Source organism: Desulfitobacterium sp. LBE (assembly GCF_007830365.1).
Classification (GTDB): Bacteria; Bacillota; Desulfitobacteriia; order Desulfitobacteriales; family Desulfitobacteriaceae; genus Desulfitobacterium; species Desulfitobacterium hafniense.
Genome location: NZ_VLKD01000001.1, coordinates 4,637,356 through 4,695,026 on the forward strand (window position 1 = coordinate 4,637,356; position 57,671 = coordinate 4,695,026).

Sequence of the window (57,671 nt, forward strand, 5' to 3'; positions counted from 1 at the left end):
CTTCTCCTGTGGCCCCGCCCTCGAAATTCTCTCTGAAGGAATGGGACAGATTAAGGGTGGCGACACCGTCTTTAATCTTAACATCCAAAAGCTTGGTATCCTTTGGGAGGGGAGCCACTAAACCTGAAGGAGGATTTGCGAACTCCTTGAACATTCCGGCGATAACTTCTTCGCTTGCTGCTTTGGCCACGTTTATTGTCCGCTCAGTGGGAGCAAGACCTGTTGCATCCGACGTAGGGAAATACATCGTAACTTTCACGGTCTCTGCGGGAGCCGGTTCAACCGGGTCGGGGTTCTGGGGATCATTTACATTGGGGGGAGGGGGTGGGGGAGTATTCTTCGTGGTGTCATCGGATCCACAGCCTACTAAGCCAAAGGTTAAGAGGAATATGGAAAATGCGATCATCAAACAGCGGAATTTAGTCTTGCACATAGGACAGTCCACCTTTCTGAGTCATTTTTGAAGTTTAGGATCATGGTGCAGCCTGACTCATCTATGTATAAAGTTTAAGCATTGATTCCATTTTAGCACGAAAAGCAGAGGAGGAAAAGCAATACGGGCGCAGATAGCACGACAAACGCATGAAAATCTTTATCCACATAGCTCCATGTATGCCCATTAAAAAATTACATACTGAGAATTTGACCCATATATTTGGCAGGATTGGAACAAAAGGCATACCGCTTACTTTTCAATGAAGCTCTCATTCCTATATCTAATAGCTTCAAGATAGGCAAACACATTTTCCGCAATATATTCAGATTTAATGCTGCATTTTTATCCAAGGTTGTGTTGTTATCCTCTCGAAAGGTTACGTCCAACTGCCAGTGCATACTTTCTATGGCCCAATGTCCTCGCACTGCTTTGGCAAAGAGTTCTGGCTGGACAGGCAGGCTGCTGATATAATATCGCTTTTCCTCTGTGACTTTTCCCTGTTTTTCGATGGTTTTGACGACCATTCCTATGCTCTTGAGCCCTTTCCATCGTTCTTTGTCCGCTAGCCATGAAACATCTTCACTTTGATAATAGTCCCGCTTTTCCATCTGACTCCGGGCTTTTTCTAGGGTTCTTGTATGTCCTGACCCTTTTTTAAACTCTTCTTCCTCAAAGTAAAGCGCGATGTCCTTATATAAATTGGCCTGGTTTTCTTTGACCGCTAAGACATAATCCGCTTTTTGGTTTACGATTTGTTCTGCAATCTTGGTTTGAGTTCCCATGGCATCTATCGTGATCACGCTGTTCTTTAGGCTTAGAGTCTTGAGCAATTCCGGGATGGCTAGGATTTCATTTTCTTTTTCTTGGATTGTTTTTTGTCCAAAACATACTCCGTCGTCTTTGGACCATGCAGACACGACATGCAGAGCCCGTGTTTCATTGACCCTACTTCCGCGCATGGTTTTTCCGTCGATATTAATGATTTTCTTGAGCTTTTCTCCTTCCCCGCGGCTTAACATGTCATTCCATGCTGCTTGTATTCCCCCCATGGTCTCTGGAGTAATTAAGCCCATCACTCGCTGTAGTGTGTCGTGGGACGGTATTCCATGAGGGATGTCTAAATAGTTACGTAATAGCTCCTCATGGGATACTGCAAAAATCTGTATTTCTTCCCATGTATCCGCATTCCCCAGCATTCCAAATAAGACGATAACCACGATGTCCATGAGTTTGTGCTTTGTTTTGTGGGCCTGCCTTGGGTCGTTGATCTGTTCTATTCTTTTGAATAGTTCCTTCATGGCAATCTCCTCCTATTCCTTAGGAAGATCTTACCATGCTTTTTGCTTTTTATTAATGATATTTTTCATGCGTTTGTCGTGGCGCAGATAGCGATGAGAAGAAAGAAAAAGTCGAAATAAAGGAGGAAATAGTTAAGGAAGGTAGAATAATATTTATAGACTCTAAATATATCTAGACTATATATTGTACACCAAAAAAGTCTGATTTTAAAGGGAAAGTGAAAAAGAGGATTCTTGAGTTTTTTGGCGAAACAATAAATGTATTATTATCTTGACAATCTGTCAAAAATATGGCATAGGGGTGGCGAATTACAAGCAGTGGACTACAGAATTCCTGAGGAGATCGTTGAAGAAGTCAGATTGCGTTCCGATATCGTGGATACAATTTCCGAATACGTACGGCTTCAACGGAAAGGGAAGAATTACCTGGGTCTCTGTCCGTTTCATGCGGAGAAAACCCCGAGTTTTACGGTGACCCCGGACAAGCAGATTTTTTATTGCTTCGGTTGCCATACGGGCGGTAATGTATTTTCTTTTTTAATGAAAAAGGAAAACTGGAATTTTGTCGAAACGGTGGAGCATTTAGCTCAAAAACACGGTATTGTTCTCCCGGAAAAAGAGCTTTCACCCCGTGAGAAAGAACAACAAACCCGTCGACGTCGTTGGGAAGAGATTCACGATTGGGCAACGGGTTATTTTCATGAGGTCCTGCTGCATAGACCTGAAGGAGAGCCTGGAAGGCAGTACTTTCAGCAGCGAGGGATGGACGAGGAGACCATCAAGCAATTTCGTTTAGGTTATGCCCCCGATCGATGGGACGGACTGCTTGAGGCCCTCAGCGCCCGGGGAGTAAGCCCCCAGGAGTTAGCTCAAGCCGGGCTTGCCTTAGAGCGAGACCAGTCGGAGGGAAGGTCCCGTGGCTTTTACGACCGTTTTCGAAAAAGGGTAATATTTGCCATACTTGACTCCCGTCACAAGACCATTGGCTTTGGCGGGCGGGTCTTAGATCATTCTACACCAAAATATCTGAATTCACCAGAGACTGCTTTTTTTAATAAGGGACATCATTTATACGGAATGCACCGAGCTCACCAGGGGATCCGGGAACACGGATTTGCTCTTCTGGCGGAAGGTTATATGGATGTTATCGCCTTACAAAAAGCAGGCTTCAAAAATGCAGTAGCTTCTTTAGGAACGGCCTTAACCCGGGATCAGGCAAAACTGATCCATCGCTACACTGGGCGTGTGGTGGTTGTTTATGATTCGGATCAGGCCGGCACTCAAGCAACCCTTCGGGCGGGTGAGCTATTGCAGGACATGGGTTTTCGGGTAGATATATTAAGGCTGTCCGGGGCTAAGGACCCGGATGAATATCTTAAAACCTTCGGAGTGGAAGAATTTAATAAAGCGTTAGCTCAAGCGGAACCCTATATTCAATTTAAATATCAGGTCCATGTCCAAACGAAGCCAACCCTATCAGCTCCGGAGAAAGCAGAATTGGTCCGAGAATTAGCACCGGATATCGTCAAAGTGCAAAGTCCTGTCGAGCGGGAAGGGTATGAGCGGTTTTTGAGTTTGGAGCTGGGTCTGACCTTAGATAGGGTTCAAGAGGAAATTGCAGGATTTGACCGGAAACCTTCGAAAAAGGCCTCTGGAGAGGAATTATTTCGTAACAAACAGGATATTTCTGTAAAAAACAGGGATAATATCAATAGGTGTGCAAATCCGACTCCGAGCGGAGCGTCAGTTCCTGATGGAGTGATTCGAGCTGAGCGAGTTTTGTTGCGTCTTTTGCTTGAACAATTAATTCCTGTCTCAGAATTCAAGGATCAATGGGTCGAGGGATTTTGGAAGGTAGCGTATCATCAGCAGATATTTGATTATATTGAAAAAGCGCGCTGTATCGGCAATGGAGCTTTGTCGGGTATGGAATCGGGCCCTTTGCAAAGCAAAGTAGCCCAGATCATGCTGGAAGACATGGAACTAGCCAACCCGCAACGACTTTTTCATGATTGCATGAAACAGATTCATTCGATGAGCGAAGAAGAAACTGTGGAAGAGCTTCAGGCTCGAATGGTTGAATTAGAAAAATCCGGCGATTTGACAGGTGCTTTAGCCCTGTTAAAAGAGATAGGAGAGCGGTTGAGAAGTGGCGAAAAGTAAGGTCATGAGCACACAAAAAACAGAAACCAAGAAAGGAGGGGAATCTATGAATGATGACCAATTGAAGGTCGATGCGGTAAAAGAACTGATCCAAAAGGGCAAGAAAAAAGGTTCTTTAACCTACCGGGAGATCATGGATACCCTCCAAGGAATTGAGCTCACAGCCGAACAGATTGATGAAGTGTATGAACAGATTGGCCGGATGGGGATTGATATCATCCCTGAAGCGGGTGAAGTGGAAGCCTTGGAAAAGGTCACGGACGAAATCCCCGATGATGTGGATGACCCTGATGTTGAGGAAGAGGTGGATGTGGATCTTTCCATTCCTGAAGGGGTAGGAATCGATGATCCTGTCCGCATGTACCTTAAAGAGATTGGCCGCGTCCCCCTTCTTACTGCTGAAGAAGAGATTGAACTGGCCAAACGCATGGAACAAGGGGACGAGAGCGCTAAACGCCGTTTGGCTGAAGCCAATTTGCGCCTCGTTGTCAGCATTGCCAAACGTTATGTAGGCCGGGGGATGCTTTTCCTGGATTTGATTCAGGAAGGTAACCTGGGACTGATTAAGGCTGTAGAGAAATTTGATTACGTCAAAGGCTTTAAGTTCTCAACCTATGCCACATGGTGGATTCGCCAAGCCATTACCAGGGCTATTGCCGATCAGGCAAGAACCATTCGGATACCTGTGCATATGGTGGAAACCATCAATAAGCTGATTCGGGTATCACGCCAACTTCTGCAGGAATTAGGACGTGAACCAACCCCTGAAGAGATCGCTGTACAAATGGATATTTCTGTAGAGCGGGTCCGGGAGATTATGAAGATTGCCCAGGAGCCGGTATCCTTGGAGACACCGATTGGGGAAGAAGAAGACTCCCATTTAGGAGATTTCATTCCTGATGAAGATGCCCCGGCCCCTTCGGAGGCAGCTTCCTTTATCCTGTTGAAAGAGCAATTGGAAGAGGTCTTAGAGACCCTGACTCCCCGGGAAGAAAAGGTTCTGCGTTTGCGTTTTGGCCTTGATGATGGCCGGACCCGGACTTTAGAGGAAGTAGGCCAGGAATTCGGCGTAACCCGGGAACGGATTCGCCAGATCGAAGCCAAAGCTCTGCGCAAGCTTCGCCATCCCAGCCGCAGCAAGAAGCTCAAGGATTACCTGGAATAAAAAACTCAAATATAAAGCTTGACTAGCTAATACGAATCTCGTATAATAAACTCTGCGAAGGGCATTCCTCGATAGCTCAATGGTGGAGCAACCGGCTGTTAACCGGTAGGTTGCAGGTTCGAGTCCTGCTCGGGGAGCCATTTTTTTATTGGGCCTATAGCTCAGCGGTAGAGCGGCCGGCTCATAACCGGTTGGTCCTAGGTTCGAATCCTAGTGGGCCCACCATATACGAAACCTGAGGCACGAGCCATGAGATTCGTATAGAAATCCAGGCCCGTTGGTCAAGCGGCCTAAGACACCGCCCTTTCACGGCGGTAACACGGGTTCGAATCCCGTACGGGTCACCACTTAAGAACGAACGTAGCGAGATGTATGAAGCATCTCGCTATTTTTCTATGAGTGATAACCTCTTGTTGATAAGCGCTAGCTTCTTGTTGGTGAGTGCTAGCCTCTGATGGAAAGGAGTTAACCTATGGCTGTTTCCGTGAATTTAGGACCACGCCTTCAACGTGTGGCTGCATTTGTTCCCGAAGGCTCCCGGCTGGGAGATATCGGAACGGATCATGCCTATTTGCCCATATTTCTCTGGGAAAATCACAAGATTATCAAGGCTGTGGCAGTGGATGTGCACGAAGGGCCTTATCGATCTGCTTGCTCTGCCATCGCAAGCCGGGGCTTGCAACCGGTCATTGATGTCCGGTATGGGGATGGTTTAAAGCCCATTCAGGCGGGGGAAGTGGATACTCTCACCTTAGCCGGGATGGGCGGAAATACGATGCTGGAGATTTTCGCCGCCCGGCCGGCTGTGATGTCTCAGGTTAATGAGCTCATTCTCCAACCCCAGGGGGCTGAGGGGAAAGTGCGCCTGATCTTGCTGCAAGAAGGCTGGCGGATGAAGCGGGAAGAGTATGTGGCTGAGGAAGGCCGAATCTACGGCGTGATGCATTTTTCACGCCGGGAAGGATATACCCTGGCGGAGCTGCAGTGCAAAATGCAGAAGTGGCTCGATCAGGTTGGTGCGGTGTCGGATGATTCACAACTGAGCGAATGCATCCTCACTCAATGGATCTGGGAATGGGGTCCTCTTGCTTTGGAAGATCCCGGTGAAGAACTTAAAGTGCTGATCCTTGAGCAGGTGCAAACCTTCCGGAGAACCATCCTTGAAATGCAAAAGTCCAGCCGGGAGAAAGTGCAAAAGCGCATTCAGGAGTATATCATGTCCATCAAAGTAGTGGAGGAGTTGGTGAAATGCCTGTTTCCGTCGGTTTAATCGCCCAGATCATTGAAAGGGTTGCCCCCAAAGCCTGGGCTGAGGAATGGGACAATGTGGGGCTCCTGGTAGGGGATTTTGCCGCTCCTGTCGAGCGGATTCTGGTGGCTTTGGATGCCACGCCGGAAGTTCTGCAGGAAGCCCGGGAAAAGGATGTGCAGCTCATCGTAGCTCATCATCCTATCCTGTTCAGAGCCCTGAAAAATCTCCGCTCTGACAACCAAAGCGCAAGACTGCCGATCCAAATGATCCAATCAGGAATTGCCTACTATGCCGCCCATACCAATTTGGACCAGTCCCTCCTGTCTTCCAGCTGGAGTCTGGGAAGGGCCTTAGAGTTGGAAAAGATGGAATATCTTAAGCTAACTCATGCGGAAAAACTCGTCAAATTGGTAACCTTTGTTCCTAAAGACCATGCCGAGGCAGTTCGCCAGGCTCTCGTAAACGTTGGAGTCGGGGAAGGCATCACCGACGGACCTCATGCTTCTGAGTATACGGAGTGTTTTTTCACGGTGGTGGGAACAGGGATGTTCCGTCCTTTGAATGATGCTCATCCCACTATTGGTGAGGTTGGCGAATTGACGCGGGTAGAGGAGATAAGGCTGGAAAGCATTCTGCCGGAGAACCGCATCGACCGTGCAGTGAAAGCCTTGCTGAAAGCACACCCTTATGAGGAGCCGGCCTATGATTTAATCCCTCTCTACAATAGGGGAGCAAGCCGGGGTTATGGTGTCATCGGTTATTTAAAGGTGCCTGAGAGCCTGGGCAGTTTTGCACGTAAATTATCCGCCGGTTTGAGAAAGCTTGCTCCTGCCTCCTTAGCAGAGGAACCCAAGGTGCGCGCTTCTGGAAACCCGGAACAGATTCTTCGCAAAATAGCCATTGTTAATGGCAGCGGCGGAAGCTTTATCTCCCAAGCCCTTTTCAAAGGAGCTGACCTCCTAATCACCGGGGATGTGGATCATCATGAAGTCCTGGATGCCCTTGAAGCAGGGCTGCCCATCATGGATATGGGGCACTTCTGGGGCGAAATTCCTATGGCGAAGACCCTGGCGGAGCATTTAAAAGCAGAGAAAGCCCTGGCAGGGGTTGAGGTGATCATCAGTCAAAAAATGAAAAGCCCATGGAGGGAATTGAATAGTTAGAGGGTGCGGTGGCATTTCTATTTTAATAGGAGTGCCCTTTTTGCTACGTAAGGACACTGTCATGACTTTCCGATAGCAGTAAAATACTGAATATTATGAATATAAATTATTGACAGGCAAAGTCTTTTGATGTAGAATAATATCATGAGAAATCCGAAATAGTTCTAAATATTATAAAGTAAAAACTAAAAAAGAGCAGGGCTTTTTAGCAGAGTGATTCGAATCACGGACTCAGATACAAAAAATATGTTAGACTTTAATTATTGAAAGTTTCCTCTAATACCAATACATTTTTGGAGTCAATACATTGTTTTCGAGAATTATACGAAATGGAAATATAAAGGAGGACTACATCATGAGTCGGACAGAATTTTTACGCCAAGAGCGGGACCGCATTTTAAAGCAACTATCGCAAGGTTCGGAGAATAAAGCCAAACTGCTGACATCCCTTATGGATATTGATGCTGAAATGGAGCAATTGCGTCAATCAGGGAAAAGTTTCGCTAAAAGTTAGTTGGTTGGCTATTGATCCATTTAAATCTATTTGACCAAAAGGCCGGAATCAAGTAAGATAGTTAAGCAAAGTTAATCAGATGGTCGCGGAAGTAAGAACCGAAAGGTTGCTTCTGAGGAAAGTCCGGGCTCCATAGGGCAAGGTGCTGGGTAACGCCCAGTGGGAGAAATCCTAAGGACAGTGCAACAGAGATATACCGCCAAACAGCGGCCGGTCCGATGACTGACTGAGCGTTTGGTAAGGGTGGAAAGGCGAGGTAAGAGCTCACCGGCAGCCTGGTGACAGGCTGGCCCTGCAAACCCCACTTGGAGCAAGACCGAATAGGGAGACTATAAAACGGCCCGTTTTTGTCTCCGGGTAAGGTCGCTTGAGGCCGTTGGTAACAACGGTCCCAGATAGATGATCATCACCTTCTGAAAGGAAGGAACAGAACCCGGCTTATAGATTGGCTTTGCATTCATTTACGAATGAAGGGGAACTTGGGATTTGCATAATTATGCATAGGAGTTTTCCTCTATATGACTCATGTTTAGCATAGCAAGAGGGTTGTCGTACTACGGCAACCCTCTCGCTATTTTCAGATAGTAATATAAGTTACAAAAGTTACCTTCATAAAATGGCAAATACATCAAGGCTCAAAAAATTGGTTTTGTATAGATCTGCACTGCCAGGAGAAAGCTATCTGCAAAATAACTTTCTAGAAGGTGTAGGTATGAAAGCAATAGTTTATGAGGGAATTCGGGATGTTAAAGTTAAGAATGTCGGAGATCCGGGAATACAGAAGCCTGACGACATCATTGTCAAGGTCACATCCACAGCCATATGCGGCTCGGATCTTCATCTTATTCACGGTATGGTTCCCGGTATGCCCGAGGGGTTTGTTCTTGGTCATGAGACCATGGGCATCGTAGAAGAGGTAGGCGGGGATGTGTACAACATTAAAAAAGGAGATCGGGTTATTGTGCCTTTTCCTATTGCCTGCGGACATTGCTGGTACTGTGAGCATGACCTGTGGAGTCAGTGTGATAACGCGAATCCTGAAGCCGAAGTGGGAGCGTATTTTGGCTACAGCAATACTTTTGGCGGTTATGATGGGGGACAGGCGGAGTACCTGCGAGTTCCTTACGCCAATGTGGGGCCTAAAGTGGTTCCGGAGGAATTAACCGACGAACAGGTCCTCTTCTTGACAGATATCCTGCCTACCTCTTACTGGGGAGTGGAAATCGGCGGGGTAAAAAAGGGCGATACAGTGGTGGTTCTGGGCTGTGGGCCGGTAGGTCTGCTGACCATCAAATGGGCTATTTTCCAGGGGGCCAAGCGAGTCATTGCCGTGGATCATATTAGCTACCGGCTGGATCATGCCTATAGATACTATGGGGTGGAGGTCATTAATTTTGAAGACCACGACAACACCGGCGAGTATATTAAGGAGATAACTCACGGAGGTGCCGATGTGGTGATCGACTGTGTAGGTATGGATGGTAAAGCGTCCACCTTTGAGAAAATGGAGACCTTGCTTAAGCTCCAAGGGGGCTCCAAATCAGCCATTGAAATTGCCACTCAGGCAGTGAGAAAAGGTGGAACCGTAGCTTTGGTAGGGGTCTATGGTTCGAAGTATAATTTGTTTCCTCTGGGGGATTTTTTCTCCAGAAACATTACCTTGAAGATGGGGCAATGCCCGGCCCATTCCTATGTGGAGCCGATCATGGAATTGATCAAAACAGGCCGGTTTGATGCTACAGATATCATTACTCACCGGCTTTCCCTAGATAAAGGGGAACATGCCTATGAGATTTTTGACGAGAAAAAGGATAACTGCATTAAAGTTGTCTTGAAGCCATAGAATCCTATTTGCCCAAGCGCCTAAAAGTCCATGGGCTGCCGCCATCCTGGTATAGGAATAAGAGAAGTATTATGGTAAAATGCTGACAGAGGAATCTTTAAAGGTGGTGGCAAAGTGGAGAATGAGCGGCTTATTCTAGAATTGCTGCAAGGCATTAACCAGCAAGTTCAAGGCATTGACCAGCGAGTTCAAGGAATTGACCAGCGAGTTCAAGGAATTGACCAGCGTGTCCAAGGCATTGATCAGCGCTTAAGAAAGGTAGAAGTGTCCATCGATGATATTCGTAAAGACATTAAGATTCTAGCTGAAGGCCAAGTGGCTCATCGTGAACAAAATGAAAGAGAACATGAACAAATTATTCGGCTTATTGATGACAAAACTGTTGTATTAGAAAAAGCAATAGTTCATAACTCTGTGGACATCAGAGAAATCAAGGAAGAACGGGATGAAGTCTTTGAGGTTCTCAGCAAGCGCAGGGTCCAATCCGTGAGCTGATGGATCAAGATGTGCTAAGATGGATATAAAATTAAATTAAGATAAAAAGGGACGGACCAAAGCGTATTTTGCTTTGAACCGTCCTTTTATTTTACTCAACCTCGATCTTATCCACATCCACAGCGTAGTCAGCCACCACGATTAGGCCCGCATTGCCTTTCAGGCTGGGGTCATTGACCACGGTATAAGGCTTGCTGTGTTTGCGGGCGATTTTTATATATTTATCACGATATCGATAAGCTAAATCCCCGTTGAGAAGAAGGCGGGAGGCCCGGGGATCTTTAAGCGCTTCTTCGATTTCAGGATAGACATGGCTATCATCTACCTGGTCTTTGGTAAGCAACCTGATGATTCGTTCACGGAATTGACCAAGGTGCTGCACTTTCTCACTGTGTTTGAGCTCGGGCGTTCCGTGCAGGCCGACCATAAGGCGTTGTTCCAGTTCGTTTTGCTTCTCACTCATTGTGATTCCCCCTTGTCAAGGAAACTTCCGTAGTAATAGGCTTTCTATTGAGGAGCCTAATTATCCTTCTATAGGCAATCTAAATAATAGGTTGAGAAATCTTACGATGAACTTTGGCCAGACGGCTATTGCGAAGATAGAGGAGAAAATCTACCGAGACCATAAGCAGGTTCAGTATATAAAGGTAGATTACCTGATCGTACTGGTAAAAGAGCTTGTGCAGAATGCCGGCGATATAACCGAAGATCAGAATGATAAGAAAGAAAGGGCTTTTTCCTTCTATCGACCGGGATACATAAGATTTGTGAATGGAGAAAGGCCATGCAGCTCCAAAACTAAGGAGCATAAGGGCTTCAAAGATACTCACATAGATGCCTCCTAGGTATATAATGTGTAGTTCAGACTGGTTCTTTACAGAACGTATGCTTAAATTATACACCTGGTTTTGAGAACTGTCTCAGATAGTTAGATTTTCGTAAAATTCCGAAATTTCCCAAAAGTTTGCTTTACTATTGTCAAAGTGAGAAGAATAGGTTTACACTTAAAAAGATAGTGCACACATATTGCATAAAATGAGACAAGAGCATGCAATACTTAAGAGGTGTAAGGAGGAATTTCTATGAAGATCAGCACTACGGCAAAGGCGGGGGCATTAGAATCCAATGATGTACTGGTGACTGTGATGCCCAATGATCAAGGCGGGGTTCAAATTCAATTGGAAACCAAACGAGTCATCCTCAAGCAATTCGGTAAGCAAATCGAGGAAGTTGTGCGGGACAAGGTGGCTGAAATGGGTGTAGATAATGTCATCGTTAAAGTCCAGGACAAAGGTGCCTTGGACTATACCATACGAGCACGTGTTCAGACGGCTTTGGAGAGGGCCCTCGCTTCAGAAATGCGTTGAAGTTTTGATAATCGAATTTCGAAACGGTGTTTTATTTTTTGTGTTTTTCTTATGAAGGGAGACGTTTTTAATGATAAAGAGAAGAAGAAGTCTTTTAATACTATCCGGAAACAGTCCAAAAAGCATGCAAGATGCACCTGTGTTTGATCCTGATGTGGTTCTTTTTGATTTGGAAGAAAGAGTCGTTCCCCAGGAAAAAGACAGTGCTCGTCATCTGGTCAAAGAAGCACTCAGTTTCTTGGACTACTCTAAGACAGAAGTCATGGTTCGAATCAATCCGCTGGACACCGAAGACGGGCAAAAGGATATGGATAGTATCCCTCGGGTAAAGCCGGGGGCCCTCGTTATCCCTAAAGCCAATCAGGAAGTCATCAAACAGGTGGATAGTATACTTACAACCATAGAAAATGAAGAGGGGTTTCCTCAAGGCGGTATTGAGTTGATTCCTGTCCTGGAAACGGCTCTGGGTATAGAGACCATCAACACCTTGATCGAGACTTCTCCACGGGTTACCGGCGTATGGCTGAATGCCGAAGGTCTCATGGACGAGTTCGGCTCGAAGCGTACCAAAGAAGGGGATGAACTTCGCTATGTTCGTGGCCGGGTAGGCATCGCCTGCCGGGCAGCCGGTATCCATGCCATCGACACCTGCTTTGCTGACAGCAATGATAACGAGGGTTTGGAAAAGGATGCCTTAACCGCGAAAAGAATGGGCTTTACAGGAAAACTAGCCTTGGATGGACGTCAGATTGATACCCTGAATGCCATCTTTTAAATAATCGTGTAATCGTGAATCCGGAGGGAAGAATCAGCGAAAGATCTTAATCTTATTAAGAACGATATTAGAGAAGAAGGGATGAAAAAAGCCATGAAGAATATCCTTGGAAGAGAGATACTGGATTACATAGAAGGCTACGGAGAAGTCAGGCCATTCATGGGGGCCTTTGCCAACTATGGTGAACGGGCTAAAGCTTCAGTGACACTGCGCTCCGTTAAACCCGGAGAGAAGAAACTGCTGGCCAATATTGAAGAGGCTTTAGATAAAGTGGGAATCAAAGATGGAATGACATTATCCTTTCATCACCATTTAAGAAATGGCGATTATGTCCTTAATCAGGTGATGGCTTCTGTCGCCAAGCGTGGGGTCAAAGATATTCATGTGGCGGCAACAGGAATTTTCCCCATTCATGAGCCCCTTGTGGAGTATATTAAAAAGGGTATCGTCACCAAAATTTCCGTCAACTATATTTCCCCTGGACCTGTGGCTAAAGCCATTTCCCAGGGTCTCCTGCAAAAGCCTGCTGTGTTGATGAGCCACGGAGGGCGCCCCCGGGCGATTGAAAGTGGGGACCTCCATATTGATGTGGCCTTTATTGCCGCTCCTACAGCCGACGCTTATGGTAATCTCAACGGAGTGGGCGGCCCTACCGCCTGTGGCACCTTATCCTATGCAGTGGCCGATGCCTTCTTCGCAGATAAAGTTGTGGCAGTAACCGATCATTTAGCCCCTTATCCGGCCTGTCCCATTGAGATTACCCAAGACTTTGTCGATTATGTGGTTCAGGTGGATTCCATCGGTGATGCCAATGGAATTGTTTCGGGAACTCTTACTGTGACCAAAGACCCTGTGGGTCTGCGGATTGCCAAAATGGCCGCCCAACTCATCAATGAAGCAGGGTATATCCAAAATGAAATGTCCTTCCAAACCGGAGCCGGCGGAACATCCTTAGCTGTAGCTGCTGAAGTACGACAATTCATGAAGGAAAAGAAGGTGGTCGGGTCTTTTGCTGCCGGTGGGATTACAGGCTATATTGTAGATATGCTCAATGAAGGGTTGTTTCGAAACCTTTTTGATGTGCAATGCTTTGATTTGCAAGCCGTGGCATCCTATCGGGAAAATCCACGGCATCAGGCCATGTCCGGTTCTCTCTATGGAAACCCTCATGATAAAGGAGCTATCGTCAATAACCTGGATGTCATGATCTTAGGAGCTACGGAGATCGACACGGACTTTAATGTCAACGTGGTCACTGGTTCCGATGGGATCATCATGGGAGCTTCTGGGGGCCATAACGACACCGCAGCCGGCGCTAAGATCGCCATTATCGTGACCAACCTGACCAAAGGGCGGCTGCCGGTGGTTAAGGATAGAGTCACCACAGTGACCACTCCCGGAGAAACCATCGACGTTTTAGTGACTGAGCGCGGTATTGCCATCAATCCCCGCCGCACCGATCTCCTGGAAAAGCTTAAAGACAGCGAACTGCCCATCATGGCCATTGAGGAACTCAAAAAACTATCCGAAAATCTGACTGGGGTTCCCGAAACCATAGAGTTCACCGATCGGGTGGTGGCTGTGGTGGAATACCGGGATGGAACCGTCATTGATGTGGTAAGACAGCCCAAGGATTAAAGGAGAAAAAATCAACAACTCTGGATGGAAATGCAAGTTGCAACATACCGGTGAATAGGATATCATTATCTTAATGAAAACTGAATACGTACTCCAAACTCCCGAGATTTACCTGAAAGAGAGAAAAAATGGTATAAGGGGCGTGTGCATTATGAAATTTCAAGACCTGGGACGAAGCGCGCGTATTGAACTGGCGAAGATGGCGAAGCAGTTGGGGATGAAGTATATCGGCTATAACCCCACAGCCCAGCAGGTCTCGCTGGAGTACAAAGGTAAAGGAGTTACTTATCATGTGGATGAGCTGGTAGCAGCCTACCAACAATCCAACCATCCGACTTAAGAGGTTATATTGAGCTAAAATTAAATAATGACACAAAAAAGGGACTGTAAAAGTCCCTTTTTCATGCAAATCAAAAGGCGCATACGCTATTCAGCTCTTTTTCGCAATTTAGCCATGAGCAAGCATGGGCTGTTGCATTAAATAAGCTGATTTGCGCTTGCGCCTCAAATGCATATTGATAGGCGTGCGTTGAACACTGCAGGTGGTGGAGAAGGTAACAGGAAGTGGACGATAGGAGACTCCTTCCTCCAGAGCACGTGCTTCTTCAAAGGCACGGTACTCCTGCCAATGGGCATAGAAATCCTCCTTGCTGACAGGGCATACCTCCCCTCCTGTCAGCTGAAAAAGATAACGATTGTTATCAGGGTCTTGGACATAACAGATGATAAGATTACCGTGGAAATACAATAGAAATCCCACCTTCCTCTTAGTTTTAGTTAGCCTCTGACCAATATCCTTTACTTGGTTTTAATATTAGTTTAACAAACTATTGATAAAATGAAAAGTAAGATATCCGACAAAATGAGCTCTTGCACCACCTCTGCCTCGGGTAAGGCTGGGCTTTTAAGTATAAAAACCTCAGATAAACCAATTAAAAATCGATTATTGACGAACGATTCTTTTAAAAATCCCCTGTGTTACTCCGAAAAAGAATCTTCCTTTTCCGATGACACAGGGGTAGATGGCAAAAATATGGACAAAGCGTTAGGCCTTGATTTGCTTTTCATAGAAGAATGAGGAGATCAGCTTAAAGCCCAGATGGTTCATGCCAAAGAGATGTTCCGTGCTTCCGGTAAAGAGAATCCCTCCCGGGTTCAAGGAGTTGGCGAATTTACGATAGAGCATGTCTTTGGCCTCCTCGGTGAAGTAAATGACCACATTGCGGCAGGCCAGCAGATCGAAACCTGAATCGAAGCGGTCGGTGAGAAGATTTTGCCGTTGGAAGGTGACAGCCCGTTTGACCTGATCCTTGATTTGGTACCCACCATCGACAGGAGTAAAGTACTTCTTAATGATCTCCGGGGCAGTGCTGGCGAAATCAGCTTCCTTATAAATCCCCTTTTTCGCTTGTTCCAGAACATTGACATCAATATCCGAAGCCAGGATGCTGAAACGGGCCTGGGGGAAGTATTCCATTAAGGTAATGGCCATGGTATAGGGCTCCTGCCCGCTTGAACATCCCGCACTCCAGATCTTTAAGGGAGTCTTCTTTTCAAGCAGCTTGGGAAGAATCACTTCTCTTAGTGTTTTCCATTGGTTGGTATCCCGGAAGAACTGAGTGACATTAATGGTTAAATGTTTGAAAAAGGCATCGAACAACACCTTATCCTGCTCCAATGCCTTAATGAAGTCTGGGAAGGTCTTATGATTATGTGAAGCCATAAAGCTTCGGATACGCCGCTCCATTTGATTCTGCTTATAAAAATTAAGATCGAGCCCGCTTTTCGGATGGAAAGCTTTGATAAACCATTCATAAGTATTGGTATCTAAATTTGCCAAGAAAGCACCTCTTTTCATCTTTTTTGCTTTTTTATTGCTAACTTTAAGCATAAAGAAGGAATTTGGCCTGGTCAAGATGAAATCATCCAAATAAATCAATGATCAGTCCGCGAATCTCATCGATTTGGCTGAGAATCTCTAAAGGCTTTGCCTGGGTATCCAGTACTTTTTGCCCAAGCTCCTCAAGGGCTTTATCAATATCGTTGATTCGTGAGAGCACCTTAGGCCGTCCTTGAAAATCCCAGAAGGATTCTTCAGAGACCCGACGGCTTTGCCCGAAGGTGGAGCGTAAAAAGGACTTGACCATATCTTTGAAATCGGACAAATCCCGCAGTGAGAAACTTTCAGCCAGCTGCTGGCCCTTCTTTTCCAAACGGGTCAAAAATTCCTGAAGTTCCTGTCCCTGCAGTTTCCGGGTCTGATTCATAATCTGATTGAAATCAAGCTCCCCCTTTTGGGATGAGGAATTGGTGCGGGTCAGGGACTCGGGCTGTTGAGCTCCGTTAATTCGTAGTGGCATTGGTATTCCCCCTGTAAAAGACTTGAAAGGACGCTGTACATGCAAACACGACGGATTTTTTTGAAAATGCTATTTGGTCTGGGAGCTTTTGCTTTACCGTGGATCGGCTTTGACAACAAGTTAAAAGCAGCGATTGAGCCTTTAATGAAGCAACCCCGGGTCAAGCTCTACGTAGTCCCTCCGGAAGCCCAAACGATTTATGAGTATTTCCAATCGGCAAGCCTCAACAGAACAGCCATGGATGATATTCTGGCTTTGAGCGCTCCGGAAATGGAAGGAAGACGAACCGGTCAGGCAGGGGAGGGAAGAGCGTCCCAATATCTGTCCCGGGAGCTGAGCATGCTGGGACTTAAACCCATGGGGGATAATGATCAGAGCTATGCCCATGCCTTTACGATTCATGAAGTCAAGGAAACTTTTGTGGGTAACCGCTTAACCTTTACCGTAGGCAACCCTGACCATCTTCGGGCCCCCAGCCTGAATATTCTCGGCGGACTTAAGGGCGACACGGAGGAGATTATCCTGATCTCAGCCCATTATGATCATCTGGGGATCTTTGAAGGGCAGTTGTACCCGGGAGCAAATGACAATGCTTCCGGAGTGGGCTGTGTCCTTGATGTAATTAGGCGGCTGGTTCGGGAGAATGCGGTTCCCAAGAAGACTCTGGTCTTCGCCTTTTGGAGCGGGGAAGAGATGGGCTTTTTGGGCTCGAAAGCCTTTGTCAGGAATCCTAGTTTCCCCTTAGAAAGAATAAAGGCCGTTATCAACGTAGATACCATCGGTAACGGCATGATTGGCAATTTCGGCCTTTGGGCGGATAATAAGGCCGGGATAGCAGTTGAAGCTGTGCAAAAGGCTGCCGCTGAAGTGAGCGCCAGCGCTATGGTGGTTTCCGGCAATGGTCATAACAGCGACCAGATCACCTTTGCTAAAGTGGGCATCCCGGCGGTAACCCTTCTGGCCCGGGAGTGGCTGGAAAACAACCACACCACTCAGGATACCATAGGGATAGTGAAGCGGGAGCAGGTTGAGCTGGCCACGGAAATCGTTTACCGGGCGATCAAGAACCTCGCTTTTTAAGGGTATTTCAACCATTCGCTAAGTTAACGGAGTGCGGAGGTTCCTGAAGTCGGATCGGTTTCCAGGGACTGTCCGGGCTCCGTTAAGTCATATTTGGAGCGGAGGATGACCAGGTCAACCCGGCGGTTTCTTGCCCGTCCGGCTTCGGTGTCGTTGGAGGTAAGAGGACGGTATTCTCCATAACCGGTAGCGGAGAGCTGTTCAGCTGGGATGATCTCCTGCATGATGTGCACCACATTGGTGGCCCGGAGGACGGAAAGCTCCCAGTTGCTGGGGAACCGGCTGGTGTTAATGGGGAGATTATCCGTATGCCCTTCCACTTTGATGTAGTTTGGCGCTGAAGCAAGAACGTTGTTGATTTTATCGAGGATTTCCCGGGCTTTGGGGGTGATGACTGCAGCTCCGCTCTCGAAAAGGAGGGTATCCTGAATGCTGATGACCAGTCCCCGTTCTTCAATAGAGGAGACCAGCTTGGTTTCGATGCCATTATCTGCAGCAAATTTATCCAGCTTCTGCTTAATGGTTTCAATGGTCATATTCTCCATATCGGCGCCGGTACCATCACCATTTCCTTCGCCATCCTCGGGTCCTTTTCCTTCTTGGGGTTTGTTGGCGGGGTAAGTTTCAATCAGGTTTGGTCCGGAGGGAGAGGTGCCGATCTCGACCTGGGCAGAGCCTCCCCCTAAAGCGATGCTGAGGGACTCCGCCATGGCCTGGAATTTATCTGCATCCACCCTGCTCATGGAGTACATGACGACAAAGAAAATCATGAGCAGAGTGATCAGGTCCGAATAAGTCAGAAGCCAACGTTCGGAAGTATCTTTTTCGGGTTCTTCAGTTCGTTTTCTTGCCATGTGTTCACCTTAATTCTATACTATGTTTTATTTGGCGGAAAGAGCATCGTTCACTTTACTCGTTCCGTGAGTGTGCCGGCTCCATAATATTGCCAAGATGAGTTTTTAATTTCTCTTTGAGAATAGAGGGGTTTTCCCCGGCTTGAATGGATAGAATCCCATCCATAATCATTTCCATGGAGGCGACTTCGATTTTATCCTTTTGCTTGAGCTTTGTGGCGATGGGCAAATAGAGAAGATTAGCAAAGCAGACGCCGTACAAGGTCGCCAAAAAGGCTCCGGCGATGGATTTGGAAAGGGATTCCGGGTCTGTGAGATTGCCCAAAACATGGACCAGTCCCATGACCGTACCGATAATCCCTAAGGTGGGGCTATAACCCCCTGCGGCTTCGAAGACGGAGATGCCGACTTTGTGGCGTTTTTCCATCACGGCAATATTGGACTCGAGGATCTCCCGGGTAATATCCGGATCCGTGCCGTCGATGACCAGCTGCATTCCCTGTCGTGTAAAACGATCTTCTACTTCTTCCAGCTCCTGCTCAAGACTGAGCAGACCTTCCCGGCGGGCCTTCTCTGCAAAGCGAATGAGGGTCTCGTATGCTTCCAGTGTACCATAACTTTTATCAGTAAAAGCAATCTTCAGCCAGGTGGGTAATTTTTTCATCTCCTTCAAGGGAAAGCTGGCAAAGACTGCTCCGAAGGTGCCGCCAAAAACAATAATGGCGGGGGGAAGCAGAAACAGTGAACTCACATGCCCCCCTTCGAGGATAAACCCGAGAATCAATGCTCCAAAACCGATGATAATTCCTAATAATGTTGAAATATCCATTATGCTTGGCCGGTAAACCGGCTACCCCCTTTGTTAGATTTTTTGTTAGAAATGGTGTATGTTCGAGGAACCTGCTTAAGGAAGAAGGCACTATAAAGAATATCGGCAGAAAAGGCATAAAACTTTATAGGTCTAAAGGCCCATAATGAAGCTTATAAAGAAGAAGGAAGGCTGTCTCGACGGTTTTGCCATTATGTGCTAAAATTGTAGTAAAGGAGGGAATTCAATGGAGCAAGAAGTTAAAGAAAGCTCGGCTGTGGAACAATACACAACCAGAAAGTTTACTTATGCTGATTATCTTACTTGGCCGGAGGATAACCCAGTGGAACTCATTGAGGGAATACCTTATGCCATGACTGCGCCAACGAGAATTCATCAGGAAATTGTAGGTGAAGCTTTCCGTCAAATCGCTAATTATTTGGTAGACAAGCCCTGTAAGGTCTACGTAGCGCCTTTTGATGTAAGACTGGCAGATGCTAAGGCTAAAGCTGATACCATCACGAATGTAGTGCAGCCGGATATAGCGATCATCTGTGACCGGGAAAAGCTGGATGATAAGGGATGTCTGGGCAGTCCCGACTTAATCATGGAAGTCGTATCTCCTTCCAGCGCTGCCAAGGATTATATAAAAAAGCTCAATCTCTACGAAAAATACGCCGTCCGGGAATACTGGATCATTCATCCGATAGATAAGATAGTGATGGTTTATCAACTGGAGCAAACAGGGAGGTTTTCCAGATCCACGATTTATCCTTTTGAGGAAACCATTCCTGTGGGGATTTTCGATGATCTGACGATTTCCCTGGAAAAGCTCAGCCGGGAGCTGTCAGCAGAGCAATATACCCCTTAATGAAAAGTGCCCTGGTCTCACTTTCATGGTGAGATTAGGGCGTTTTTGGGGGTGAAACCAGATTCGCAACCGGTTGCGAATCTGGTACATCCTTAGCTTGCATTTCACGATGCTGTTCTATCGTATAGGCCCCAAATTACCAACCGGTTGGTAATTTGGGGCCTATACGATTTATGGTCGGGCATCGCCTGATAAAGTAAGCACAAAATTATTTCGACAAAGAGATGGTTATGATATCTGGAGAAAAACAGAGCAATCCTAATACTTTTTGACTTAATCATGTTAAATAACCCCTCATCTTCTTAAAGAGAATGCCGATAATAAAGATAAGATAGTGTGTACGGGAGTGGATTCAATATGAAAATAGATGGAACATCAATGTCCTCGATCGGCAGCATCCAGGCAACCAACCGAGTGGCATCCATCACCCCAAAAGCTGCAATACCCGGTCAGGAACAGGATGGGATCAAAGTCTCCGGCAGGGGACAGATCTATCAAAGCCTCTTGCAGAAAGTCAAGGAGATTCCTGAAGTTCGTGAAGAACGGATTCGTGACATTACAGAGCAGATCAACAAAGGTGAGTTCAAGATCGATACCCAAGCCATTGCCGGCAGGCTGCTCGGTCTAGAATAGCGAACGATCAGAAGGAGGTTCTATGGTGCCTGAGATTAAGCAATTAAATGAAAACTTAAAGAAACAAGCGGCTCTCTACCAAGAAATTAAAGATTATGCCAAAAAGAAGCAACAGGCACTGCTCAGAAACGATCTTCAAGAAATTGAAGCCACGACCATCCGGGAAGAGCAGCTTCTTCTCGAAGCCTCCCGTTTGGAAAAGGAGCGGCTTCTTTGGACTGAGCGAGCGGCCCGGCACCTGGGGAAAGGACCCGAAAGCATTACCTTAAAAGAATTAGCTGAACGTTTTCCGGAATTAACCGATGTGAGGGTTGAATTGGAAAACGTTGTGATGAATTTAAAAGAAGTCAATGAACTCAATAACCAGCTTCTTAAGCAGGCTATGAAAGTGACGAACTTAACCGTAAGTATCATGACTGCACAACCCAACGGCAGCACCTATAACCGCCCTGGGGAAAAAGAAAGTGAATCCAAAGCAGTTCGTTTTCTCGATCGAAGTATTTAGAGGAGGATTTGTATGCGCTCCACATTTGCCGGTTTAGAGTTAGCCAGACGGGCCTTGGAATCCCAGCAGGTCGCTTTGGATACCACAGGGCATAATATTGCCAATGCAAATACGACAGGCTATACCCGTCAAGTAGTTAACTTGCAGGCGACATCACCCGACAGTATCCCCGGCATGGGGCACTACTTAAGCATCGGTACCGGAGTCACCGTTCAGAGCATCGAGCGGGCCCGGGATATTTTTATCGATCGGCAATTCCGTTGGGAGAATTCCAAACAAGAGTACTGGGCAACCCGTGAAAATACCCTGGCGCAGATCGAAGGACTTCTCAATGAGCCTTCGGATAACAGCTTGAGCAACGATTTGACCGAATTTTGGAATGCCTGGAGTGTGCTTGCTAATAATCCGGAAAATTTAGGCGCCCGATCTGTTATTTTAGAGAGAGCGGCTACTCTCGCCGATACTCTCCATCATATTGACCAGCAGATTACCGAATTGCAAAAAAGCCTCGACTCCAGCGTACGGGTTCAAGTCGGCCAGATCAATATGTATGCCAAGCAGATTCAGGAGCTGAATCTTCAGATTAAGAAGGTCCAAGTTTCCGGGGATAATCCCAATGACCTGTTGGATAAAAGGGATGCCCTGGTGGATGAGCTTTCCAAGTTGGTCAATGTCCGGGTCGTGGAAAGTCGGGATCCCACTTTTACAGATCGGCAGGTTGATATCTTTAAACTTTATATCGGCAATGATCAAACATCCGGTCAGATCCTGGTGGATGATACAAAGGCCTATCAACTGGAGACACCTGCTGCAGCCGGAGCGAGTGGAGAGCCCTTTGCTGAGGTGAAATGGGGTGCGGGACATCCTCTGGGAGCCGGTACTCCTGTTGATTTGGGCGAGGGCTCGGGAGAGCTTCAGGCCAGCATCTTACTGCGGGGTTCCGGATTTGAGTATGATACCGCTAATGGAGATACCAAAGCTAATGCTCATTTGGCCTATTTGCGGGATCAGTATAACCAACTGGCCAGAGGTATCGCTGAAGCAGTGAATGCGATTCATAGGACAGGGATAGATAGGGATAATAATTCCGGTCTTGATTTTTTTGATACCAGTGCAGGAACAGTCACTGCCGCTAATATTAAAGTGAATGCGGCACTGATAAGTGATCCTTGGAAAATTGCCACTGGAAAAGTTACAAAGGATGCAAACGGAGACCCGGTGGGAGCTTATGGCAACGGAGAAATTGCCAAAGCTATTAGTTCTTTGTCCTCAGGCTGGACCGGGCTTGCCGATTTGACAGATCCTGTGACGGGGGACCCTGTAACAACCCCTCCGCCCACTCCTTTATCGGCAGCTTCCATCGGTGACTATTACGGAGCGGCTCTCGCTGAACTAGGGGTCGATGCCCAGCAAGCCACCCGGATGAAGGAAAGTCAGGCCGTTCTCGTCACTCATATGTATAATCAACGGGAATCCGTGGTCGGAGTAAATATGGATGAGGAAATAACGAACCTTGTCAAATTCCAGAAGAGTTATACTGCGGCAGCGCGGATTGTGACCATGCTGGACAGTATGTTGGATACTATCGTCAACGGCATGGGCGTTACCCGTTAGAATAAAGGAAGGATGGTGAACCGCTTTGCGAATTTCCAATAGTATGCTTTCCCGCAATTTGCTCCTTAACCTTCAGGCCGCTCAAGGTCGTTTGGATAAATTGCAGAATCAAATGTCCACAGGGCAAAAAATTAATCGTCCCTCCGATGATCCGGTGGGAACAGAGAATTCCCTGCGCTTTAAAAGCAGCATTTCCTATGTGAATCAATTGAAGGCCAATGCCAAGGAAGGCATAGCCTACATGGATACAACAGACGATACTCTGGGTGAGATGACCTCTATGATTCAGCGGGCTAAAGAACTGGCTATCCATGCTATGAATACATCCACTGTGAATGATGAAGACCGCCAAAAGATCGCCATTGAAATCGATCAAATCCGGGAGCATGTCATCGAGTTGGCCAATACCAAAGTAGGTACCAAATATATTTTTGGCGGGACGGCCAATGTTGAACCCTTCCCCAAAGGAGCTACCGACTGGCAAGGCTCTGATGATACGAAGAAATTCCAGGTGGGCGGTGATTTAAGTATCGAAGTCTCAGTCAACGGGCATGATTTATTCGGAGCAGGCTGGGAATATGTCGAAACGACCCCTGCCACCGATCCTCCCACCTATGAGTACAAGGAGACCGGTGCTTCAGGGATTGCTATGTTCGATACCCTGGCCCAATTGAGCAAAGCTCTAAAGGAATCGAACATCAATGGAGTGGATGATGGCACGGGGACTACCGAAGATGGCGTGCAGGTCTTACTCACCAAGCTGGAACTTCAGGCGGATCACATCTCCGATGTCCGCGCTCAACTGGGTGCGCGGCAAAACCGTATGGATTCGGTCTATAACCAGCTGGATTCCACCGCTGCCAATCTTGGAGATTCACTCGCCAACGTTCTTTACGCCGATATCGCGGAGACTCTGGTGGACTTTAAGACCCAGGATAGTGTTTATCAGGCCGCCCTTTCTGTGGGAACGAAGATTATTCAGCCCTCCCTGGCAGATTTCCTGAGATAAACCGGAACTCAGATAAATTGTATTAAATGATATAGCTGATAAAAAAGTGACCGCTTAAGGGGGTGTTGTGTTTGCTCCAACTCAGGATGAGGAGTTACCCCATTCGCCTGGAGTATGCGATACAGAACGCCCGGTTAGATATGAAGAAACATCTTCCCCTGGTTGAGATGGAGAACATCTCTCCCCAGCTTCAAATCAGCCAACCGGCCGGGAAATTAACCATTGACAGCACGGAGTATTATTATTCCATCGGCCTTAAGACCAGAGCCGCCCTTTCCCAGGAAAACTATGATCGCGGCAGGAAGGCGGCCTTGGAAGGCATTGCCGCCATCGTGGAAAAAGGAAACCGCCTGGCGCAGATTAGTAATCCGGCTAACAATGCCATCGCCGACATGGCTTATGAATCATGCTTTGAGGAAAAAGGCGAGCTCAGCTTTGAGCCTATCGTTGCTCCCTCTGTCCGCTATGAAGCCAGTCCGGCTCAGATCGAAGTTATTCCGGGCAAACTTAATTACAACTTGGTGAGGGGAAGAGTGGACGCAGACTACCAGCCCGGAAAGGTGGACATCCAGGTGACTCAGTATCCCCGACTGGATATCTCCGTAGTAGATGTTAAAGTGTAGGAGGAAGCACAATGAAGATAGAATCCACACGATTTGGAACCCTTGAAGTGGCCCCTGAACAGATCATTCATTTTCCTCATGGAATTCCAGGCTTTCTCGACGAGAAAGCCTTTGTCCATTTACCCCATGATGAAAACAGTCCGTTTTCCTTCCTTCAATCCACGGCAGAAGCGGATTTGTCCTTTCTGCTGGTGGAGCCCTTTTCTTTCATTCCAGAGTATGAGTTCGTTCTGGGCGACGAAATGGCCGGGGAATTGGAACTTTCGGAAGAAAATCCTCCCCAGGTGTTTCTGATTGGCACGGTGAGAGAGAAGATAACCGACATGACTGTCAATCTCCTGGCCCCTATCGTTGTTAATAGGAATAAGGGTATCGGCAGACAGATTATCCTGGATAAAACGGAGTATTCCATCCGCCACAAGCTTTTCCCTGAGGCCCAAGCTCAGGGAACTTCTGAAGGAGGCGAGTAAGATGCTGGCACTCACCCGTAAAGCAGGAGAGCGCATCGTGATCGGCGATAACATCGTCGTAACCATCGTAGCTATTAAAGGGGACAGTATCCGCCTCACCATTGATGCCCCGAAAGAGATCAAAATCTACCGGGGTGAAATCTACGATGCTATCGCAGCGGAGAATAAAGAGGCCGCCGTTCCCATGGATCTGACAGAACTGACTGCTTTAAAGGAGTTTCATATCAAAAAATAGACTTAAGAGGGGAATTCCGGAGATTGTCGGAATTCCCCTCTTAAGTCTTGTTCTTGTTTTGCCGATAATCTATATAAAGAATAGTGTGCAAAAGGAGAGAGGATAGGCATGGATATGACTGCAGTAAAACAACCCCCGGTTCAAACGCCCGCGAACAACTATGCGGCGAATCCGGAGGTTGCCAAACCAGATGATCTGGCACTGAATAAACCCACAGCGGCCAATAAATCAGAATCCGGGAAGAACCAATCCCAGTCTGAAGACAAGGGTAAGGAAGAACTTACTCGTGAGGATGCGAGTAAATTAGCTGAGCATCTCAATAAATTTATGGTGACTGTCAATGCCGATCTGCGATTTGAAATGCATGAGGGAACCCAGCGGCTTATGGTAAAATTCATCGATATAAGGAATGACCAGGTTATCAAGGAATTCCCACCCCATGAGCTGCTGGATACTCTGGCCGCGATCCGGGATTATGTGGGGGTACTTTTGGATAAGAGAGTGTAGCTTAAGGATATATGGTTATTTTAAAAACCTGATAGTTAGTAGCATAATATCGAGGGATAGAGACATATTTGGACTAAAAGGGATAAAATGGACGATTTTCGTCTGAAATTGCCTTAAGGAAATTTTTAAAATCAACGATATAATGAGTAAGCAGGAAAGTAGATACCTTCTCCCTACACCGGCCGGAGGGTGAAAGTTCTATACCCCGCATCATTAAACAATGCACGGGCAAGGATGCCCGGCATCACAATCAAGGAGGAATATACTTATGATTATTAACCACAATATGTCAGCGATTAACACCTATCGTCAATTGACAGTCAACAACAGCAACAATGCAAAATCCTTGGAAAAGCTTTCTTCCGGTCTCCGCATCAACCGTGCCGGTGACGATGCTGCAGGTCTGGCTATCTCCGAAAAAATGCGCGGCCAAATCCGTGGTTTGGACCAAGCTCAGCGGAATGCCCAAGACTCCATCTCTCTTATCCAAACCGCTGAAGGTGCTCTGAATGAAACCCACAGCATTCTCCAACGGATGCGTGAGCTGGCTGTTCAAGCTTCCAATGATACCAACTCCACCACAGACCGTGATGAAATCCAAAAGGAAATCAATCAGCTCACCGATGAGATTGATCGGATTGCCAATACTACTGAGTTTAATACTCAGAAGTTGATTGATGGTTCTAAGAAAGGTCTGGTTGCAGCCGAAGATGCAAAGGCCGAAATCGAGTTGAATACGAAAGCAAATATTACTGGTGTTAGCGTTGCTGCTGCCAGTGCGGTAACTGGAACGATTGTCGTTACACGCACGGATACTGCTGCTTCTGGTGGTGTTGCAGACTTTACCGTTGGAGATCCTGGCCCCGCGGGTGTTGTGGTGAGTGGGACACAAGTCACGATAGGCGGAGTTGCCGTGGATTTGGAAGGCGGCAGTTTAGCGGATCTTAAAGTTGGCGAGAGTGTTACAATCAGCATTAAGGCTGCGGTTCAGGCTAATGACGATGTTACAGATGCATTCAGCATGCAGATTGGTGCCAATAGTGGACAAAATATCCTCGTAGGCATGAACTCTATGAAAGCAGATGATATTGGAGTGCGTACATCAGGTGGCGACGCACTTGATGTAACTAGTTATGATAAGGCAACGGCTGCTATTAAAACGATCAACAATGCTATTGAACTTGTATCCGCAGAGCGTTCCAAACTCGGTGCAGTTCAAAACCGCTTAGAGCATACCATTAACAACCTGGGAACATCCTCTGAAAACCTGACAGCAGCTGAATCCCGCATCCGCGATGTAGATATGGCGAAAGAAATGATGAACTTCCAAAAGAACAACATTCTTTCCCAAGCTGCACAAGCAATGCTGGCTCAAGCCAACCAACAACCTCAAGGTGTTCTTCAACTTCTCCGTTAATTTTAATTAAACAGACATTTAGAGGCCAGATTCTTTGTCTGGCCTCTTCTTAATCAAGAAAGAGGATTTGGACAATGAAACTATCCGCATGTATGATTGCAAGGAACGAAGAAAAAAACATTGGCCGGTGCATTGCAAGCTACAAGGATGTGGTTGACGAGATTATCGTGGTGGATACCGGTTCTACCGACAAAACGGTAGAAATCGCTGAAGCGATGGGGGCTAAAGTCTATTCCTTGGAATGGCATAATCACTTTGCTGAAGCAAAGAACTATGCCCTGGATCGAGCTAAGGGGGACTGGATCATCTTTTTGGATGCGGATGAGTACTTTGTCAACAATACTGCCCGGAACATCATTCCTTTGCTTCGGCGCTTGCCTTCCCGTTTTAATGCGATTGCCTGCAGAATGAAGAATATTGATTACGCGAATGGTCAATTATTGGATGAGATTATGCATATCCGTATTTTTCGCCGTGATAAGAATATTCGCTATAAAAACAGAGTTCATGAATACCTGATATGTACGACTAAAAACAACGCTATTGAAGCATTTTATGCCAATGAAAAAGAGTTGTTAGTTCATCATGAAGGGTATTCTTTAAGTGAACAAAGGAGTAAGGCGAGGAGAAATTTGGAGATTCTTCTTCTCCAGCTGGATAGGGCCACAGAAGAACCGACTATTTACTATTATCTTGGTGATTGCTACTTTGGCCTTGGAGACTGGCAGAAAACCATTGAATATACGCAATTGTTCCTTGCCAGTGGTACTCAACTTGTCGGCTATAATGTAAAGCCCCATCAGAATATTATTGACTCCATGCTGCGTTTAAAGTGCAATCCTGATGATATCCTAAAGGAAATCTATGTGGCAATCAATAAATTTCCGCGCCATCCTGTTTTTCATTTTTATTTAGCGAATAGGTTATTCGATTTAAAGAAATATGATGAGGCGTATTATGAATATGAAAAGACATTACAACTGCAAAAGAATTATGACGATGTAGAAGTTAATTCGATGACCCCGTTTCTTTATCATATTTATCATTATATGGGAATTGTTGCATCTTATAGAAACGACTATGAAGATGCTTTAAACCGTTTTACAGAATCTTTGAAGTTGGAAAAAAAACAGCCTGATTGCTTAAACAGACTGGTAATGATTATAAAAGATTTTCCTGTTCAAGATATTATCTTGTTTTTGAACAGTCTCTATAATAAGGATGATAAAGAAGAACTGAAATTTTTAGTCGCTGCACTGACTGAGGTCCCCTTGCCCCAAGTGCTGGCCTATTACTCGGCCTTGGAGATTAAAAAATATGGCAGTGATGATTTGACTGTGGTGTATATGCTGCTAGCCAACAGGCAGTATGATAAAACCTTTATCATAGCTCAGAAGTGTTTGCATGAAGAGCCGAAAGATAAAACCTCTGCCGCTATAGCCACAGTATCAGCACTTATGAGCGATAATAGAGAATACCTCGACTGGATAGAAGAACACACCTCTGAATCGATGAAGCGTTTAGTCAGAGCATTAGTTAAGCATGAGGTATTCGCGTTTTCTCAGGAAGACAAGGCAGAATATTTGAATTTAATTACTAATTTGCATCTTTTTGGAACCAAGAAGATGATGAATAAAGTTGTTAATCTGGCTAAATATTTTAATGACAATACTATCTATGCAGAATTAGGGAATGTTTTTTTCAAGTATGGCAATTATGAGCTGGCTTTGGAACAATACCAATGTTGTACAAATCAGGTCGAAGTCGAAAAAGAGGATCAGGCCACCCGGTTATATACTATAGGTCTTTGTTGGTATAGGCTACGTGAATATGAAAATGCAGTGACTTCATTCATCGAGGCTTATGATTTAGGATGTCGAGAAAATGATATTTATGAATTTTTTCATTGGAGCTTGGATAAGCTTGACGCGCCTGCTAGGTATGAGAGTGTGTTTTCTGAAATATTTAAAAAAAGGATAGAGTTGACAAATTTCACGAAAAGAAGGTTTGCGAATGAAGGTAGTTATCCTTGCGGGCGGCTTGGGGACGCGAATCAGTGAAGAATCGCATTTGAAGCCAAAGCCTATGATCGAAATCGGGGAAAGGCCAATTTTATGGCATATTCTTAAATATTACTCTGCTTATGGCTTTAATGAATTTATAATCTGCTGTGGGTACAAGGGTTATGCGATTAAGGAGTATTTTGCCGACTATTACCTTCATGGATCTGATGTGACATTTGATTTCACAGACGGCGGCAAAATGATTGTTCACTCAAATGTTTCTGAACCTTGGAAGGTAACAGTGGTTGACACGGGTATCAATACGCAAACAGGCGGCAGAATTAAACGAATTCAGAAATATGTCGGGGAAGAACCGTTTATGATGACTTATGGTGATGGAGTGGGAAACGTTGATTTAAACGAACTCCTAGCCGAGCATAAGGCTTTTGGACATATGGCAACGATGACAGCGGTACGGCCGAGCGGACGCTATGGTGTGCTTGACCTTGACGAAAACAAAAACCTGGTTGTCGGATTTCGTGAAAAAGCGCAGGAGGACTCCAGTTGGATTAACGCGGGTTTTATGGTATTGGAGCCCGAGGTTTTCAGCTATATAGACGGTGACAGCACGGTATTTGAGCGCGACCCATTGGAACAGATGACCCGCGACGGCAAGCTCGGAGTGCACAAGCATTGCGGCTATTGGCAGTGCATGGACACACAGAGGGATAAGGGTGCGCTAGAATACTACTGGAACAGCGGCAAAGCCCCATGGAAGGTGTGGGACTGATGATGAGAGTGCCGAAAATCAGTATAATCATGCTGACATATAACCGTGAAAGTCTGGTTGGGCATATGATTGAGTGCATCCTTACTCAGACACACAGCGACTTCGAGTTTATCATTGTGGATAATGGTTCCACCGACTGCTCCAGCACGATTGTCGACGAATATGCTATGAAGGATTCCCGGATCTGTGTCATCCATAGAGAGCGTGGCAACATCGGTTCTGGGCGCAACGCAGGACTTGAGGTGGCTAGAGGTGACTATATCGCTTTTGTTGATGATGACGATACCTGTGAACCTGATTTTCTAGAGTTTTTATATAATCTCGCTTTGGAAAACAACGCTGAGGTCAGTATCTGCGGTGCAAGAGACAAAGTATTTGACGAAAAGCGTGTAATGACTGCTGAAGAAGCCTTGATTTCATTAATGTGGCGCAAAAAGTACAATATGGCTTTTCCCACGAAAATGTTTCGGCGTGAGATAGCCGCTGATTTGCGTTTTCCCGAAGACGGAGCGTATGATGATATCGCGCTCATGTATCGCCTGCTGGCGAAACCGCAGCGGGTAGCCTATCACGGGCTGCCAAAGTACACCTTTCGCCGCCATGAAGGCAACAATTCCGCATGGACAACCAATCACAGACTTTTAACTCCCCAGATTCTTGACGAATATCTTTATGCCTACAGGGAGCGTACCCAGTGGCTGAGTGCCCTGTTTCCAGCCAGCGCGGCGGCGTTTCATTATTTTGAGTGGTCGTTTATGATCAGCATGGTTGAAAAGATTACACGGCTTAAGCTTTCGGAGTGCGAATACCAGTTAACGTCGATGAAGCAGGAATTGGGAGAAAATCGCGATGAATTTTTGGACAGCGAATATATTTTGGATTTTGAAAAGGAATGGATGGAAAAACACTTATGAGAGCAATTATATCTGTTTGATACATTTGAGGGTTTTGATGATAGGGGTTTTTGGCAGAAGCAAAAATAAACAAAAACTATGAAGCTAAAAGATTATGGATAGATTCAGTTGGAAATTTGAAGGATACAAAGTATAAAAACTGTGATTGGTAAGTTGCCGCTTACAGGGGGCGAACAAAGTGATTGTGCGCCTAGATTTGCGGACAACGGGAACAGTACGGTGAATAGCATTATTTATTGTAGGTAAAGATGTAAAGTGGTCAATATCAATTTAACCGAGTTGGGAAAAGTTCTTTGGAAAGCGTGGAACGATTGACTATGAATAGCTTTAAGCAGAAATTTGAGGAAATAAAAGCACAGTACAACAAGCATAATCCTTTTAATGCAATTGTTGAGAAGAAAGAGCTTTTTAGCCAAAAGCCGCTGATTCTTTACGGTTATGGTGTATATAGCAGTACAATAATATCTTTATGCAACGAACTTGGAATTGAAATAGATGCAATTTGTGATTCTTATAAGACGGGCATTTATGGTGATATGGGAATGGAGATCATTTCCCCGGAGCGGCTTAAGAATGAGTTCCGAGGTGCCAACATTATTATCTCTTCTAACATGTTTTCAGATGAAATCAAAAAGAGCCTCTTATCCCTAGGCTTTTCCGATACGCAGATTTATTTACCCACAATATCGAAGGTTAGTTTTGTGCATCCGCAAGAATTTATTAATGAACATCTTGAAGGTTATGAATGGGCATACCACTTCTTTACTGATGATAATTCAAAAAAGGTCCTGCTGGACAGGATAAGGATGTATTTTACCGGTATTGAATTAGTCAGAACTTCTGCTGGGCCAGAGTACTTTGACCCGGAAATCATAAAGTTGCATTCGAATGAGGTATTTATTGACGGAGGATGCTACATCGGAGATACAGTGCAAGAATTCACCAGACAGTTAAGAATAAAAAACACAGGAGGGCACAAGCATATATATTCTTTTGAACCTGATATAGAGGCATACAACAAGGCATTAAATAACTTAGGGGAAATTGAGAATATCGATTTGTTTTGCAAAGGTCTATGGAGCTGCGATACAGAGCTAAAGTTTTATAGCGATGGTGGTAATGGCAGTTCAACCTTTGCAAATAGAGTTAATACTATATCTGTTCCGGTGATATCCCTGGACAGTTTTTTGGGGGATAAACCGCATGGAGAGTTGCCGACATTTATTAAAATGGATATCGAAGGTGCGGAAAAAGAAGCGCTCATGGGAGCCCAAAAAATAATAAGGGAAAAGCATCCTAAGTTGGCCATTTGTGCATATCACAAGCCGGAAGATATCTACGAATTACCTAAACTCATATATGATATAGATCCAACGTATAAATTTTACTTACACCAATGTGAGAATGGGATATATGGTACAATTTTATATGCTATTTAGCCCAGGGGTACAATTATCAGTGTAATTATGCTTACATGTAACAGTGAGTAGATTGTCGGAAGGCAATGGATTACTTATACAGTTGAAAGAGTCATAGCTTTTGGTTAAAGTACTGTGACAGTCTCTGGTGTTTAGGAAAAGTGATTTAAAATAATTCGGAAGACATTTTTTAAATGGGGATTTTATATTAGATTTTGAAAAGGAATAGATGGTGAAGTATGTGCGGTTGTGGAGGAAGGCTTTATATGAATGATGAATCGCTTGAGAGAGTCTGTTTCCCGGTGACGTTGCGGTGTAACTTGCGTTGTAAGCTGTGTGCTGAGCGCTCGCCATATTATGAGAAGCCTTACCACCCCACCTTTGATGAGCTGACAGTACAAATTGATAGGCTGTTTTCGTTGACAGAGCATGTAGGTAAGTTGGACATTACAGGCGGAGAACCCTTTTTACGCAAGGATTTGTCCTATTTTATCCACTATATTTTTGATAAACATCGAGATAAAATTGACAAACTCAGGGTCACTACAAATGGAACTATCTTGCCAACCAATGAGTTTATCGAGGCGGCAATGCTATGGGGGAACTCGTTTTATGTCATTGTTGACAATTACCATGTGTCCGCAAAGAGCAAGGATGTCTGCAGGCTGTTCAAAGAAGCGGGAGTACCCTTTGAGCTTCGCGATTATTCTGGCGATTTACATTGTGACGGCTGGGTGGATTACGGCGATTTTAGCCGCAAACACTCCAATACAGAGGCTCGACAGCTTTTTCATAAATGTATGGTACCGAAGTTGGGCTTTTTTACCTGTATGGTGGGTGGCCTTGTTTTTCCTTGTGCCAAAGCGAGACTGCTTTATGAAAAGGGTATTGCTAGCGTATACATGGATGCTTTTGATCCTGAACTGACGGAAACGGGTAAGAGAGCGAGACTGAAAGCATTGCTGGGCGATGAGGTGATAGAAGCCTGTAAATACTGCAATGGTTTGTGTGAGAAAAGCCCGCGTTTTACTCCGGCGGAACAACTGAATGCATATGATATACCTGCCGAGCCTTCATATGAAGAGGGTAGTAACAAAAAAATGCTGTTTTATACTCAGACATATAATAACGAAAAGACTATCGCCCGTACTATTGAAAGTGTACTAAATCAGACACAAAAAGACGATTTCCTTTATTTTGTTGTAAATAATGGCTCCACCGACAATACAGGAAACATCATTGCTGAATTTGCCAACGCCGACCCTCGTGTAGTATCCGTTGTGTGCGAACGCAACGATATATTGGGTGTGTTATTGTTGCCGCATAAGCTGTTCAATATGGTTTTAGTAGATGAAAATGCGTATTACTGTATTGTTGATGGAGACGATGCAATTAGAGAAAGCTTTTTGGACAATGTGCTGAGAATTGAAGAGGAATTTTCCCCCGATATGATAGTTCCAGGCTTTCGCAGAATTGATGCTGCATCTGGTGACGTCGTTAATGAAAGGATGGCAAGAACGGATTTACTTATCAGCGGTCCTGATAAAGCAGATAACTTTTATGAGTTAAGAGCTTTACTTTTGTGCCAATGGGGTAAGTGCTATAAACTTAAATCTCTAAGAAACAAAGCAAATAATATTTTTGCGAATATACGGGGACTGCTCCCTAAATGGTATCCCGGACAGGATACTATTGGAGTATTGAATCGTTTTTTTCTCTTGGACAAAGTTGCCTTTACCAAAGAAGTTTTGTACGACTACTACCTCTATCCCCAGTCAGCAGTCAATACCTTCTATCCAAATCGCTATTTAGCGGACGTGGTGACCTTAAAGATATATAAAGATTTTCTCGCCTACTTCGGTCCCATCAGTAAGCTAAACTGGGATTTTTGTTATGCTATATATCTGTCACTCATCGAGTATACATTAAACATCATAATCAATTCACCGGTAGCCGACATCAAGCAGAAGTTTGAGGATATCTACAATATGCTTCGGGACAATGAAACCAAAACCATGCTGACCCTTGACGCGGACCCTGAATTTCGCAACTTAGCCAACAGAGGTTCCTTTATTGTGACTATTCTCAATTATATGAGAGGGCAATCAGTAAATGATGACACCTACTTTTTGTCAGGCGAGATAATGGCAGAGTTGGTGCAATATAAACATTTAATAACAGATTGGGAGGATTAAAATGAAATCATTTAAAGAAGAACTGCAAGCAATAAAGGAACAGTGCAACTCTGGTGTGGTCAAACAGCGCATTGAGGTTCTGGCTTCAGCATTTAGGTCCAAGCCTGTCATATTATATGGTGCGGGAACACTCAGTACATTTGTTATGAACAACTTATCAGCCCACAACGTACAAGTAGAGTGTTTTTGCGACACCTTCAGGAGTGGTGTCCACCAAGCAACTGGGCTGCCAATTATTTCTGCGGAGCAGTTAAAAAGCCAATACAGCGATGCCATCGTCATCGTTACTTCGGAACTCCACGGCGCATCAATCTTAAGTACGCTACAACAAATTGAGTATCCTGGAAAGATTTATTCCTTTGACGAATTGCTTCCTTTCTACACCATTCCTTATAACGAATTTGAACCCCATGAGGATGGTTACCAGTGGGCCTATGAGTACTTCACCGACATGGAGTCTAAACAGATTGTTTTGGATTCCATGCGTACTCGCTTGTTAGGAACAAGGATGACTCCGTCGCCAAACCATCAATATTTCGAACCGGATGCTTGTCCCTTGACTGACAGCGAAATCTTTGTCGATGGTGGGTGCTTTATTGGCGATACGGCGGAGGAATTTATCAGACAAACAAGCGGGAAATACGACTATATTTATGGATTCGAACCGGATATGGGCAATTTGAAAAAAGCGCTGGCAAACCTGGCCCAGTACAAAAATATTGACGTTATAAACGGAGGCTTATGGCACATGACAAATACATGCAAGTTTGTTTCGGGTGCTTTCGGCAATAGCCAATTATCTGAGGACGGCGATACTATCACCAATACTTTCAGCCTTGATGAGTTTTTCGCTGATAAACAAGCTCCTACCTTCATTAAGATGGACATTGAAGGAGCAGAATATTGTGCTCTTGAAGGAGCTAAGGGCATATTGGAAACGTGTAAACCTAAGCTTGCTATCTGTGTATACCATCAGATTCACGATATCTATGCACTTCCACAGCAAATACTGAAAATCAATCCAGAATATAAACTCGCCCTTAGGCATTACAGCCGTTGGTATGCCGAAAGTGTTTGTTACGCAGTATAGATGTTAGCAACAGCCCCTTATTCAGGAGTTAAAAGAGGAGTGGACCACATTGTTTATTGACGATCCATCGATCGATGTCATAATATTTGGCGCTGGGCAAATCGGGCAGAGGCTTTGCTTGAAACTTCAACAGGATAAGACAGAGAATGTTCTTTTCTTTGTTGATAATAACTCTATGTATTGGGGGAGGAGCATAATACTTAATAATGTGGAGTATAAAGTATTTTCTCCTGCAAAGATAAAAGAAGTAGAGTATACAAAAGTATGTATTGCCATAAGAGACGCCAGAAACGAAATATATTTGCAGTGTGTAACAGAATTAGGTATCCCTCAATCAAAATTGGATTGTACCTATTTAGATAGTTTTGTAAACGACATAGGGCAGCAGTATTTGATAAGCAGAGTACAGTTCCTTAGAACATTCGCGAAATTTGCTGAGATGAAGCAAATCTCAGGTGCAGTGGCGGAAGTGGGAGTTTATCGCGGTGCATTCGCCAAGGAAATTAACCAGAGTTTTCCTGACAGAACACTATACCTTTATGATACATTTGAGGGTTTTGACCAACGGGATATTGATATGGAAAAATCGTTATCCAGTGATGAAGCGGCAATTAATAAATGGCGAGACTTAATGGGAAACTTTGCAAATACGTCTGAAGACTATGTGATATCTCTTATGCCGAACCCTGAACAAGTAAGAATAAGGAAGGGATATTTTCCGGATACATTCAGTGAGGATAGCGTGAAATTTTGCTTTGTAAATTTGGACTGTGACCTCTATCAGCCTATAAAAGCCGGGTTGGAGCAGTTTTTTCCGCGCATGGTTCGCGGAGGTGTAATTTTGGTACACGAGTATTTTGATGAGATAAGCTTTTTGCCAGGTATCATGGCGGCGGTGGACGAATTTGTTTCAGCGAATAACTGTATAGCTATTCCCATAGGCGACTGCCAATCAATCGCTGTGCTTAAGATATAAGCAAATTGTTAAAAACTAGAGGTGAGTGCAATGGGCTACAAAACTTTACTATTTCACAATGGCGATTATCATAGACAAGCTCCATTGAGATTTGATGAGATCATGAAAATGCCTATGGAGCAGGTTACACAGATATTCAGCAACTCAGTACATAGAAGAAATACGGGTGTGTTTTGCATGACAGACACATTAGCAAAGAATCTGGACGCAGAGTGGATATCCGGAGGACATAATCTAAAAGATTCGACAGCGGACTCGGTTGTAACAAACTCGTTGCATGCAATTTCGCCGACTCATTTTGCTGGTGTTTACGAATACTGGATGAAGTTGTTAGATTCTACGGTCAACTTAGTTCCTCTCTCGTGTGGATTTCTTTATCCTCCCAATGGGGAAGTGGTGCTCACGAGGGATCTAATCCATCTTCTTTCTGCAATTAGTGAGAGAAATGAAATTGGGGTCCGAGGTGAATACGCAGCTGAGATACTGATAAGACACGGGATACGCAACGTGAGAATTATTGGGTGCCCGTCTTTGTTTTATCATAATTGCCGAAACTTTAAAGTACCTTTACAAACAAATAGCCAATCGATGAAACAAATTAATTTTACTTTTCAAACAGAAGTATCTCCACCTAAAGTTTTTTATCAACATCACTTAGGGATATTCGAGTGTTTCCATAAATTACATCTTTCAAGAGATAAAATTATAAATTGGACACTTCAATGGACACCATTTCGTACAATAACATCACTTACAACTTATAAGAACTTTAATGAAACGGCAGAATTTCTTAAAGGACGGGGCAGGTATTTTTTCTCGGTTGATGATTGGATAGAAAATCTAAGGTTCGATGATTTTTCAATTGGCACGACAATACATGGAAATGTCGCGGCAATCAACGCTCAAATTCCTGCATTACCTATCGTAATCGACAGGCGAATGGAAGAGATATGCCGTTGGCATAAAATACCCTATATCCAAGTGAAAGATTTTGATCCGAGCAAGCCAATCGAATACTACCGTGAACTAGCTGACTATTCGGAATTTAACAAGGTGTATGTTTCTACCTTTGATAACTATTTAGATTATTGTAGAAAAAATAAGGTGGCAATAAAACCATTGGTGGAAGCAGTTCAACAAAGGAGATAAACCATGGGCAAAATACTCTTAGTTTCAATCCTGCCCTCAAGCAGAAAACGTCTGGTGGAGTTGCAGAGTCAAGAAATCGCCTTGACGGAGTTATTCAACTGGTCTACATGGCCGCTTGGTATTCTTTCTATCGAAAGTTATATAAAAAAATCCCACCCTCAACTATCAGTACAAATCGTTGATCTGAACAGGACCTTTCTTAAAAGGATCAATGCATGTGCAGATTATAAAGAGGGTTTAAAAGAGATAACAGATAACTACACAGAGTTTTTGACAAAGGAAATCATCGATATTTGTCAGCAGGAACAGGTGGACATTATTGGGCTATCCGCGCTCTTTGATATATCGTTGTCGTCACTTTTGCTTGTAGCTGAAGAGGCGCGTAAAGCGGCACCCAATACTCTCATCATTGCAGGAGGCTATCCTTGTACCAATTTCGCTGCTGATATAATAGCTAATAATCCCGCTATTGATGCAATTTGCCTTGGGGAGGGTGAGATTCCTTTTGCGGAATTAGTTACAGCCGAGGATAAGAAGGAATATCTGGATACATCGCCCTACTTCGTCACAAAGAAACACACAGGAAATACAAAGGGATTTGTCCTAGACATAAATGATATTCCCCGCCTAAACTATGACGATTATATCGCTCAATACGGTGAAGAAGTCATTAGAGAGTATGTAAATGTACTTAACGGCGGGAAAGGGGCCTTCGGAACGGAAGGTATCGTTATGACCACCAGAGGGTGTCCATTTACTTGCGTTTTTTGTGCTGCCCATTCAATTCATGGAAGAAGCATGCGCTATCTTTCAATGGAGCGGGTCAAAGAGGAAATTGATTATTGGATAGACAACTATAATGTTGCAACTATTAATATTATTGACGATCATTTTCTAGCCGATGTTAATCGTGCTATTGAGGTAATCGACTATATATGTGGTAGAGGAAGAACTGTGTTCTTCGCTAATACTCTCTCCTTTGTTCCTGTAACAAAAGAATTCGTTGATTGCCTGGTTCGCAATAGGATCAAAGATATTCATTTCGCTCTTGAATCAGGATCTGCTCGTGTACTTCGGGAGATCATGAACAAACCCATAACATTGAAACGTGCCGATGAAGTTCTTGCTATGTTCAAAGGCACGGGCATCTTTGTGAAAATCGCCCTTCTCGTGGGATTTCCCGATGAAACTGTGGAGGATGTTGAGGAAGCTCTCCAGTACCTAAGGAAAGCGGAGTATCACTGGGCCACCATTAGTAATTTGATTCCTATCTCCGGAAGTGTGGTGTACAAGCAAATCGTTGAGGATTCGGGAACAGAATACAAAATGGATAACGCCAACGTATTTGCTGCAGGATATGCAAATCCTGAAACAGTCGCATATATGTTGGGCGACATCAAGTATACCATGAATCTCGATATTAACTTTGTCCATAACCCCTATATGCGCATGGAAGAGTATGCTTTAGCTGCGGGGCGTTTCGAAGCCATTTTGCGAAGCTATCCTAATCATGCCTTCGCCCATTATTATCTCGCTAAATGCCTCGAGAAGCTGGGTGAGGATGGGACTGAACATTATAGACAGTTCCATCAATTAGTGGAAAAAAGTGAAATGTGGAGAAAATACGCCACACATTTCGGATTGGAGTAGTCCGTGCTATACAGAGCATTTGGGAAAACGGGAAAAATGGTATCAGCAGTAGGTATGGGCGCAAACCGCTTTAAGCATGAAATTATTAGTACTCCCGAAGGAGTAGAGCGGTGCGCTCAACTTGTGGTGGAAGCCGCAGCCTTAGGTGTAAATTTTTTCGACAGTGCCGCAGCATATTCAGGTGGTAAATGCGAGGAAATCCTCAGACTGGCTTTACGGCAAATAGCCGGAAAACCCTATATATGTGGTAAGTCCTCCAGTCACCAGGAAAAGACCCGAGATGCTGTGCAGCGGCACATTGAGCGCTCCCTAAAAAATATAGGTATAGACTACTTTGACTTCTATTATATGTGGAGCGTAAAATCTATAGGCCAATATCAGGAGATAATGGCAACGGGTGGGCCGTATGAGGGTGTCGTAGCGGCAAAAGAGCGCGGACTTGTTAAACATATATGTTTTTCTTCACATGCATCCGCCCAGGATACGGTGCAAATAATTGAGGACGGCGCTTTTGAAGGCGTATTGTTATCGTATTCACTATTGAATTTTCGTGAAAACAATATTGCCCTCGAAACCGCTGAACGAAGCGGTTTGGGTGTTGCTGTTATGAACCCACTGGGCGGCGGAATCATACCTCAGAATGCCGAATTGTTTAAGCCTGCGGTTCTAAATGATGATATTGGCATAAGCGACGCAGCGTTAAAGTTTATCTATGTCCATACTGCGGTCAGTACCATTCTTTGCGGAGTAGAAAATGAGTTAGAATTAGCGGCTAACGTGAAATCACTGTCAGTCATGGACCAGAAAGCAGGTATACGCCAAACCTATGTCACAGCCAATCTGGGAGCATTTTCAGAATTTTGTACAGGCTGTGGATATTGTAATGGCTGCCCTGCAGGCATTAAAGTATCTGCCCTGATGACTGCTTTCAATCAGACCAGGTTTAAGTCAGATACATTTATCTACAACAGAACCTCAACGGAGCTTATTAAGCAAGGTAACTTCTTCCGAGCCATTGAAGGTCATACGGAGTTTGAAAACAGTGTAAATCCTTGTCTTAATTGCGGTAAATGTGAAAAAGTATGTACCCAACGATTGCCCATCATAGACAGAATTTCTGAGATATACCGATGGGTGGAGGTCAGCTGTGCCTCTCTTTTTGATCGGAAAAAGCGGTTGGAAAGCTTGCTATCTAATCAATATAGCCGTGTTGGATTTTACACAGCGGGAGGGTATACAGATTTTATAATAAAACTGTATAAAAGATTATTGGGTGACTTTTCTTTTGAGGTGTATGTGTTTGATTCGAATCCCCTAAGGTGGGGGGGCGAGCTTTCAGGCGGAATTTTTATAAGAAACCCGGAAGAGATACCGGGACTCAATCTGGATGTGGTTTTGATTTCAAACTATGTATACAGTGACCAAATTTATGAAGATTTGACGGTTCGTTTCCCGACAGTGAATGTGCAAAGATTGCACACAGATAACGATGTTCCATGGATTTTTTGAGGGGGTAAAAGTTATGGCAACAGTTCTTGTCTATATTTGTGCTTATAATGCGGAAAATACATTAAGACGCACTATAGATAGTGTTTTTGCACAGACATATCATAGCTGGGTTTGTTACATCGTCAATAACGGGTCAACAGACGGTACCGGTGCCATTATCCGCGAGTATGCTGATTTAGACAGCCGCGTTATTCCGTTGGCAAATAAACAGAATCAAGTATGGGAACGAGGAAATAGAAGCATGGAGTTGATTCGGCAATACAATGATGACGATTACTTCTGCATTCTTGATGCCGACGATGAATACAAGCCGGACTTCCTTGAAAATTCGATCGCTTTTATGAAAGAGCATAATCTTAATATTGCAATGTGTGGAAGTGATTTTATTGACACACGGACCAACACGGTTTACGGAGGCAGGTTATTAAAACAAAACATGATTATTGAGGGGCAACTTTTTTCGGATATGCTCCCATATTATTACCAATTTATGAGGACCACATGGGGTAAGCTATATTCAATATCCGTGTTTCGCAAATATGATTATTCCCGTGTGCCGTCTGTTAACTATGGATGGGATACTCTATATGCTCAGGAAAACTTTCGCAATGCCAACCGCATTGGAATCTTGGAGGGAACCCTTCACAACTACTACATCTCACCCAAATCGACTTCCTATATATGGGATGAAAAACGCGTGGAAAGCGACAACATCCTCTTTGACATGACCAAGAAATTCCTCATTTCCAAGTGTGGCAGGCTTACGGCGCGTAACGAAGAATTCCTTCTTCTGGTCTATATGAACGCTCTCAGGGATACGCTGCAAGTATTACTGAACTCAGGTATTAGCGAAAAGGAAAAGCTTGATTCGCTAAGAGGCATGTTTCTGCATAAGAATGCCATTTCGCTGGCGGCGCTGGAGCGCTTTGGTGCTGCATTTGGTAACGAGGTGGAGTGGACAGATTTGCGAAGGGAGTTGTTCGCGGCAGGAGCGCTATGGCTTCTTAATCATGAGGAAGTGCCGGATGAGCAGGTAGAGAGCTTCTGTGAGCTTGGCGAGTTTCTCTGCTCTGCCTGCGAAAATGCGGAGGGCTGGCTATTCTTCAAGAAACTCCTTTTCGAGTATTTGCTTGATAATGGACGTGTGGATGAAGCGAGTCCAAAGTTTGATGAGCTACGTGAACTACTCCCTAACGATGCAGAGATGGAAACGCTGTGCAAAAAATGGAATAGAGTACATAATTCCCGGTGAGGGCGAGAAAGTATTTTATAAGTAACAAGTTTGCAGGAATAAGTCTTTTTCAGTGGGCTCGTAAAGGGTATCTAGGCATCTGGGCTTGTCCTCTCTTTGATGAGCAGCAGGCACCATTTACAGTGTTCGAGAGAAGGTCTCCCATTCGGTCCCCCTTATCTAGGGGTCTGACTTTCTCAAAATTAGTCATAAATTTTGCGTTGGAACTGGGCCTGTATCTGGATAATGCCTGTTGTCAATAATATTGAGCATTTTTATCAGTTGGCAAGGGTGTATCCTTTTATGTTAACACAAGGAGCTATGAAAAACGGCCAGCATTGGAGGAACATTCTTTGGATTATGATCAAGGAGAAGATATTACGATCATTCAATTTAAAATCACAAACGATTGCAACCATTGAGCTAATTGCTTGGTGGAATGAAAATGGAGGAGGGCAAGCCCTATTTGAGATTATCCTCTCCAGCATGGCTAAGCAAGGTTTTGTTGACCTTTTGGAATTAATTACGTAGAATTATGAATACATAAAGGGGTTTTTGAAGATTCATTTTTACATAACCATCTGAAAGCTATAGAAAAGGCTAACTAAATGTCATAAACATAGAAGTAGTGTGGACTTTAGCGGCTAAAGAGTATGAATTTTTTGCATCTTAAGAGTGCGAGAATTTGGTTATAATTGGAAGAATGATCGCTTGTTAGTACTCTTTACTGTATCTCTTTGTGCCGATGCAAAGCGATCGATATGGTGATTAGCATGGAACTTAAGATGTTTTACGAACAGTATAATCGTATCCAGTTTGAAGCGTCTATTCTCTTGTTGGAGCAGAATTATCTTTCAATGGGCGGTGAAAAGGATCCCATTTGGCAAAAAGTGTCTACAGAAATTTATCCAGAATTAAACTTGTCCCCTTTAAAAGCTGACTATCCGTCACTGTGGCAACAAATTGTCAAAAATGCCGCCGATGGGTGAAATCTCTCATTTATCTTTTTTACATCAAAAAGCAAATCTTTGGCTATATAGGCATTACCAGGAGCTTCCTTGAGAACTATCTTCCGTCGGAGACTCCAGCTCTGGTGGATTTGGACACGCTCACACCGCAAAAAGACAGCTATATGGACCAGGAGCTGCAGGAAAGCTTGACCGACCCGCTGGTGCAGGCAAAGCTCCAAAAGAATAAAGGATATATTTATTTTCTACTGGAGTATAAAACCTGAATCCCGAGAATTTATATCTAGAGGAGTGTTACAAAAGTAGCCGAATATTCGCATGAAATCAAGGAAAATCAGGCAAATACCTTGGAATAACATTATACAATTTGCATTTTTTGATGGAAAGTGAGAAGGAAATAGTATATAAGGGATATGATATTTAAGCTGGAAGAATTGACAAAGATTCTTTAAGTTAAACAAGAAGCCTGGTAGGCTGCTTATTCCGGTCGATTCCGACCGGCAATCCGTTCTCATTCGGGCGGGCATTCCGACCGCATTCGGCCACCTGTTACGCTATGATTCGGGCGAAGCCCGACAACCTCTTGAGTTCAAGTATAATCAGTCCATTATGTCTGTCAACTGGGAATCGGGACTGAACGCTGTAAAGCGAAGGGAGCCGTAGGCGACCGCAGCTTTACAGCGTCTCGGCGGCTACCCCCTCCGGCAAGGCCCGCCGCTTGGAGGGACCCTGCAGCTCAAACCGGTACGCATTATGCACCAGTCTATCCAGTACAGCATCCGCAATGGTTGCGTCCTCAAAGAGGCCATGCCATTCAGAAACCGGAACCTGCGCCGTGATCAGGGTAGATTTGCTTCCATATCGGTCATCAATCACTTCAAGGAAATCCCGGCAATGGAGCGCTCCTAAAGGGGAAATCCCGAAGTCATCCAGTATCAGCAGATCCGGCTTCTTCATTTCAGCCATCAGCCGGTTCCAGGACCCGTCCCCACGCCCGATCTGGAGATCGGTGAGAAGCCGGGTGACCCGGAAGCTGCGCACCTTGAGTCCTTGCCGGCAGGCCGCGTTGCCTAAGGCACTGGCAAGGTAGGTTTTGCCAGTTCCGCAGGATCCCGTGATGAGCAGGTTCCGGCCTTCACGAATCCACTTTCCATCGGAGAGCCGGGCGACCTTCCCTTTGTCCAGCTGCCGAGCCGGGTGAAAATCAAGATCTTCCAGGCAGGCTTTGGGTTCTCGCAGATGGGCTGCCTTGATCAGCCGTTTTAGCTTTTTGTTGAATCGGGCGAGCCACTCGGCATCGACCAACATCGCCATCCGATCATCAAAGGATAGCTCCGACATGGCCGGCAATTCCAACTGCCTCCGGTATTCTTGCTCCATAGCGGATAGCCGTAGTGTGGCGAGCTTTTCCAGGGTAGGATAGATCATCTTATGTCACCTCCTCATCGAAACGCGGCTGCGCCACGTAGATTGCTATGGACTGGGGTGGGCTTGACGGGGGATGGAGACTGGCCTTTATCCTGCCCATTTTTCAAGATGGTTTTCACGGTGCTGTAGGTACAGCTTCCCAGTTCCCAGGACCGTTTGCAAGCGGCTTCTAAACGGTCCTGACCGTATCGCTTTCCCATTTGGAGTAGACCCATACACGCCCGGTAAGCGGTTTCCTCCACATGCTGAGCACGCAACAAGGTGTCGATGACAAACTCGGTATGTTCTCCTACGAGCTGCGCCCATTGGCGGTAGTCGTCTCCTTTATACCGATTGGCTTCCTGCTGATGCCGATGAGCGTCCGGCATGTGTTCGGTGGTGGTCACATACCTTGACCCCCGATACTGCCGATGATGAAGCGCCACGCGTTCTCGGTTCTCGCTGAGGATCTCGACCAAAGTCGCTGTGATCCGCAGCGTGACCTGATGTTTGAACAGGCGGTGAGGTACGGAGTAGTAGAACCCTTCGAATTCCACATGGTAGTTGTCGGGAACCCGCCGGACGATGTAGTGAGTATACTCATAGCGAGTGCTCGGCAGAGGGCGCAGCGCTGGTCGATCCACGGCCTGAAAGACGCTTTCACGGCTGCCGGCCCGTTTGCGAAACGGCCGCTTGACCAGCTCTTTTAAGCGCTTTACAATGGCACGGTTCAATTCCTCAAAGGTAAAGAACCTCTGTGGCCTTAACCATTCTAACAGCCAGGTTTCCAGCCATCCCACACTGCTTTCCACTTGGCCTTTGTCCCGTGGAGACCGGATTCTTGCCGGAATCACGGCCACATCGTAATGACGAGCCAGATCCCAGTAAGCGGGGTTAAGCTGAGGATCATAATATCCCGGCTTACTCACCGCTGTCTTGCAGTTATCCGGGACAATAACCCGGGGTACGCCTTGAAGCCATTCCAGGGTGTGGACATGGGCGCTCAGCCAATTCTCCAGTTTTTCATCCGCAAAGGCCTCCACATAGGGATAACCACTGTCGCCCAGGGTGGCCACAAAAAAGTGGGCGGTGAGCATCTCACCTGTCTCAGGATCGACGACACAACTTAATGTGTCTCCCATCCAATCGACGAAGAGTTCTTTGCCCGGCTCGTGGGTTTGAACCATGATCACGTCTTTTCCCGTTTCATTTCGCCATAGGGTATAGCGCTTGCAAAACTGGCTGTAACCCAGTCCATCGGGGTTGCCAGCCCGGTAATCTTCCCAAAGAAACTGAAGATTTTGCCGTTTATGGGCGACAAGCCGGGCGTGTATGGATTCCCAATTCGGTTCATCCTTGACGTATCGTTTGGCAAAGCTGTCCGGATAGAGTGTTGCTTTGATGGTGTCGTCGGTCATGTTTGATGCTTGAGAGTAGGTCAACGAGTGCTCCCTGCATCGCCGTTGGACTTCGCCTACAGTAGATTTTGCGCATTTCACGCTGGCTGCAATTTCCCTTTGAGAATAGCCTTGCTCCCACAGCCGTATGATTTCGATGATTTTCACTGGTTCTTCACACCTCATTTGTTTCCCCCGCACAATGCCTTTTTTCTCATTGTACCGGGTTTATTCTGAGGTGTCTGGTCTGCCCGAATGCCGCGCGTTGACTGGCCGAATCTCATCGGAACTTCCGACCGAATGTCACCGGATTAAGTGGCCGAATGTCGTGAGAATCTTTGGCCGAATGTTAGAAGAATACTCAGGTAGGCCATATGAAATTGCCAAGTGCTTGAGAATTTGGGTAAGAAGCTTCATGGGAGGGCGGTTTTTCTCGTGATCATTTACAATAATATTCCTGGTCTGAAGGCGTCTAACGCATTAAGTAAAAATATACACAAAGCCGGCACTCCCTTAGCAAGGGTGTCATCCGGCTTAAGAATCAATCATGCGGCTGATGATGCGGCAGGACTTAGTATCAGTGAAAAGATGCGAGGGCAAATCCGCGGTCTCATGCAGGCATCCAGAAATATTCAGGATGGACTTAGCTACCTGGATACTGCCGATGGCTATCTTGGCAGTATTAATTCGCCCCCGCTGCAACGGCTGCGGGAGTTGGCGATACAGGCCGCCAATGATACCTTAACCACCCAGGATCGGGAAATTATTCAGAAAGAAGTTCTGCAAATACAGGAACATTTAGAAAGACTGTTCCGCACGGCCGAATTTAATACCCATAAAATCTTTGCCCAGGATATTAAACGTACAAAAACGCCAACTCCCGGAATATTGCCGGGAGATACGCTGATTCGCCAATATGGTTTGCAGGTAACAGCCGGGAGAAACGACCGCTTAACCTTTCGTTTGGATGATCAGCCTTTGGAAATTCATTTGGATCCCGGCAACTATACTTCCGAACAGCTTGTGCACGCCCTGAACGAGAAATTTAAAGGGGCTGGTACTGATGTAACGGTGGGGTTTGAAGGGGATAGCCTGGTGTATCATTCGCCGACCAAAGTGCTGGACAGCTTTGGCGGCTCCATGATTGAGATAGATTCCCCTGCTTCCTACACGTCCATAATTTATGATAACAGTAAACCCGGTTATATTTCCGGTGCGTATTTTTTAGGTGCGGAATATCTATCCGGCGACGTAACTATCGATAGTTCGAATAATATCCTGACGTTTCGTGTGGGTAATAGCGGCACCTATACTAATGTTTCGCTTACACTGGCAGATGGCACTTATTCGGCCCAAGGATTAGTAGATGCTCTGAATCATCATTTTAATACGAATGGCATTGATGTCACAGCTACCAAAGATGCTTTCGACCGCCTCAAGCTTCAACATAATAAGTGCGGTGCGGGATATACCCTTGACCAATTAGGCGGAACTGCTAAGCAGGTTATCTTAGACAGGCTGGTCTCTAATCATTATTCTGAATACATACACCCCGGCACGAACGGCTCTCCCGCTGTATTTACCGGGTATAAATCACTTGCGGGAGGAATCACCATTGAGGCTGGGCGCAATGATACTTTGCGTCTGAATGTAGGAGGTACTGTTCATACCCTAACTTTAGCCGCAGGCACATACGATCAGGCCGGAATCATTACTCAGCTTAATCAAGTGTTTGCCAATCAAAGCCTTCAGGTTGAAGCTAAACTTAGCGGAGACCGTTTGCAACTGGAGTATATCGGTGCAGGTACGGGATCGCTCGGTACTGTATCAGGGGGGGCGGCCTATACGCTTATGGGCGAACCGGTTTCCGGCCCGAGTCTTATTCCTGGCTCATGGCAGCTGGTCGAAGGAAATACCACCCCAATCGCAGTCGGCAAGGCAAGAGCAACCGGACAAACGAATCTGGCTAATGGCGTACAGATCATTGCCGGCTATAATGATACCTTGACCTTTGAGCTGGACGGTCAGGCAAAAAGTATTGTTTTAAGTGCTCAATGGTATAGCGCTGCCGAGTTGCTGGCGGAGATTAATACCAAATTAAGCGGTATGGATATAACAGCAAGGTATGTGGGCCCTTCTTCGCGACAATTAGTATTTGAGCATAATAAAGAAGGCGGCGGCATCCCGGAATTTCCTTATTCCCTGAAAAATTTCGGCGGCAATGCTTTGTCTACCCTGATGACCACAAACATGCCTATGGGGCAGTCCTCCGGTACTACGCCTTCTGCCAGCTATATACGCGGCACAGCCAATATCAGCAATGTCACGATTAGCGCTGGGGTTAACGATTCATTAACCGTCAGCGTCAACGATAATCCCTACTCTATTACGCTGGATGCAGGGACGTACAATACTGCTCAATTAGTAACCCAGATAAATGGAAAACTTTCAGCCGCGGGCCTGAGCAGTATGATTGAGGCGACGTCATACAGCTCGAATTTAGAACTTCGTTCCAAAACAACCGGCACAACGACCCAAATCAATTCCGTTTCGGGAAATTCGGTCAATACTTTATTCCGTAGGGTTGATCAGTATTACCAAAATGCCAGCTCTATTCCGCCAAGTGCATCAGACACCTATATTGATGGGCGTGTCGATTTACGCCAGGGAATTACGATTGGAACCGGACTCAATGATAAACTTGCTTTCGATCTTCATGACGACGGCACAATTGAACGGAAAACCATAACCCTTGATGCTGGGGAGTATACAGAAAATAGTCTGATCGACATGATCAACGCCAAATTGCAGGCGCAAAACCTGCAAGTAGCCGCTGCCATCAAGAGTATTAACACGCCCCAAGGGCCTAAGACCGTGATGACCTTGACGTATTCTCCAGGAAAAAACGGTTATTTTGCGATTGACGGTGTAGGCGGCAGCGCCTCCTATACTGTGTTTTATCCCGGCCCCTATGATATCACATATGCCGGCGGAATGGATCTTAAATTGCAAGTCGGCGCAAATTCCGGAAATATGGTCTCAACAGGGACGCAATATATGATGAATACAGAAATTCTTGGCATAAGAAGATTGGATTATACCACCCGTATCGGTGCTGAGCAGGCTATCGACACAGTTGATGATGCTATTGCCATGATAAGTGCCGCCCGCGGACTCAACGGAGCGAAACGCAATGCCCTTGAATCTCTCTATCATAATGTAACTCAGTCGGCAGAAAACTTACAGGCCGCCGAGTCAAGAATTCGTGATGCCGATCTTGCCAAGGAGATGTTGGCCCATGTAAAACAATCCCTGCTGTCACAAGCCGCCGAAGCCGTATTGGTCCAAGCAAAGCAGCAACCACAGATGATTCTGGAACTCTTAAAATAACTCAATCAAACTTTCCAACACCGCATCGTTCAGAAGCCGCCAAACCCATATGATGCGAAGGGTCAGGACAGTAATATTTCAAAATTATAGGTCTTTAGGCCTAAAGTCTTATCGCAATTAATCCGATAACTTATATATAGAGGAAATTCCGCAGTTAAGATTTTTTCACCAAGTGGGTCAACATAGAGAGAACTAAAGTGTAATATAAAGGAGGACTATACATGGCAATACGTACCTACGGCCTAAGTGGTTCAGGCATGGATGTGGATCAATTGGTCAAGGACATGATGTCTGCCCGCCGGGAGCAATATGATAAAGTCTGGCAAAAGAAAACTCAGCTGGAGTGGAAAAAGGCTGATTATAATACGATGTATACTACCGTCCAGGCTTTCCGCGATACCACAGCCTTCAACTACCGGCTTTCCAGTACGACTACTCCCAAGATTGTCACTTCATCGGCAGAGGGCATCGTTACCGCTACAGCCAATGCCGATGCGGCTAATGTCAGCCGTAGTATTACTGTGGATCAGCTGGCGGAGGGAGCAAAGGTCACCAGTGCGGCGGAAATATCCCAAGGAGCTAAGGGCAGCTTAATGTCCCAATTCGGACTGGCAGAAGGGACATTTGAGGTAGTGATCAGCGATGGGAGCACCTCCAAAACGATCCAAGTCGATACCAGCAAAAGCATCTATGATTTTGTCAGTGATCTAAATAAATCAGGACTAAAGATTAGGGCCAGCTATGATGCTTCTCTGGATCGCTTCAATATCAGCACCACCGGTACAGGGGCCGGTGTGGCCATTGATTTTTCCGAAACGACGGATGATGAAGGATCAGCGGGTATCAGCGGTAAAGAGTTTATAACGGATAAGCTCAAGTTGTATGCTGATAACCCGGATCTGAAGGTCGAAGGGAAGAACGCTAAGGTCCAGCTGGACGGTATGGAGATTGAACAGGCCAACAACAGCTTCACCGCCTTTGGCGTCACCTACAATCTGAAGGCAGAAGGCACAGCTAAAATTCATGTCTCGGCTGATAATGACAAAGCCGTATCCGTGGTCAAGGATTTTATCGAGAAATATAATAGCTTGCTGGAAACCATCAATAGCGAATTAAATGAAGCCAAGTACAAGAGTTATATGCCCTTAACCAACGAGATGAAAGCCGAATTAAGCGATTCTCAAATCACACAATGGGAGAGCATGGCGAGAAGCGGCCTCATGCGCAATGATTCCACTCTGCAGTCTTTGATCTATAAGCTGCGTAATGATGTGGCCACGCCGGTCAGCGGGGTAGAGGGCAAATATACTTCTTTATCTGCTATAGGTGTGACCACGGGGGATTATACAGAAGGGGGCAAGCTTCATCTCAATGAAACCAAGTTGAGAGAAGCCCTGGAAGCCGACCCGGATATTGTGAACAAACTGTTCAGCTCTTCCGGAGAGGATCGGAATACCCAAGGGGTAGCGGTGCGCTTCTATGATACCCTGAAATTGACCATGGACAGCATTAAGGAGACGGCAGGAATCACCGCGACCATTGATAGTGATACGCAGAGCACTCTGGCCAAACAGATTCGAAATTATGAAGATGATCTGGATCGTATGAATGACCGCCTTATTCAAATGGAGGAACGCTATTATAAGCAATTTAATGCCATGGAAGTAGCCTTGAGCAAGCTGAGTCAACAAAGCAGCTGGCTGGCGAATATGTTTAGCAGTGGAAATTAAAAGGGAGTGAAAACATGTTAAATTCCCAAATGGCAGCGGCTTATAAAAATCAGCAAATCATGACGGCTTCGCCGGAGCAGTTGACCTTATTGCTTTATAACGGAGCCTTAAAATTCCTTAACGAGAGCATTCAAGCCTTGGAAAGCGGCGATAAAGAAAAATCCCATAACTCCAACCTCCGGGTTCAAGCTATTGTTCGCGAATTCATGGTTACCTTGGATATGAATTATGAGATTTCCCAAAATTGGGCGGCGCTTTATGAATACATTGAGCATTGTCTGATTGAAGGCAATATTCAAAAGGATGTCCAACAGTTGAAAAACGCTAAAGAAATCCTGGAAGATATGCGCAATACCTGGCAGGAAGCGATGAAGCTGGCCCAACAGGCCAGGGTGGCCGGGGTATGACTGAGAAGACCCCGGAATCATTATGGCAGGACTACCTTTTCCTCACCAAAGAAATGCTGAAATTTCTTGATAAACAGGATATGGAGCTATTCCATGAACTGATGAACCAGCGGGAGCAGATGCAGACTCTGCTCGAGGAGACTCCGGACGATAGTTTCAGAAATTCCCCTGCAGGGAGAAGGCTCCTGAATGAGATCCGGGAGGAAAACCAAATCCTCATGAACCGCTTTCAAGCGACCCATAGTAAAGCAAAGCAACATCATCAAGTAGCGGAAGCCTACTCAGGTGGGAACCAGCATCCGGGGAACCATAGAAACTGGGTGCGCTGAAGAAAATACTCATCCAGTGCTGAAAGGAGGAATTCTCATGATCGTCATTGAGCCAATTCAGCCTAATAATCAGAAGACCATGATGCCTGTGGATGCCTATCCCGGCCAAAAGCTGGAACGATCTCAGGAAATACCCCGGCCGGTAGTCGAGCGTAAAAATGAGATCCCCAATGCCCGGGAAGAGATTCCCCGTGAGGAAGTTGAGAAGGCCGTAGATAAATTGAACCGCTTTATGGGCTTGATCAATAAAGGGATGCGGTTCGAGGTTCATGAAGATGACGAGGAGGAGATCCTGGTGCGGATCGTGGACCAGGGCTCGGAGCAGGTTCTTAAAGAATCCACACCGAAATGGGTGATGGAGCTGCTCCATAATCTAACCGATGCTGCCGGGTTGTTTGTTGATCAAAGAGTTTAAAACGTTATTGGCTATAAATGCCTCAATCCTTGGTGTTCCAAAGGATTGAGGCACTTTTAAGTAAGCGCCGAACCAGCCGGCTTTGTCGAGGTGCCGGCTGGTTCGGCGCTTAGTGTATCTTATTCTTCGCTATAAGGTAAGGGAAATTTTATTTAACTCTTCAGACATGGCGGTAATTTCTTCGATGCTGGCGGTAATCTCCTCGGTTGCCGCTGCCTGTTCCTGGCTGGAATGCAGGGAATGTTTGCTTTTAACACTGGCATCTTCGACTTTGGCTTTAATCGATTGGGTTAATTTCTGAATGGTAGGGACGGTGCTTTTGGATTGCTCGGAAAGCTTTCTGATTTCTTCCGCGACAATACCAAAGCCGCGTCCCGCATCCCCGGCCCTGGCGGCCTCGATAGCGGCATTTAATCCCAACATTTTGGTTTCATCGGCGATTTCCTTGATGAATAGGGATACATTGTTGATTTCTTCCGAAAGGGCAATAATTTCCTGAATATTACCATGGAGAACCTGCTCGTTGGAGTGGATGGACATGGCCGAAGCGGCTAATTCCTCCATGGCTGCCGAGATCGAGGAAAAACCATCTGCCAGATTTCCGGAGATATCGCGAAGCTGGGCGGCGGTCTTTTTGGGAGTAATCACCCCCAGAGTAGCGACAATCTCTTCTGGGTTTTCTTCGTCGAAGATAGGACAATTGGTAATGGAAACCGGCATGCCGTATTTTTCGGAACCTATCTCCACGTATTGCTTTTCTTTCGTCTCGATTGTTTTGGTCGCGATATCGTCTTTCTGCAGCATATACCCCAGGGGGACGGAGGGGATATCAAACTTTTGCGAAGCCTGCCTATAGGCGATACTGTGCAAATCGGACATGTACAAAAGAGCTCCTTCATGAAACATTTCACTCATAATCGGTGCAAAATCTCCAAAAGCAGCAGCGACAGGGTGCAATTTAGGTAAAGCGATGTTAAAGGCGCCGACAGGCTGATCTTCTTCATCGAGCACAGGAATGGTTATCATAACGATGCGTTTTCCGTAGTTTTCCCTGGCTACAGAGTTAACCAGAACCCTTTTTTCCCGGACGGCCTGCATGGAGGCGTAGTGATCACCTAATGTATCGCCTATATTGACAATATCCAGGCCAAAAGCCGCGGATTTTTTTGTCCAGACCACCGTATTGCCGTCGACCCACCAGAACATAATTCCTCCGGGGAATACATCGGCCATAACTTCCGCCAAGGCTTTGCATGAGTCCAGTTCCGCTAATCTGATCATTTCGCTCTCTCTCCTTTTGCTTTGCTTTTTCTATCACAGACAAAAGCTTTTGCATATAGTTTTCAGACTGATCTTGTATTTTTACTCGATATAGCAATTTTTATGCCAAGGGTTTACGAATGAGGAAAATTAAGGATTGGAGCGGATCAGCGGCTGTTGCTGCAGGAACCGAATTGAACAAACTGTTACAAAGAATGAACACTTTGCTTATAAAACCTGTTCAATAAAGACTGTCCGATCCTTGGCTAAATCCATATCCATGGGGACGCGCAGGGGCATATTAACCCGATTGTAGTAGATTCTTACAATAGGCCGGGGTCCTAGGTTCTGGCGGACATTGATCACGACGCCTACCTGCCCGGTAGACAAGCGGACAAGGGAGCCCAGAGGATAGACGGCCAAATTATTCGTGAAGGCTTGGACAACATGGGGATCGAAATAAAATCCCCCACCGCCATAAAGGTATTCAATGGCCAGATAATGAGGGATTTTTTCTTGACGGAGCTTCCGGTTATATTGTTCGCACACGGCTATAATCCGGGAACCAAAGGGGATAGCTTCCCCGGACAGATTTTTCGGGTAGCCTTCTCCGTTCCAGCTTTCATGATGGTGGAGAATATATTTGCAGACCTCTTGGGGCAGACCGGATTCTTTGGTGAGGTAATAGCCGTAAAGAGAGTGCTCTTTCCACAGATTTTCCTGATGAAGTTGCATTTCAGCCATGTTGATCAGCTGAGGCATCTCACATAGCCCTATATCGTGAAGTATAGCCGCCATGCCGATATGAAACAATTCTTTTTCATCTACACCGAAAGAACCAGCTACAAGAAGACTCAGGGCGCATGTTTCCACACTGTGAGGTAATAAGAAATCATCATCGACAAGTTTGATGCGCATTAAGGAATCTAAAACGACGGAGTTGTCCAATAGTTTAAGGGCTGTTTGACAGGCGACTTGAGAAACAGTGAGCATAAAATCGGAGGTGTTTGCTTCCTCTTTCTCGGGGGCAAGGCGTGTTATCTCTGTTATAAGCCCTTTTTTGAGTTCTTTAACAAGAGAAGAGGCTGGTTCTATCAGTAAAGTATAACGCTCCGTAACGGCAACCGAGCGTATACCCCATTTCTTTATGGCAGCAATATGGGATTCGGTAAGTACTGTTCCATAATTCAACAAAAGATTATTGGTTGTTCCGTCGAATAAGGGTTCGGCCAAAACCATGCCTTCGGAAAGCTCAAAGCTGTATAATCTAATCACCTTGCCGCTCCTTTTCAAATGCAGGCTTAGTACATTGTTTATCTATAAGGATACAGCGGCAATGTAAATGCCGTATTATTTCTTCGTAAATTCTGTGTATGATCATTTGGTCAGCCAGCTCAGCTATTTTGCCCGTTCGCCTATTGGGACTTGTTGTTGGCTTGATGTGCGGGTTATAATGGAAGTATAGCAAAGCAATGGCAAGGAGGTACTGTCGTGACCAACGAAGAGTTTCAAAAGCTGGTGCTGGAAAAGCTGACGGGTCTCGAACAAGGGCAATCCAAGCTGGGAGAGGGCCAGGTCAAGCTGGAGCAAAGACAGGCTAAGCTGGAAGAAGGCCAGGTTAAGCTGGAGCAAAGGCAGGCTAAGCTGGAAGAAAGACAAGTCAAGCTGGAGAAGAGAATTGACGAGGTCGAATCCACACTTACTGCCAAGATTGATGCCCTGGATGCTAAGGTCGAACGGTACGGTCAAAGCCAGCAGGATGATGTGAAGGGTCTCCTGACAGTGATGGATAAAAAACTGGATCGCATTAGTGAGATCCAAACCATTCAAGGTGAATCCATCAATATTTTGGCTCTTCGCCAGCTGCAGACCGAGTCCGAGCTGGCCGCCTTGAAAAAGGCTCTTTAAAAGAGCAAAGGAAAGTGAACCATAGAGAGCTTAGGCATATAGCCGGAGGTCTCTTATTTTTTGCTATTTTAACATTGAAGATCGAGCCTCTTGAGTCAAAAAACACTTCGCTTATCGGAGTGTTTTATTTTTCCTGGGAGAAATTAGGATGAAGGTCCTATATAAACAGGACACGTTTATGAGTAAAATAGAATTTGTATGTAAAGAAAATGTAGTAATGTTTTATTTACACTTGAATTAAAGTAGTGTTAGTATTATTAACGTAAAAAAAAACACATATTGGTGAAATGCAAAGATTAGTTGATAGACTCCTTGCTTGGAGGAATTACAAAAAGCATGGCGAATAAAGAACAATGGGCGATTCTGCCCATAAGGCTTACACCGATTACATAATGGATTGGGTATATCGTTTGGTTTAGTTTGGGTCATTTTTTCGTGTAAAATGAGGAAGCAAAAGTTAGGGGTGGAGCTGCATATGAGCCAGGAAGATAATCAAAACTTGGGAGTCGATTTGGGAGAATTTCTGGATTTTTATCTTCTCGATTCACAGGAGCAAATCGAAAAACTGGCAGCAGGGTTGCTGCAACTTGAAAAAGAAGGCAATAATGTCGGATTAATTAATGATCTCTTTCGTTCTGCACACAGCTTAAAAGGAGCCTCCGGAACCATGGGGTTTACTTCGATAGTGGCTTTGACACACTCAGCTGAGGATTTACTGGATCGGCTGCGCCAAGGCAAGATGGAAGTTTCACTCCCCATGGTTGATGTTCTTTTGGCGGTTACAGATCGCGTCAAGGAAATGTTAAGCCAGGTGGAAAAGCGAGTGGAAATCGCCATAGAGTATCAGGATTTGGTGGATGAAATGCGGGCAATTATGAATGGCGAAACACCTGCTCCGGTTAAAGAGGCGGATAGTAACGATATGAAGGAGAATTTAACCTCAAATTATACGCGGGTAGATTTTCAACTGTCTCTTGAAGTGGCGGAACAGGTCAAAAGTTCACAGGATATGGGACATGGAGTATATCAAGTCGATATTAAATTTGCTCCCAATACCTTGATGAGGGCAGTACGCGCCGTCATGGCCGTACAACGGATGGAGAACCTGGGTAAAGTGGTTAAGCTCCGCCCCAGCGTGGAAGAGCTGGAAGTAGGCAGCGAAGAAGGCTTTGCCATGCTGATTTTATCTGATGATCCCCCTGAAGAAATTCGTGGGGAGATTCTCCTTGTTTCTGAGCTGGCGGAGGTAGAGGTTCATCCTTACCGCATAGGTGATGCTGTTGACGGTTATGGTAGCGAAGAAGTGGCGGCGGCTCAAGCCGCTGAGCTGCTCCCGGTTGTGGAAGCGGCTCCTTCTTTGCCTGTGCAGCCTGAGGCGAAACCTGTACAAGCGGCACCGCTCATGCCGGCAGCACCGGCTGCCACTAAGCCCGCCGCCGGCAACGGAAACAATGCTGCCACAGACGGAAATAACCAGGTCCATACCATTCGGGTAGATACTGTGCGTATGGATAACTTGATTAATTTAGTAGGCGAGATGGTGATTACCCGTACCCGCCTGGTCCAAATCGGTCATGAGCTTAAAGAACAGTATCGCATGGATGCCTTGGTGAATAATCTTAATGAGACCACTGTGTATCTGGGGCGATTGATGAGTGACCTGCAGGAAAGCGCTATGCGTTTGCGCATGGTTCCTATCGGTACAGTATTCAGCCGCTTTCCCCGCTTGGTGCGGGACCTGGCACGTAAGACCAAAAAGGAAATGGAGCTGGTCCTCCGGGGGGAAGACACGGAACTGGATAAGACGGTGGTGGAAGTCATCGGTGATCCCTTGATGCATTTAATCCGCAACTCTGTGGACCATGGCATTGAGACTCCTGAGGAACGCCGGGCGGCCGGTAAACCGGAAGTGGGCACCATCACCCTGGATGCCTATCATGAAGGAAATCATATTGCTATCCTGATTTCCGATGATGGCCAAGGCTTGGATCTGAACAGGATCTACGAAAAGGCGCTGAGCCGTGGGCTGGTTGGTGAGAGGGAAGGCCTCTCGGAGCGTGATATTGCCAACTTGATTTTCTTGCCGGGATTTAGTACGGCTGAGAAAGTGACAGATATTTCCGGTCGGGGAGTGGGCATGGATGTGGTTAAAAAGGCCCTGAATAATTTGGGCGGAATGATCGACATCACCACCCGCCAGGGGCAGGGCACTACGTTTACTATCCGCCTCCCCTTGACCTTAGCCATTATTCAAGCGTTACTGGTTGAAGCCAGTACAGAGATTTATGCTGTTCCACTGTCCTCGGTCTTAGAGACCTTGCTGGTAGAACGCAAAGACATTAAAAATGTGGGCGGATTGCCCATGGTTCAGCTGCGTGGTAATACACTTCCCCTGATCTCCCTCCGGGACAAATTCCAGCTTCCTGCTCCTGAAGCAGAA

General features: G+C 45.6%; 56 protein-coding genes, 3 tRNA genes and 1 other RNA gene (2 of these 60 only partly in view). 47 read left to right on the forward strand and 13 right to left on the reverse strand.

Annotation, left to right across the window (positions count from 1 at the left end; genetic code table 11):
- A protein-coding gene (locus tag DESLBE_RS21815) for a GerMN domain-containing protein (RefSeq protein ID WP_035214582.1) crosses the window boundary here: on the reverse strand, positions 1-433 show its 5' portion. Its footprint begins 155 nt before the window's first position; only the first 433 of its 588 coding nucleotides appear in the window; its start codon is at positions 431-433; the stop codon falls past the left edge of the window.
- A 194-nt stretch (positions 434-627) separates the two neighbouring features.
- On the reverse strand, positions 628-1,734 hold the full coding sequence (locus DESLBE_RS21820) for an ISAs1 family transposase (protein ID WP_144676889.1): 1,107 nt from the start codon (positions 1,732-1,734) through the stop codon (positions 628-630).
- Between the two features lie 258 nt (positions 1,735-1,992).
- Between DESLBE_RS21820 and dnaG the strand changes: the two genes are divergently transcribed.
- The 11 genes from dnaG (at position 1,993) to DESLBE_RS21870 (ending at position 10,329) form a co-directional block, all read left to right on the forward strand.
- The gene (gene dnaG / locus DESLBE_RS21825) at positions 1,993-3,897 is read left to right on the forward strand and encodes a DNA primase (protein WP_041272015.1); all 1,905 of its coding nucleotides are present in this window, start codon (positions 1,993-1,995) and stop codon (positions 3,895-3,897) included.
- On the forward strand, positions 3,884-5,062 hold the full coding sequence (gene rpoD / locus DESLBE_RS21830) for an RNA polymerase sigma factor RpoD (RefSeq protein WP_005816337.1): 1,179 nt from the start codon (positions 3,884-3,886) through the stop codon (positions 5,060-5,062). The genes dnaG and rpoD overlap by 14 nt, the downstream gene beginning before the upstream one ends.
- A 65-nt stretch (positions 5,063-5,127) precedes the next feature.
- Positions 5,128-5,202: transfer RNA gene (locus tag DESLBE_RS21835), tRNA-Asn, on the forward strand.
- Positions 5,203-5,212: 10 nt separating this feature from the next.
- Positions 5,213-5,287 (forward strand) — tRNA-Ile (locus DESLBE_RS21840).
- A 46-nt stretch (positions 5,288-5,333) separates the two neighbouring features.
- Positions 5,334-5,409 (forward strand) — tRNA-Glu (locus DESLBE_RS21845).
- A 125-nt stretch (positions 5,410-5,534) separates the two neighbouring features.
- Positions 5,535-6,332 (forward strand): class I SAM-dependent methyltransferase, encoded by a 798-nt coding sequence (locus DESLBE_RS21850; protein ID WP_144678199.1) that lies wholly within the window; start codon positions 5,535-5,537, stop codon positions 6,330-6,332.
- Positions 6,311-7,477 carry a Nif3-like dinuclear metal center hexameric protein gene (locus DESLBE_RS21855; protein WP_058491207.1) on the forward strand — a complete coding sequence of 389 codons (1,167 nt, stop codon included), beginning with the start codon at positions 6,311-6,313 and terminating at the stop codon, positions 7,475-7,477. The genes DESLBE_RS21850 and DESLBE_RS21855 overlap by 22 nt, the downstream gene beginning before the upstream one ends.
- Positions 7,478-7,832: 355 nt before the next feature.
- Positions 7,833-7,991, forward strand: coding sequence for a hypothetical protein (locus tag DESLBE_RS26695; RefSeq protein ID WP_005816331.1), 159 nt, complete (start codon positions 7,833-7,835; stop codon positions 7,989-7,991).
- 67 nt (positions 7,992-8,058) lie between these two features.
- Positions 8,059-8,448, forward strand: an RNA gene (gene rnpB / locus DESLBE_RS21860) — RNase P RNA component class A.
- Positions 8,449-8,703: 255 nt separating this feature from the next.
- On the forward strand, positions 8,704-9,834 hold the full coding sequence (locus DESLBE_RS21865; protein WP_058491206.1) for a zinc-dependent alcohol dehydrogenase: 1,131 nt from the start codon (positions 8,704-8,706) through the stop codon (positions 9,832-9,834).
- Positions 9,835-9,948: 114 nt separating this feature from the next.
- A complete protein-coding gene (locus DESLBE_RS21870) occupies positions 9,949-10,329 on the forward strand; it encodes a hypothetical protein (RefSeq protein WP_058491205.1) in 381 nt (126 codons plus the stop codon).
- 91 nt (positions 10,330-10,420) lie between these two features.
- Here the strand turns inward: DESLBE_RS21870 and DESLBE_RS21875 are convergent, their stop codons facing one another.
- Together DESLBE_RS21875 and DESLBE_RS21880 are read right to left on the reverse strand one after the other, a co-directional pair.
- The gene (locus DESLBE_RS21875; protein WP_058491204.1) at positions 10,421-10,792 is read right to left on the reverse strand and encodes a YueI family protein; all 372 of its coding nucleotides are present in this window, start codon (positions 10,790-10,792) and stop codon (positions 10,421-10,423) included.
- Positions 10,793-10,871: 79 nt separating this feature from the next.
- Positions 10,872-11,159, reverse strand: coding sequence for a hypothetical protein (locus DESLBE_RS21880; protein ID WP_026183953.1), 288 nt, complete (start codon positions 11,157-11,159; stop codon positions 10,872-10,874).
- Between the two features lie 252 nt (positions 11,160-11,411).
- Between DESLBE_RS21880 and citD the strand changes: the two genes are divergently transcribed.
- From citD to DESLBE_RS21900, 4 genes are all read left to right on the forward strand, one after another.
- Entirely contained in the window at positions 11,412-11,696 is a 285-nt protein-coding gene (citD, locus tag DESLBE_RS21885) for a citrate lyase acyl carrier protein (RefSeq protein WP_058491203.1), read from the forward strand.
- A 70-nt stretch (positions 11,697-11,766) separates the two neighbouring features.
- Positions 11,767-12,471, forward strand: a complete 705-nt coding sequence (locus tag DESLBE_RS21890; protein WP_058491202.1) for a CoA ester lyase — start codon at positions 11,767-11,769, stop codon at positions 12,469-12,471.
- Positions 12,472-12,564: 93 nt separating this feature from the next.
- Positions 12,565-14,109: a citrate lyase subunit alpha gene (citF, locus tag DESLBE_RS21895; RefSeq protein ID WP_035214682.1), complete on the forward strand. Its 1,545-nt coding sequence runs from the start codon at positions 12,565-12,567 to the stop codon at positions 14,107-14,109.
- A gap of 151 nt (positions 14,110-14,260) precedes the next feature.
- Positions 14,261-14,449, forward strand: coding sequence for a hypothetical protein (locus DESLBE_RS21900; RefSeq protein ID WP_018212530.1), 189 nt, complete (start codon positions 14,261-14,263; stop codon positions 14,447-14,449).
- Between the two features lie 108 nt (positions 14,450-14,557).
- Here DESLBE_RS21900 and DESLBE_RS21905 read toward each other — a convergent pair whose 3' ends face one another.
- From DESLBE_RS21905 to DESLBE_RS21915, 3 genes are all read right to left on the reverse strand, one after another.
- Positions 14,558-14,857, reverse strand: a complete 300-nt coding sequence (locus tag DESLBE_RS21905) for a hypothetical protein (protein WP_058491201.1) — start codon at positions 14,855-14,857, stop codon at positions 14,558-14,560.
- 297 nt (positions 14,858-15,154) lie between these two features.
- Positions 15,155-15,949 (reverse strand): protein-glutamate O-methyltransferase CheR, encoded by a 795-nt coding sequence (locus DESLBE_RS21910; RefSeq protein WP_058491282.1) that lies wholly within the window; start codon positions 15,947-15,949, stop codon positions 15,155-15,157.
- Positions 15,950-16,031: 82 nt separating this feature from the next.
- Positions 16,032-16,469, reverse strand: coding sequence for a YaaR family protein (locus tag DESLBE_RS21915; RefSeq protein WP_058491200.1), 438 nt, complete (start codon positions 16,467-16,469; stop codon positions 16,032-16,034).
- A gap of 39 nt (positions 16,470-16,508) precedes the next feature.
- Here DESLBE_RS21915 and DESLBE_RS21920 point away from each other — a divergent pair, with 39 nt between their 5' ends.
- Entirely contained in the window at positions 16,509-17,549 is a 1,041-nt protein-coding gene (locus tag DESLBE_RS21920; RefSeq protein ID WP_058491199.1) for a M20/M25/M40 family metallo-hydrolase, read from the forward strand.
- A gap of 23 nt (positions 17,550-17,572) precedes the next feature.
- Here DESLBE_RS21920 and DESLBE_RS21925 read toward each other — a convergent pair whose 3' ends face one another.
- Positions 17,573-18,403, reverse strand: coding sequence for a flagellar motor protein MotB (locus tag DESLBE_RS21925; RefSeq protein WP_018305781.1), 831 nt, complete (start codon positions 18,401-18,403; stop codon positions 17,573-17,575).
- Positions 18,404-18,458: 55 nt separating this feature from the next.
- Positions 18,459-19,232, reverse strand: a complete 774-nt coding sequence (locus DESLBE_RS21930; RefSeq protein WP_018305782.1) for a flagellar motor protein — start codon at positions 19,230-19,232, stop codon at positions 18,459-18,461.
- Between the two features lie 226 nt (positions 19,233-19,458).
- On the opposite strand from DESLBE_RS21930, the gene DESLBE_RS21935 reads away from it, so the two are divergent.
- The 24 genes from DESLBE_RS21935 (at position 19,459) to DESLBE_RS22050 (ending at position 43,254) form a co-directional block, all read left to right on the forward strand.
- Positions 19,459-20,082, forward strand: coding sequence for a Uma2 family endonuclease (locus tag DESLBE_RS21935; RefSeq protein ID WP_018305783.1), 624 nt, complete (start codon positions 19,459-19,461; stop codon positions 20,080-20,082).
- 357 nt (positions 20,083-20,439) lie between these two features.
- Positions 20,440-20,715 (forward strand): flagellar biosynthesis anti-sigma factor FlgM, encoded by a 276-nt coding sequence (gene flgM, locus DESLBE_RS21940; RefSeq protein ID WP_018305784.1) that lies wholly within the window; start codon positions 20,440-20,442, stop codon positions 20,713-20,715.
- A gap of 25 nt (positions 20,716-20,740) precedes the next feature.
- On the forward strand, positions 20,741-21,220 hold the full coding sequence (locus tag DESLBE_RS21945) for a flagellar protein FlgN (protein WP_026198781.1): 480 nt from the start codon (positions 20,741-20,743) through the stop codon (positions 21,218-21,220).
- A 12-nt stretch (positions 21,221-21,232) separates the two neighbouring features.
- Positions 21,233-22,834: a flagellar hook-associated protein FlgK gene (gene flgK, locus DESLBE_RS21950; protein ID WP_005816299.1), complete on the forward strand. Its 1,602-nt coding sequence runs from the start codon at positions 21,233-21,235 to the stop codon at positions 22,832-22,834.
- Positions 22,835-22,859: 25 nt separating this feature from the next.
- Entirely contained in the window at positions 22,860-23,843 is a 984-nt protein-coding gene (flgL, locus tag DESLBE_RS21955; RefSeq protein WP_144678200.1) for a flagellar hook-associated protein FlgL, read from the forward strand.
- 71 nt (positions 23,844-23,914) lie between these two features.
- Positions 23,915-24,466, forward strand: coding sequence for a DUF6470 family protein (locus tag DESLBE_RS21960; RefSeq protein WP_144678201.1), 552 nt, complete (start codon positions 23,915-23,917; stop codon positions 24,464-24,466).
- A gap of 11 nt (positions 24,467-24,477) precedes the next feature.
- Positions 24,478-24,936, forward strand: coding sequence for a flagellar assembly protein FliW (gene fliW, locus DESLBE_RS21965; protein WP_018305788.1), 459 nt, complete (start codon positions 24,478-24,480; stop codon positions 24,934-24,936).
- Between the two features lies 1 nt (position 24,937).
- Entirely contained in the window at positions 24,938-25,171 is a 234-nt protein-coding gene (csrA, locus tag DESLBE_RS21970) for a carbon storage regulator CsrA (protein ID WP_005816291.1), read from the forward strand.
- A 108-nt stretch (positions 25,172-25,279) separates the two neighbouring features.
- Complete coding sequence (locus DESLBE_RS21975; RefSeq protein ID WP_144678202.1) at positions 25,280-25,678, forward strand: flagellar protein FlaG; 399 nt, start codon at positions 25,280-25,282, stop codon at positions 25,676-25,678.
- Positions 25,679-25,946: 268 nt separating this feature from the next.
- A complete protein-coding gene (locus tag DESLBE_RS21980) occupies positions 25,947-27,095 on the forward strand; it encodes a flagellin (protein ID WP_005816285.1) in 1,149 nt (382 codons plus the stop codon).
- A gap of 74 nt (positions 27,096-27,169) precedes the next feature.
- A complete protein-coding gene (locus DESLBE_RS21985; RefSeq protein ID WP_243131364.1) occupies positions 27,170-29,155 on the forward strand; it encodes a glycosyltransferase in 1,986 nt (661 codons plus the stop codon).
- Entirely contained in the window at positions 29,109-29,888 is a 780-nt protein-coding gene (rfbF, locus tag DESLBE_RS21990; RefSeq protein ID WP_144678203.1) for a glucose-1-phosphate cytidylyltransferase, read from the forward strand. Before DESLBE_RS21985 ends, rfbF begins: the two co-directional genes overlap by 47 nt.
- Positions 29,888-30,802: a glycosyltransferase family 2 protein gene (locus tag DESLBE_RS21995; RefSeq protein ID WP_243131365.1), complete on the forward strand. Its 915-nt coding sequence runs from the start codon at positions 29,888-29,890 to the stop codon at positions 30,800-30,802. The genes rfbF and DESLBE_RS21995 overlap by 1 nt, the downstream gene beginning before the upstream one ends.
- Before the next feature lie 317 nt (positions 30,803-31,119).
- Positions 31,120-32,241: an FkbM family methyltransferase gene (locus DESLBE_RS22000; protein WP_144678204.1), complete on the forward strand. Its 1,122-nt coding sequence runs from the start codon at positions 31,120-31,122 to the stop codon at positions 32,239-32,241.
- Between the two features lie 245 nt (positions 32,242-32,486).
- On the forward strand, positions 32,487-34,415 hold the full coding sequence (locus tag DESLBE_RS22005) for a glycosyltransferase (RefSeq protein WP_172625476.1): 1,929 nt from the start codon (positions 32,487-32,489) through the stop codon (positions 34,413-34,415).
- A gap of 1 nt (position 34,416) precedes the next feature.
- A complete protein-coding gene (locus DESLBE_RS22010; RefSeq protein ID WP_144678206.1) occupies positions 34,417-35,505 on the forward strand; it encodes an FkbM family methyltransferase in 1,089 nt (362 codons plus the stop codon).
- Between the two features lie 49 nt (positions 35,506-35,554).
- Positions 35,555-36,481: a TylF/MycF/NovP-related O-methyltransferase gene (locus tag DESLBE_RS22015; RefSeq protein ID WP_144678207.1), complete on the forward strand. Its 927-nt coding sequence runs from the start codon at positions 35,555-35,557 to the stop codon at positions 36,479-36,481.
- A gap of 30 nt (positions 36,482-36,511) precedes the next feature.
- Complete coding sequence (locus tag DESLBE_RS22020) at positions 36,512-37,630, forward strand: polysaccharide pyruvyl transferase family protein (protein ID WP_144678208.1); 1,119 nt, start codon at positions 36,512-36,514, stop codon at positions 37,628-37,630.
- A 3-nt stretch (positions 37,631-37,633) separates the two neighbouring features.
- A complete protein-coding gene (locus DESLBE_RS22025; protein ID WP_144678209.1) occupies positions 37,634-39,280 on the forward strand; it encodes a radical SAM protein in 1,647 nt (548 codons plus the stop codon).
- Between the two features lie 36 nt (positions 39,281-39,316).
- Complete coding sequence (locus DESLBE_RS22030) at positions 39,317-40,789, forward strand: aldo/keto reductase (protein WP_144678210.1); 1,473 nt, start codon at positions 39,317-39,319, stop codon at positions 40,787-40,789.
- Positions 40,790-40,802: 13 nt separating this feature from the next.
- Positions 40,803-42,041, forward strand: a complete 1,239-nt coding sequence (locus DESLBE_RS22035; RefSeq protein WP_172625477.1) for a glycosyltransferase family 2 protein — start codon at positions 40,803-40,805, stop codon at positions 42,039-42,041.
- Positions 42,042-42,323: 282 nt separating this feature from the next.
- Positions 42,324-42,551, forward strand: coding sequence for a hypothetical protein (locus DESLBE_RS22040; RefSeq protein ID WP_144678212.1), 228 nt, complete (start codon positions 42,324-42,326; stop codon positions 42,549-42,551).
- 242 nt (positions 42,552-42,793) lie between these two features.
- A complete protein-coding gene (locus DESLBE_RS22045) occupies positions 42,794-43,009 on the forward strand; it encodes a hypothetical protein (RefSeq protein WP_144678213.1) in 216 nt (71 codons plus the stop codon).
- On the forward strand, positions 43,006-43,254 hold the full coding sequence (locus tag DESLBE_RS22050) for an Rpn family recombination-promoting nuclease/putative transposase (protein WP_172625478.1): 249 nt from the start codon (positions 43,006-43,008) through the stop codon (positions 43,252-43,254). Before DESLBE_RS22045 ends, DESLBE_RS22050 begins: the two co-directional genes overlap by 4 nt.
- A gap of 409 nt (positions 43,255-43,663) precedes the next feature.
- Here the strand turns inward: DESLBE_RS22050 and istB are convergent, their stop codons facing one another.
- Positions 43,664-44,416: an IS21-like element helper ATPase IstB gene (istB, locus tag DESLBE_RS22055; RefSeq protein WP_144674766.1), complete on the reverse strand. Its 753-nt coding sequence runs from the start codon at positions 44,414-44,416 to the stop codon at positions 43,664-43,666.
- Positions 44,417-44,430: 14 nt separating this feature from the next.
- Positions 44,431-45,960, reverse strand: a complete 1,530-nt coding sequence (istA, locus tag DESLBE_RS22060) for an IS21 family transposase (RefSeq protein WP_207706455.1) — start codon at positions 45,958-45,960, stop codon at positions 44,431-44,433.
- A gap of 267 nt (positions 45,961-46,227) precedes the next feature.
- Here istA and DESLBE_RS27360 point away from each other — a divergent pair, with 267 nt between their 5' ends.
- The 5 genes from DESLBE_RS27360 to DESLBE_RS22085 all read left to right on the forward strand — a co-directional run bounded on the left by DESLBE_RS27360 (position 46,228) and on the right by DESLBE_RS22085 (position 52,063).
- Positions 46,228-49,182 (forward strand): flagellin, encoded by a 2,955-nt coding sequence (locus tag DESLBE_RS27360; protein ID WP_144678215.1) that lies wholly within the window; start codon positions 46,228-46,230, stop codon positions 49,180-49,182.
- 221 nt (positions 49,183-49,403) lie between these two features.
- A complete protein-coding gene (gene fliD, locus DESLBE_RS22070) occupies positions 49,404-50,912 on the forward strand; it encodes a flagellar filament capping protein FliD (protein WP_005816252.1) in 1,509 nt (502 codons plus the stop codon).
- Positions 50,913-50,926: 14 nt separating this feature from the next.
- The gene (gene fliS, locus DESLBE_RS22075; protein WP_144678216.1) at positions 50,927-51,319 is read left to right on the forward strand and encodes a flagellar export chaperone FliS; all 393 of its coding nucleotides are present in this window, start codon (positions 50,927-50,929) and stop codon (positions 51,317-51,319) included.
- A complete protein-coding gene (locus DESLBE_RS22080; RefSeq protein WP_144678217.1) occupies positions 51,316-51,648 on the forward strand; it encodes a hypothetical protein in 333 nt (110 codons plus the stop codon). Before fliS ends, DESLBE_RS22080 begins: the two co-directional genes overlap by 4 nt.
- A 37-nt stretch (positions 51,649-51,685) precedes the next feature.
- Positions 51,686-52,063, forward strand: a complete 378-nt coding sequence (locus DESLBE_RS22085) for a flagellar protein FlaG (RefSeq protein WP_144678218.1) — start codon at positions 51,686-51,688, stop codon at positions 52,061-52,063.
- A 129-nt stretch (positions 52,064-52,192) separates the two neighbouring features.
- Here the strand turns inward: DESLBE_RS22085 and DESLBE_RS22090 are convergent, their stop codons facing one another.
- The gene (locus DESLBE_RS22090) at positions 52,193-53,344 is read right to left on the reverse strand and encodes a methyl-accepting chemotaxis protein (RefSeq protein WP_005816245.1); all 1,152 of its coding nucleotides are present in this window, start codon (positions 53,342-53,344) and stop codon (positions 52,193-52,195) included.
- Positions 53,345-53,551: 207 nt separating this feature from the next.
- On the reverse strand, positions 53,552-54,598 hold the full coding sequence (locus DESLBE_RS22095) for an HD domain-containing phosphohydrolase (RefSeq protein ID WP_144678219.1): 1,047 nt from the start codon (positions 54,596-54,598) through the stop codon (positions 53,552-53,554).
- A 216-nt stretch (positions 54,599-54,814) separates the two neighbouring features.
- Between DESLBE_RS22095 and DESLBE_RS22100 the strand changes: the two genes are divergently transcribed.
- Both DESLBE_RS22100 and DESLBE_RS22105 read left to right on the forward strand, forming a co-directional pair.
- Positions 54,815-55,231: a hypothetical protein gene (locus tag DESLBE_RS22100; RefSeq protein WP_018305809.1), complete on the forward strand. Its 417-nt coding sequence runs from the start codon at positions 54,815-54,817 to the stop codon at positions 55,229-55,231.
- A 475-nt stretch (positions 55,232-55,706) separates the two neighbouring features.
- On the forward strand, positions 55,707-57,671 hold the 5' portion of the coding sequence (locus tag DESLBE_RS22105; RefSeq protein ID WP_144678220.1) for a chemotaxis protein CheA. 225 nt of this gene lie beyond the right edge of the window; only the first 1,965 of its 2,190 coding nucleotides appear in the window; its start codon is at positions 55,707-55,709; the stop codon falls past the right edge of the window.

Coding starts and splice junctions, on each gene's coding strand:
- DESLBE_RS22090 (WP_005816245.1), bottom strand. CDS start 53,344: ATGATCAGATTAGCGGAACTGGACTCATGCAAAGCCTTGGCGGAAGTT.
- flgM (WP_018305784.1), top strand. CDS start 20,440: ATGAAAATAGATGGAACATCAATGTCCTCGATCGGCAGCATCCAGGCA.
- DESLBE_RS22025 (WP_144678209.1), top strand. CDS start 37,634: ATGGGCAAAATACTCTTAGTTTCAATCCTGCCCTCAAGCAGAAAACGT.
- DESLBE_RS22010 (WP_144678206.1), top strand. CDS start 34,417: ATGAAATCATTTAAAGAAGAACTGCAAGCAATAAAGGAACAGTGCAAC.
- DESLBE_RS21875 (WP_058491204.1), bottom strand. CDS start 10,792: ATGAGTGAGAAGCAAAACGAACTGGAACAACGCCTTATGGTCGGCCTG.
- DESLBE_RS21925 (WP_018305781.1), bottom strand. CDS start 18,403: ATGGCAAGAAAACGAACTGAAGAACCCGAAAAAGATACTTCCGAACGT.
- DESLBE_RS21995 (WP_243131365.1), top strand. CDS start 29,888: ATGATGAGAGTGCCGAAAATCAGTATAATCATGCTGACATATAACCGT.
- DESLBE_RS22000 (WP_144678204.1), top strand. CDS start 31,120: ATGAATAGCTTTAAGCAGAAATTTGAGGAAATAAAAGCACAGTACAAC.
- istB (WP_144674766.1), bottom strand. CDS start 44,416: ATGATCTATCCTACCCTGGAAAAGCTCGCCACACTACGGCTATCCGCT.
- DESLBE_RS22080 (WP_144678217.1), top strand. CDS start 51,316: ATGACTGAGAAGACCCCGGAATCATTATGGCAGGACTACCTTTTCCTC.
- fliS (WP_144678216.1), top strand. CDS start 50,927: ATGTTAAATTCCCAAATGGCAGCGGCTTATAAAAATCAGCAAATCATG.
- DESLBE_RS21920 (WP_058491199.1), top strand. CDS start 16,509: ATGCAAACACGACGGATTTTTTTGAAAATGCTATTTGGTCTGGGAGCT.
- DESLBE_RS22045 (WP_144678213.1), top strand. CDS start 42,794: ATGGAACTTAAGATGTTTTACGAACAGTATAATCGTATCCAGTTTGAA.
- citD (WP_058491203.1), top strand. CDS start 11,412: ATGAAGATCAGCACTACGGCAAAGGCGGGGGCATTAGAATCCAATGAT.
- DESLBE_RS21935 (WP_018305783.1), top strand. CDS start 19,459: ATGGAGCAAGAAGTTAAAGAAAGCTCGGCTGTGGAACAATACACAACC.
- csrA (WP_005816291.1), top strand. CDS start 24,938: ATGCTGGCACTCACCCGTAAAGCAGGAGAGCGCATCGTGATCGGCGAT.
- DESLBE_RS21865 (WP_058491206.1), top strand. CDS start 8,704: ATGAAAGCAATAGTTTATGAGGGAATTCGGGATGTTAAAGTTAAGAAT.
- DESLBE_RS21985 (WP_243131364.1), top strand. CDS start 27,170: ATGAAACTATCCGCATGTATGATTGCAAGGAACGAAGAAAAAAACATT.
- DESLBE_RS26695 (WP_005816331.1), top strand. CDS start 7,833: ATGAGTCGGACAGAATTTTTACGCCAAGAGCGGGACCGCATTTTAAAG.
- dnaG (WP_041272015.1), top strand. CDS start 1,993: ATGTATTATTATCTTGACAATCTGTCAAAAATATGGCATAGGGGTGGC.
- fliW (WP_018305788.1), top strand. CDS start 24,478: ATGAAGATAGAATCCACACGATTTGGAACCCTTGAAGTGGCCCCTGAA.
- DESLBE_RS21980 (WP_005816285.1), top strand. CDS start 25,947: ATGATTATTAACCACAATATGTCAGCGATTAACACCTATCGTCAATTG.
- DESLBE_RS22035 (WP_172625477.1), top strand. CDS start 40,803: ATGGCAACAGTTCTTGTCTATATTTGTGCTTATAATGCGGAAAATACA.
- DESLBE_RS21930 (WP_018305782.1), bottom strand. CDS start 19,232: ATGGATATTTCAACATTATTAGGAATTATCATCGGTTTTGGAGCATTG.
- DESLBE_RS22030 (WP_144678210.1), top strand. CDS start 39,317: ATGGTATCAGCAGTAGGTATGGGCGCAAACCGCTTTAAGCATGAAATT.
- DESLBE_RS22020 (WP_144678208.1), top strand. CDS start 36,512: ATGGGCTACAAAACTTTACTATTTCACAATGGCGATTATCATAGACAA.
- DESLBE_RS21890 (WP_058491202.1), top strand. CDS start 11,767: ATGATAAAGAGAAGAAGAAGTCTTTTAATACTATCCGGAAACAGTCCA.
- DESLBE_RS22005 (WP_172625476.1), top strand. CDS start 32,487: ATGAATGATGAATCGCTTGAGAGAGTCTGTTTCCCGGTGACGTTGCGG.
- DESLBE_RS22085 (WP_144678218.1), top strand. CDS start 51,686: ATGATCGTCATTGAGCCAATTCAGCCTAATAATCAGAAGACCATGATG.
- fliD (WP_005816252.1), top strand. CDS start 49,404: ATGGCAATACGTACCTACGGCCTAAGTGGTTCAGGCATGGATGTGGAT.
- DESLBE_RS21915 (WP_058491200.1), bottom strand. CDS start 16,469: ATGCCACTACGAATTAACGGAGCTCAACAGCCCGAGTCCCTGACCCGC.
- DESLBE_RS21820 (WP_144676889.1), bottom strand. CDS start 1,734: ATGAAGGAACTATTCAAAAGAATAGAACAGATCAACGACCCAAGGCAG.
- DESLBE_RS21900 (WP_018212530.1), top strand. CDS start 14,261: ATGAAATTTCAAGACCTGGGACGAAGCGCGCGTATTGAACTGGCGAAG.
- DESLBE_RS21855 (WP_058491207.1), top strand. CDS start 6,311: ATGCCTGTTTCCGTCGGTTTAATCGCCCAGATCATTGAAAGGGTTGCC.
- flgK (WP_005816299.1), top strand. CDS start 21,233: ATGCGCTCCACATTTGCCGGTTTAGAGTTAGCCAGACGGGCCTTGGAA.
- DESLBE_RS22040 (WP_144678212.1), top strand. CDS start 42,324: ATGTTAACACAAGGAGCTATGAAAAACGGCCAGCATTGGAGGAACATT.
- rfbF (WP_144678203.1), top strand. CDS start 29,109: ATGAAGGTAGTTATCCTTGCGGGCGGCTTGGGGACGCGAATCAGTGAA.
- citF (WP_035214682.1), top strand. CDS start 12,565: ATGAAGAATATCCTTGGAAGAGAGATACTGGATTACATAGAAGGCTAC.
- DESLBE_RS21975 (WP_144678202.1), top strand. CDS start 25,280: ATGGATATGACTGCAGTAAAACAACCCCCGGTTCAAACGCCCGCGAAC.
- DESLBE_RS21850 (WP_144678199.1), top strand. CDS start 5,535: ATGGCTGTTTCCGTGAATTTAGGACCACGCCTTCAACGTGTGGCTGCA.